A 57,671-nucleotide genomic window follows, 5' to 3' on the forward strand; every position below is an offset into this window, starting at 1 on the left:
GTAAGTGCATACTCGTGATCTCACAGAGTCACAGAGTCGCAGAGTCCGTGAACAACGGATATGGTGCTGGCTGAGGTTGAACCCGTGTTCTCGAGGGTGAGGAATGCCCGCGACTCAATGAAGTAAGCAAGCAAGGACGGGCTCCGGGCGCCAGGCTCAGTGAGTATGGAACTCAGTGAGTCACGGAGCAGTGCCGGCCACCGAAAACGCAGCCGGGGAGTCACGGAGTTACAGACTCTGTTCACCCGCAGATTCTGTGAGTATGGGACTCAGTGAGTCACTGAGTGACGCCAGCCGCCGGCGGCGGTTGCACTTACGAAGCTCACGGACTCTATGATTCAGAGGCCGACCTGGGGTGGCTGCTACCAGAACGGCGCCGAAACTGCCGAGTACCGGAGGCTCAGAGTCCCAGACTTACTTCCAATCGAACGCGACGTCCCGAGTACAGTCTGTTTGTCCGTTGGCCTGTATATCCGGGGGAGAAGGTCCCTCCCGGCTAAGGTATCCACAAACAGAGTCTGTCAGTCTGTGAGTCAATAGTGCGTTCAGTTAGGCAATCATGCTCGTTGTCGCCGGTTCCGGAGTGCGGTACGCCCTGTCGAACCATGAAATCTCAGGGGAGTGGAGCAAGAGGAAGCTGCCCTGACTGAACGCTCCCGATATTCCGTTCCGCTGCGCAGACCAGTGCCTCTGTGAGTTCGTGACAAGCAGATTCTGGGTCGGCTGACAAGGTCCCCCAAGCATCGTTGTGAAGGCTCGTATGCCGGTAGCCACTGTGCGCAATCGGTTCGTGACTACGGGACCTTAGTACGGGACTCTGTGCGTGGCCATCCCGAGAATTCCACAGTTGCCGGCCATTCCGACCCGATACTCGCGATATTGCGGCATGTCCTGGCATTGAGAGGCAGGCGTCCGAGTTCGGGCATGGGGAACTGATCGGGAGCTGCTAAACAGTAGTTGCGATCACACGGGCCTGCGCACGGGTCGATCTCACAGACTCTGTTAGTCAACGAAGTACGCGGAGATGATGAAGTGACAACACCACCCTTGGCGAGTCCTTTGGATCACAAACGCACCAGCTCTCGCTGTGCCAAGTGGGGAGTCTGGGAGTAACAGAATCTGTGTTTGGGCTGGGAGCTTCCCGGTTTACTTGGTTACCTCACGCTGAAAGTCTGGAAGGCCGAAAGTTCGCGCTGGAAAGGACGCCACCCGGCCTGACGATCCAGGCATTCCTGTAATCAGCGGTGCGGGGGAGGGGCAGGGAACCAGACCCATGACTGAGACGGGACACACCGGCGAAGCATGTCTCGTTACCCATGCCCGTTTGATCCGGGGAGTAGCTCGAAGGCGTTGCAGTCAGGGGCCCGCGCCTTTACTTCTTTTTCTTGGCCCCGGGTACAGAAAAGCCCGCCGGTAGGACTAATGATGCCGGCGGGCTGAACGGTGTTACTTCTGCTTGGCGGCTGCAGCTTCCCGGGCGAGCACAATGATGCCCAATACTGCGGTCGGGAGCCCTCCGGCGAGGGTAAAGAGAGCAGCTCCCGGGAACCAACTGTTCCAAGCCATGAAGGCGTCGATAGTGATCAGCCAGACTGTCGATCCGAGCAGCATCGTGGGGATCTCACAGGACCGGCGGCGGTGCTTGGCCATGATCATGATTCCGAGTGTCAACGCTGCAAGGGTCCCAATCAGGTGGAAAAAGATTAGGAATCCAATCAACGGGGGCGTGTAACTGGAGATCGTGAACAGCATCGCAACGAGCATGAGCAGGTTCCAGAAGCCGAGGATGATTCCGAAGATTCCGGCACTTATACGCAGGCCGGAGGATGGCGGACGCTGAACCGGGGCGTTGTAGGGCTTCTGGTAATAGATGGACGGCGCTGGCTGGCCGGGCGGTGCCTGAACATAGACGGCCTGCTGTCCCGGTTGCAGGTAAACGAACTGAGGTGCAGGCGCTCCGTTGGGTTCAGGTGGCGGTGGTTGAGTGTCCGGACGGTTCTCCATGGTGGCCTTTCGAGACTTATGGCCGTCGATCGGCACGAAAGCAGATCATACCTGCTTCCGGGAGCCCTAACTTCAGGCGCCGGGAGGTCTAAAATGATGATGGATGACCCCATAGGTTTTGACCCGCACAAAGTCGCGCTCAACGGTGTCACAAACCCCAACCCTCCGCTAGCTGGACACAGCGGCCAAACACCTGCCAACTCAGCCGTCCCCTACCAACGAGAGATAAAACGCGGCGGCGACCGGGGGCGCTGACCTAAGTAGTGTCTGTTTAGCATCCATGTCCGGCATGTGGGCGGCGGCAGATTCGGGGTTACTCAAGGCCGGTTGCGGTGGGCAGGTCCAGCCCGGCTTCTTCTTCGTAGAGGACGTTGGCTTCTACGTACTCTCGGATGCTTGCGCCGGTAAGAGTCTTCTGAGCTGTTATGCCGTCCTGATAAAGACTCATCAAGTAGTCCTTCCCATCGGTCGCCACAACGGCATCGCCGACGACAGCCGTAAATTCTTCGAAGTCAAGGAAGGCCTCTTCGGCTTCCCGGAAAGCGCTCTGACAGGATTCCGGCATGGGCGGCGCGGGTTCGGTGATGAAATTGGTGTGAGTGACCGGATCCGAGGTTGGCGCTGCCACGAACCCGATAACCCCTCCCGTTAGAGAATCCCCAGGGTCCCTGCGGCGATTTTGGTGCGGCTGGTCGATTTCCCTTGCCATGTCCGGGATTCCCGCAGGCGACGCGGGCGGAGACACTTTGGCCTGGGATTCCGTTTGGACGTTGTCTCAAGGTGTTCGTCTTGGATCCCGTGGTTGTAAGACACGACCCCGAGAAGGCTGATCGTCGGCCCAGTTCCTAGCCGATCTGCATGCGAAGCGAAACGTCAATACCGGTTTCGGCACATGCCCGCGGCTCAGTCCTCAGCGAGGTGGACCGGATGTCATGTCGGGCGACCCGAGCAACATTTTCCGCATGGATTATGGATAAACTCAGGCTCGCATCGGTAGAGCATAGCCGGGCTAGCCACGGTCTGGCTCTTGACGAGAATCAGCCCAGCAGGGAAGACGCCTGGCAGCTGAGGCACATAGCCAGGCATGGGAACTATCGTCACTGAGTACGAAATGCCGTAGTGCTTCCCTACGGAGGCGCCGAGGCACAGGGCAAATGCGGGAGTGGAGCGGAGCTCTGCATCCCCTCGCCTCCACCGTTACAACTACCGTGCTCGGCATTAGCAGGAGAATCACCCACGAGCGTGCGAATGCCCTCGGTTGGGCAGCGCGGAAAAACTTGCACCCGTGAAGGGGAGGGAAAGGACGACTCCGGGTCAAACGCAATGCATACTAAGCGAGCGGGCAGTGCAGTTCAACAGCTCTCACTGTTCCAATTTAAAGTATGGAAGATCTATGGGCCGAAAAGTATGGAGGATTCCTGCATGTGGAATTGTCTTGTCCGTCCTGAAGGTCAGAACCTAGCTTTGGCCCCCTAAGTAACCTGGTTTTCGAACCCTTCCCAGCAAGGCGGTATCCCCATGACCTCAACGTTGAGGCGAATCGTTTCCCTGATGGCTACAGCGGCAGTGGGCGCTACCGCACTAACCTCTTGTGCGGGCAGCAATGCCGGCCCCACGATTGCGGCTGGAGATGTACTCCTTGAGGGAGAAGAGCTGATCGCTGCGGCTACCGACGGGGAGCTTTCGTTCTACTGCGCAGCTGCTCCGGCTGCGTGCGAAGCGATCGCTGAGGGATTCGAGGCGGAGTATGGCGTCTCGGTAAATGTTCTTCGTTCCACCAGTCCGGACCTTTCGTCACGGTACGCCTCCGAAAAGCAGTCCCGAGCCAGCACCGCGGACGTCCTGCTCCACTCGGACATCCAATTTATCGCGGCTGGGTTGGAGGAAGGGCTGATTACCTCCTTCGAGGAAGCAGGGTACTTGTCTGACGAGTTTCCCGCTGAATGGGTTGCTAACTCCAGCGGAATCTCTGGCACTCCGTTCATCTCTGAGGGCATCGGTATAGCAATCAACACAGACCTGGTCAGCGAACAAGACCGACCCAAGGATTGGATGGATCTGGCCGCCCCCAAGTGGAAGAGCAAGATGACCGGACCTGCCGCAGTTGTCTCTGGCTACCCGCCACTATTGGGCACGCTTTCGGACCATGTTGACGGACTGATCGAAGGACTCAGGCCTCAGGAAATCGTCGAGAATGACGGCGGCATGGTCTCGCTGACCGAGGCGCTGGGGGCCGGACAACATCAGATCCAAGTCCTCGCTAGCCCCGTTGTCGTGGGCGCCGCCCAGGAAAAGGGCGCTCCACTTGACTTCATTTGGCCTAAGAGCGGAGTGACGGGACCGGCCTTCGCCTACACCCTCAACCCAGAACCGGCGAATGCGAATGCACAAAAGCTCTTCGCGCAGTACGTCACTTCTCCGGAAGCCAGCGAAGTCCTCGCGAGCATCAGCGACGGATACGCAGCCGCTTACCTGGACTTGAAATTTGATTATTTCCCACCAAATTTCGAGTACTACATGAAAGACGGTATGCAGAGCGTCATTGACGCGATGGGCGGCGAGTGACATCGCATTGGTTCCCTCGGTTTATCGGACATAGTTGAAAGGCGCGGCGACGTGACACTCCTAACCCCACCCAAACCTGACACCACCCCGCCGGTCAGCGTACGACGCCGACAGGTGATTGCGCCGGCCAAGATCGTCGTCCTAGCTGTAAGCGTCGTTGTCAGCTTGCTCATTGGATACCCACTTCTCCGAGTGCTGACTGGAATCTTCTGGGTCGACGGGAAGCTCAGCCTGGCAGCCATTTCGGAAACGCTTGCGTTACCGGAACTGGGCGAGATTCTCTTCGACACCGGGGTTGTCGTGGTCAGCGCCGTGGCGCTGGCCATGGTCATTGGATCGGTCTTCGCTTGGCTCAATGAGCGCACTGACGCCAGGATGGGCCTGCTCACCGATATCCTTCCCATCGTCAATTTCCTCATGCCCGGTATCGCCACAGCCGTGGGCTGGTTACTGCTGCTCTCTACGGAAGCTGGGTACATCAACCAGGTGATCCGGGGCATCCTCAACACATTCTTTGGGACGGATATCCAGACGGGCCCCTTTTCGGTCCACAGCTACTACACCGTCATCGGCGTGTACACGCTGACTCTCGTTCCCTTCGTGTACTTGGTCGTCTCGGCCGGACTGCGCAATCTCGACTCTAGGCTCGAGGAATCCTCTCGCATGAGTGGCGCAGGCGTTATCCAGACACTGAGACGGGTGACTCTGCCCGCGCTGCGGCCGAGTCTCTTGAGTGGCATGTTCCTGGCAGTCTGGTTCGGTTTCGCTATCTTCTCAGTACCTGTCGTCCTAGCCGAACCGGGGGGGATCAAACTTATCTCAGTGGAAATCGTCAACCTGCTCACGGAAACCTACCCAGCTGAAACGGCACCTGCCCTCGGTCTCAGCTCCGTCATTCTGGTAGCCCTAGGCATTATCTGGGTACTGCAGCAGAAGTCCCTCGGCGGGCGGCGGTCGGCGACCCTCGGGGAAAAGGGTGCCGGCACGGGGCGGATTAAGCTGGGTCGACTACGAAACTGGGCCCGAGCATTCATGCTCCTCTATCTGGCGGGGGCTGTCGTGCTCCCCTTAGGCGCACTCGTCCTAGTTACGCTGAATGGGTTCTGGGGAAAGCCCCGATGGGGAGAACTATCCCTGACGCCCTTGTTCGAAGTGCTGTCCACAGCAGCGAACCTCGATGCAGTCTTGAACAGCCTTACGTTCGCCGTCGTGGTTGCAACCGTCACCACCCTGATCGGGGCTTGCATGGCTTGGGCGGCGGTTACATCACCCGGTCGTTTGTCGGCGGCAGCTGCCACTATCGCAAAGGTACCCGCTGCGGTCCCGCCCATCGTCATCGCGGTTGGCATCGTTCTCGCCTTCGGCGGGACCCCGTTCTACTGGGGCGGTTCAGCCCTGATCTTGATTGTTGGATTTTTCATCGTCTCCATGCCTGAGGCATCCATTACTTCCGAGGCGGCCCTCGGGCAGATCGGTCGAGAACTGGGGAATGCCTCGTCTCTGTCCGGGGCATCCCCCTTGCGCACCTTCCGTTCTGTCTACTTGCCGCTAATGATGCCCGGTCTCATGGCCGGCTGGGCCTTAATGTTCGTTCGCATCATGGCAGACGTGGAAATGTCGGTTCTCCTGGCTAGTACCCAGACTCCAGTCATCGGATTCCGTCTCCTCGGCATTTACCAGGGCGGGGGGGGTTATGCAGAACTCGCAGCTCTCGCCTTGTTTGTAACGCTCGTATCCATGACCATGGTGACCCTCGCCCTGGGCACCACCGCCGCCCTGCAGCGTCGGCGGAATCGTTGAAACCTACAACCAGCCCTGAGGAGTGCCTTCCATGACAGTCGTAGCGGCCACGGCCAAGACATCGATGAATACTGCGAACGCAACACAGCCCACTTTGAGCATTCGTGATCTCAACAAGGTCTTCCAACGCAAGGGCGGTGGGACTGTATCTGCGATCGCTAACACCTCGATGGAGGTGGCCCGTGGAGAGTTCCTCGTCCTGTTGGGTTCCAGTGGATGCGGCAAAAGTACGTTTCTACGCACAATCGCGGGCCTGGAGCATGCAGACAGCGGGGTTATCGACAGCCACGGGGAGGTGTGGTACTCCTCCGCTGACAAGATTGCGATTCAGCCGGAGCGCCGCAACATAAGCATGATCTTTCAGTCATACGCCTTGTGGCCCCACATGACCATCTTCGATAACGTCGCGTACCCCCTGACTACAGAACGCCCGAAGCCATCGCGTTCGGAGATAAAGGAGCGGGTCATGGAAGTTCTCGCTCTTGTCGGAATCGAAGAATTGGCGCATCAGTATCCAACGCAGGTAAGCGGTGGCCAGCAGCAGCGAGTGGCCTTAGCTCGCGCGCTTGTCCGCGGCTCTGAATTGGTCCTTTTCGACGAACCATTGTCCAATGTCGATGCACGCGTCCGAGACCAGCTCAGGGCGGAGATCCGCTCCATGCAGCAGCGGCTGGGCTTCACAGCGATCTACGTCACCCACGATCAAGAAGAAGCACTGGCTATCGCTGACCGAATCGCCGTCATTGACAAAGGCAAAGTTGCTCAACTCGGGACGCCCCGCGAGGTCTACTTACAGCCGGCGAACGTGCGGGTGGCCCGCTTTGTTGGGAAGCTCAACGAAATCGGGGGAGTCATCATCTCCACGACCGACGAGGGCGCTCTGACGGTCCGAACAGAAATAGGCGACATTGTCGCCGGGTCGGCCGAGGACGGCCTGACTGTCGGCGACGAGTGTGTTGCAGTCTGTCGCCCGGACCGCATGAGATTCAGCAGTCCAAACAGCGACGAGGTGAATCTCTTCGATGGGACCATCAAGAGCTCACACTTCTTCGGATCATTCACCGACACCCATTTTTCGATCGGCTCCCGTTCCTTCCTCCACCTCGAGATCGGTGACAAACCGCTGCCGATCGGCGAGAGAGCGCTGATGGCAGTCTCACCGTGTGATGTTCGAGCGCTCAAGCCGATGGCTTAAGGAATTCGATCCCGAAAAGGTCTGAGCGATGAAAGGAAGTCAATCTTGCGCGGTGTGGTATTCCCTGGCGACAGCACTATTGAGTTCATTGATGTGCCGGACCCTGTGGCGGGAATCGGAGAAGTCGTCATCGAGATCAAGGCCTCGGGGCTATGCGGAAGTGACCTGCACTTCTATCACTACCGAGCAGCGCCCGGGGTGAATCGACATCCACGCGTCGCATCGCCCAGTGGTCGGATCATCGCCGGACACGAACCCTGTGGCGTGGTGGCAGAGGTCGGCCCATCCGTGGATCCTGCCTTGGCATCCGTCGGGGACCGAGTCATGGTGCACCACTATTGGGGCTGTACCCGCTGTCGTCACTGTCGCATCGGGTGGCCACAGATGTGTGAGACACAAATGCCCCGGATGTACGGAATGACTGACCACGGTGCACATGCGCCCTTCCTCAAGGTACCGGCAGCGACTGTCATTCCCATGCCTGAGGACCTCTCCTTCTTGGCGGGGGCGGCCATATCGTGCAGCGCTGGTACGGCCTTTGAAGCACTCATGCGCGTCAATCCTTCCGGCAAGGACACCATCGCAGTGTTTGGCCAAGGGCCGGTCGGACTGGCAACAAGCCAGATCGCTGCCGGTCTGGGGGCCCGTGTTATTGCACTCGATGTCAATCCGGAACGCTTGGAATTAGCCAAAAGGATAGGCGCGGACGTGGTCCTGAACCCCGACAAAATTGATGCCGCGGAGGCGCTCAGGGACCTGACCGGGGGGAGAGGGGCCGACTATGTCATCGAGACATCCGGCGTCTCATCGGCGAGGTCGGAGGGCATCGATGCCCTCCGGCCCTGGGGGAAAATCCTGCTCCTGGCCGGTGGATCGGCCTTGGAATTCGGCGACGTCGACCTGATCACGACGCGCCAGATCGGCATTGAGGGATCGTGGACCTTTTCCAGCGTCAGCCAGGCTGAATGCGCCCGCTTCGTCGTGGAGAAAAACATTCATCTGGACGCCCTCTACACCCATACCTGGTCCATAGAGCAGGCTGCAGAAGGTTATGAACGTTTCGCGAAGCAAACCGATGGAAAAGCTGCACTGGTGTTCTGAAAGCACACAGAAGAGTGAGTGCGTTCTTCGACGCAACTACCTAAGCCCAATCACATAGCGCCACAACAGAGGAGAACCCATGAAGTTGGGCATATTCAATGACAACCGGATCGGGCTCATCGTCGCCGATCAGACTCTCGACATCACTGCCCTAGTCGCAGATCTTCCCGGCGATACCGGTCGGGGATGCCTTCAGGGAGTCATCGCAGCAGGAGACCTCTCGTCGATTCTCTCCGCAGAGCGACTGGCCACTGCGCCGCGGGCTCAGGGAGACATCCAGTGGAAGACGCCGATCTTATACCCCTCCAAGATCATCGGTGCCCCAGCCAACTACCGCAATCACGTGGAAGAGATGGGAAACCCCACCACCATTGAACAGTGGGGGCTGTTCCTGAAGGCCACCTCATCGATCATTGGTCCGGACGAAACGATTCATTTGCCATACAGCGACGTCCGGACCGATCAGGAGGGCGAACTCGCCGTCATCATCGGTACAAAAGCGAAAAACGTCCGGCCCGAGAACGCCCTCGACTATGTCTTCGGCTACAGCTGCATTCTCGATATCACTACGCGGTCTACAGAGGACCGTTCCATGCGAAAGTCCTACGATACGTTCACGCCGCTCGGTCCCTACATCGTCACCGCTGATGAAATCGCGGACCCAGACAATCTCCAGCTTCGCTGTTGGGTAAACGACACGCTTCGCCAGGATGCCAATACGTCGGCCATGATCTTTGGTGTACGAGACCTCATCGCGTATGCCAGCTCGGTGATGACGTTGCATCCCGGGGACGTCGTAGCCACGGGAACACCGGAGGGCGTGGGAGGCCTTATCGACGGGGACACCGTCGTCGTAGAAATCGAGAATGTAGGGACTCTTTCTGTCGCTGTCTCGGCTGAGCACGCAGTGCCCTACGCCAGCCGCCCTCGAGCCGGGAGTCGAAGAGAAACCTCCTTACAATCTCAAGCAGTAAGCGCATAGAGGCGACCACTGAATGCCTCTCCCCACGAGCTCAGAGACCACCACTGCTTCGATTCGTGATTGGTTCTTCGGTGCGCGACCGCAGACGCTACCCGTCGCCGTGACCTCCGTCTTAGCCGGCACTGCGATTGCCGCCACAGCCGGGGCGGTGTCATGGCCGAAGGCGGCGCTGGCACTGATCACCGTCATCGGTGTGCAGGCGGGAGCAAACTATGCCAATGACTACTTCGACGGTATTAAAGGAACTGACAAAGTAAGAGTGGGCCCAGCCAGACTCGTTGCCTCCAAACTCGCCCCTCCCCGGCAGGTGCTCCTTGCCGCCATCCTCTGCCTCGCCGTAGCAGCCGTCTCTGGAATAATCCTCGCAGTGACCAGCGACAGCCGGCTACTCATCGTGGGCGCTGTATGCCTCATCGCAGCCTGGACCTATACGGGCGGGCCTAAGCCCTACGCCTATCTAGGGCTGGGCGAAATTATGGTGTTCCTGTTCTTCGGCCCAGTCGCGGTGAGCGGAGTGGTATATGTACAGGCTGGTTCACTCAATGGACTGTGGGTGACGACTCTGGCAGCTGGTACTGGTGTCGGTATCCTCACTGCGGCGGTAATGCTCACCAACAATCTCCGCGACATCGAGACCGATCGAGATGTTGGGAAGATTACTCTGGCGGGGGTCATCGGGGACAAGAAATCGCGTTTGCTTTACATGGCGTTTCTCGGCATCGCCTTAGCCTGCCTCGGGATCGTGGCGATGCAGGGATTCCCCCTTGTATTGCTCGGCCTGGTCTATCTCATCTTCGCCGTCCCTGCGGGAGTATCTGTAATCCGCGGCGCACAGGGACGAGATCTGGTGCCGGTATTGGCACGAACGAGCCTGGCAGAACTGCTTTGGGGAGCAGGACTCTTCGCGGGGGCTCTGCTGGCCTGACAGGGCTGCCGCGCCTTCAGCAGGCTTGAATTAGACTGCATCGGGCTGCCCCGTCCGCGCGGAGAGATCAGATTCAATGTCAGCCACGGTCTTGGCGATCAGTGTGTTGAGGTCAGTAATCTTGTCGCGGCCAAACCTCGAGGTCGGCATTGCGACGGAGATGGCAGCCAGAACGTTTCCGTCGGGAGCACACACAGGCTGGGCGATTGCCGTAACTTCGCGCTCCGTCCGTTTCCGCTGATCGTTGATCGCGAAGCCGCGGCGTCGGACAGAGGCCAATGATTTCTCCAAGGCATCGAAGCTCTCACCATCGAAATCTGGCGCCTGGATAAGTCGTTCCCTCAATTCGCCTTGTCTGAGAGCGGCTAACAAGACGCGCCCACCAGAGAGATCCCATGCAGGAAAAAGCAGACCGTCCCTGTCGCCGACTTTAAGGAGATGAGTGGATTCGACCGTGGCCACAAAACGGACCTGGGCGCCAGAAAGAACCTGCAGGCTGACCGTCTCCTTGGTCATGTCCCGGAGGGCTTGCAAATGGCTTATGGAAACGGCTCGAAGCTCGGCAATAGCCGCGGTAGCCATCTCGATGGAACGCATCGCCGGGCCGGCATTGTAGCGTCGGGCTTCGTCCTGTTGCGCGAAGCCCCGGTAGACGAGCGTCGAGAGCAGCCGATGGGTCGTCGACCGCGCAATCCCCATACGATCGGCGAGATCTGAGCTGCGCATGGGACCTTCTTGCTGCAGGAGCAACGCCAACCTGAGGGCGAGGTCGACGGACGAAACAGGATACGTCGGCTTATTTGCCATGACAGACCGGACTTTCGTTGGTGGGAACCGTCGGGAGATTCTCGAGGATGGAATCTTCTGGATCGTTCTGTGGAATCAACCTAGCGTATTTTAGCAGCGGCCCGCATTCGAGCTAGCTTCAAAAAAACCTTGACTCCCGTAGGTCCATTCCTGAGGGGAGTAACCAGAAAGCGAGGATGACATGTCAGTTTCCATAGATAAGCCCGAAGTCACCAGTGCGTTGGACGAGTCCTTCTACGCTCGCGTCAAGGACGCAAACCTGGTGCCACTGTGGCGCGTCCCCGGGACCGACGCGCCCGAGCCGGAACCTGCCGAGGTTGCATGCCTGTGGCGCTATGACGAGACCATGTCCCTGCTCGATGAAGCGGCCGCAGTGCAGCTGGGTGGGGAGTCTGACCGGCGGGCGCTCAACGCGGTGAATCCCGCCCGTATGTGGGGCACCACTCAGAGCATGGTGGCGGGTTACCAGATGGTGCTGCCGGGCGAGACCGCGCCGGCGCATAGGCATACGCCCGCGGCGATTCGCCTCATGCTCTCCGGCGTTGGGTACACCACGGTTGATGGGGAGGCGGTCAAAATGGAGCCAGGGGATCTGGTGCTGACACCGGGCTGGACCTGGCACGATCACCGCAATACTGGGCATGAGCCCATGGTGTGGCTTGACGGGCTCGACGTGCCGTTTGTCCGGGGTATGAACGCACAGTTCTATGAAGAGTTGGCTGACAAGCAGCTGCAGCCCCTCACCGTGCCAGAAGACGCCAGCCAGCGCAGGTTTGGAGCGGGCATGATCCCCAGCGACGAACCTGCAAGCACTCAGCACTCGCCGCTCACAAAGTACCCCTACTCCGCAACGTTGGCGAGCCTGGAGAGACTGCGCACCGTCAAGGGAGATCCAGAACATGGCGTGTCGATAGACTTCATCAACCCCCTCACGGGTGAATCCGTCCTTGCAACGGTCGCCTGCAGCATGTCGCTTCTTCCGTCCGGACGCTCGAGTCAGCAGCGCCGCCACACTTCCAGCTCGGTGTTCTGCGTAACCCAGGGGGAGGGGTACTCGATTATCAACGGTACGCGCTTCGACTGGTCCGACAAGGACTTCTTCGTCGTCCCCTCGTGGGCTTGGTATGAGCACCACGCAACGAGCAGTGAAGACGTCACACTCTTCTCAATGAGCGACAGACCGATGCTGGAGCCGTTTGGCCTGTACCGCGAAGAGATTCGATGAAGAAGCCGGTCAACAACCAAAGCAAGACCACTAGGAATGGAGTCACGAGATGAAGGCAACAAATCAGGACCTTCCGCAGGCTGTGGTCGTAGGCGGCGGTATCGGAGGCTTCACAGCAGCGCTTGCACTGGCACAGCGTGGCCTCCAGGTCCAACTACTTGAACGAGCACCTGCATTCAAGGAAATAGGTGCCGGGCTTCAGGTGGGCCCGAACGCCGCACGCGTGCTCAAGGACCTCGGGGTGCTGGATTCAGTCCTGCAGCGAGCCGTCCTACCGCGTCGGTTTGCCATCCTGGATATTCATTCCGGCAACGAGCTGTACCATGCCACATTTGGTGAGACGCTCAGCAAGCGCTACGGTGCCCCATATGCCGTGATGCACCGTCACGACCTCCTCACCGCCCTGATGGATGCAGCAAGTTCCACCGGAAGGGTCGAGACCATCCCGGGGACTGAGATCGTAAATTTGTGGCAGGACGAAAACAGCGTGACCGTTTCCAGTCTTGACGGACGCACGTACACCGCAGACGTGCTGATCGGAGCAGACGGCCTTCGATCCGTCGTCCGCAGGCATGTACTCGACGACTCCGAACCGCTGATGTCCGAATACGTTATCTACCGAGGGCCGGGGCCACGTCCAAAGGGGATTGAAGATGCGGTGACGCTCTACACGGGTGATGAGATGCACATGATGCAGTACCCCATGGCCGGCGGCGAGATGGTCAACCGTGTCGTGTCGTTCCGCAGCACAGAAGGTGCCCCTGGTAGCGAGACGTGGGGAACCCGTGAGGAACTGCTGGACCGCTTCAGTGGAGCCTGCGCTCACGTCCGTGATTCTCTCCAGACCCTGGATCTTAGCCAGAAGGGAGTGCAGTTCGATCGCAAGCCGATGGCAGGGTGGACGAATGGTCGTGTCACGTTGCTCGGCGACGCCGCGCACCCCATGCGCCAATATCTAGCACAAGGCGCCGGCCAAGCGATGGAAGATGCGGTCGCGTTGGCCGATGCGCTGGCTGATCAGCCTGGGAACATCACTGGAGCGCTCCAAAAGTACGAAAAGGAGCGGTATCCGCGCGCAGCAGCCGTCCAAATGAATACTCGATTCTTCGGAGAAATGGCCCACTTGGGAGGGGTCGGAGCCATCCTTCGAAACTCCTTCTTCAAGAAGCTTCCCCACGACAACTTCGATCTGGCCGAATGGCTCTACGGAGACGGCAGCGTTCCGCCGCCGCTTCCGCCTGCTGATGTACTCGACCGCCTGTATGCACCCTTGCGGCAGGCCAATCCTAGCCCAGTCACCCTGAGCGCCTGAGGGACAGTGGAGGAAACATTGTGAACGAGAGCATCACACTGGCCTGCGGGCCGTACGACAGGACCGCCGCCCTGGCCGATGGCAGGGTCACTGTGCAAGGGGTCAACCTGAACTACCTGCCCCTCGGAGCTGAAGAGATTTTCTATCGAATGGCAAGGCACGCAGAGTTCGACGTGGCAGAGATGTCACTGTCGTCGTACGCCCTTAGCGTTCGCCGGGGCAAACCCTTCACTGCGATCCCGGTCTTTCCCTCCAGGACATTCCGGCATCACGGCGTCTACGTCAGGGCAGACAGCCACTACAACACACCGGCTGAGCTCAGGGACGGAACGGTCGGCATCCCTGAATATCAAATGACCGCGGCGGTATGGATTCGCGGCATCCTCCAAGAGCATCACGACCTCCCTGCCAACTCCGTGCGCTATAGAACAGGCGGGTTGTTGGCCCCGGGACGGATTGAGAAACTCCGCATCGAAGTTCCGGGGGTGGAAATCAGCCCAATCGGGGAAGACGCGACGCTATCCGCCATGCTCGAGAGCGGTGAGATCGACGCGTTGTACACAGCACGAACGCCCAGCGGCTTCGGCGAAGAGGGAGTCAACATCAGGCGGCTGTGGGCAGACCCAATGACCGTTGAAGCGGACTACTTCAGCCGCACCGGAATCTTTCCGATCATGCATACCGTCGTCATCCGCACGGACGTCTACGAGCGGAAGCGGTGGCTCGCCAGAGCCCTCATGGAGGCATTCGCAGAAGCTAAGAGTTTGGCAATGGAATCATTGCCCGAGGTCGTTGCACTGTCGAATCTCCTGCCCTGGGGGTACCAGCAAGCCGAGCATGTCCGCCGTCTCATGGGTACAGACCACTGGCCCTATGGCATCAAGGAGAACCACGCATGTCTAGAGACTTTCCTGGGCTACATGTATGAGCAGCGGCTCATCGATGAGCCCCTGACCCCATCGGATATTTTTGCACCAGAAACCCAAGAAGCGTTCATTATTTGACTCACCGAAAAGAGGATGCGATGGCGTTCATTCAGCAGCTGCGGGACCTCACAGGGCGGCCTTTCGAGTCAAGTGAGGGCATAGCCTGCGGGGCGGCGACGGGCTGTGAGCACTGCCCCCACTGCCCCAAGGTGCAAGCAGTCATCCCGTTCTCAACGTCCAATCCAACGGAAGAAATCAAAGAAAAGGTCGAGCCATGAGCGAGTTCCAAAAGCTTTTCTCACCCATCTCCATCGGTGGGCTGACAGTCCGCAACCGCCTCATGTTGACCACGCACAACCCCAAGATGAGCGAGCAACGCTATCTCAAGTACCTGGAAAAGCGGGTTCAGGGAGGGGTGGGATTGGTGGGAATCCCAGTCCTCTCCGAGGCCATTTCGACCCCATACTTTGTTTCCACGGGCTGGCTCGACCATGTCGGGGTTGATGACCTCGACGCCGGCCCGGACCCGGAGACCGCAGAAGGGGAAGCCTTCTATGATCGGCTGCTCCTTCCGAAACTCAGGGCACGGGCGAAGATTGCGCATGACGCGGGGGCAGTGGTTTTTGGGCAGGTGGCGAACCGAGGGGCGATCCGCCTGCCGGAGACGTTCCAGGTCATGGTGTCTCCGAGCGGCAAGCAGGATCCGCACGTCCGCACCCAGCCCAGGGAGCTGACCACAGACGAGGTGGGACGTGTCATTCGCCTTTTCGGCCGGGCCGCAGCACGGGTTCAGCGCGCAGGGTTCGATGGAGTGGAGATTCACGCCACCCATGGATATCTCGTGGAGCAATTCCTTTCGCCCTCCACCAATGTGCGCTCCGATCAGTACGGGGGATCTCTGGAGAACCGTCGACGCTTTCTTGACGAGATCATCGAAGCGATCCAGCGGTGCTGCGGTGAGGAATTCCCCATCGGTCTGCGGATCAGCGGCCGCCAGGCACGCCAGGACGGACTCTCGACCGGAGACATCGTCGCCATCGTTCAGGCCGTCCAGCAGCACCTGGCTTACGTCAACGTCACCGCCGGAACCATTGGAGCCCTCGAGAACGGTGTCGGCCTTCCCTACGTCGCGTCCTCCTACCTCGAGCCAGGGTTCAACGCCGAACAGGCCAAGCAAATCAAGGCTGTGGCAACCGTTCCGATCATTCTCACCGGCCGCATGAATGCCCCCGAACTTATGGAAGGCGCTCTCACAGAGGGCATGGCCGACATGATCGGCATCACCAGGGCACTCATTGCCGATCCAGAGTTCCTGCATAAAGCTCAACGGGGCGAAGCGCACAGCATCCGAAAGTGCATTGGCGTCAACGAGTGCCACTTCTCAGACCGGGTCTCCGCATGCCCGGTCAATCCATGGGCCGGTCGCGAAGACGAACTGGCCGTACCCACCACCTCGACCTCAAAGCACGTCGTCATCATCGGCGGCGGACCGGCGGGCATGATGTGCGCCCGAACCGCGGTCCAGCGGGGTCATCGGGTCACACTGTTGGAGAGGAGTGACCAGCTAGGAGGCAAGGTGCGCCGCCTCGCACGGGATCCTAGTCGAAAGGAAATGCTCTCGCTCATCGAGCGCCTGGAACAGGAAATCAGAGATGCTGGGGTGGACGTGCGACTGGGTGTGGACGCCACACCCAGCTTGGTGTCTTCTCTGGATGCTGACGCTGTGGTCGCGGCCACCGGTGCTCTTCCGGCGGTGCCAGACCTCCCGGGCCTGGTAGAAACCAGGACGATGACAGCGCTCGACATCCTTGATGCTGATCTGGAGGATATCGGGGATTCCGTGCTTGTCGTTGGTGGTCTCAACGACCACGTCGCACCCATGGCCGCAGCGGAGTTCCTTGTGGACGCCGGCAAGACGGTCACGCTGGTCTCGGAATGCTTCGTCATTGGTCAAGGCGTGGAGCCATCCATTCTCCACCTCCTGACTGAACGTCTCCTCCAAAAGGGCGTGACCATGATGGCGAACACCGAACTGGTCGCACCGAAGGACCGGCTGGAGCTCTTGAACACCTTCTCTCGCCACAGCGAGCAGATTTCAGTCGACGCCGTGGTCTTCGCAGCTGCTCAGGAAACCGTCCATTTCCCTGAACTTGAGGGCGAATTTTACCGCATCGGAGATGCACTTGCTCCACGCAGGATCGTCCATGCCACCTTGGACGGAGCCAGAACGGCGCTTCGCCTGTGACCGGCCAACCAGAGGTGGTAGCGGCTTCCATCGACCACAGCCATGTCTGGATGCAGTACGGAACAAGGGAGTTCCGTGAAAGCATTTCGCTCCTGGAGCAGGCGGGACCGGGCGCCTTCAGCGCCCCGTCCCGGTTACCAGGCTGGAACCGGAAGCAAGTCATCGGGCACCTCGCCGCCAATGCCGACGCCGTCGGCCGTCTGCTCCACGGGGCACGAACAGGGGAACCGACTCCCATGTACAGCTCGATGGAACAACGCGACGCAGACATCGCTGAGTCAGCTTCACTACCCAGCCGCCGGCTCATTGCCTGGTACGACGGCTCGGCGGACGAGCTTAGCCAAGCCATGGAACAGCTGACACCCGAGCAATGGTCAGCAGAGGTTCGAAACGCTGTTGGTCAACCAATCCTTGCCGCGACGATCCCCTGGCTACGCGCCAGGGAACTGCTCATCCACCTCGTTGACTTAGGAACAGGGCACACTTTTACAGACCTTCCGGAAGACTTCCTCCGGACACTGGTTGCAGATGTAGCCGCCATGCGAAGCACCCTAGGCGGCGGCCCGGCTTTGTCTCTGAAAGCGAACGATCAGAAGGGCTCATGGATGATCCAAGGACCCGGCCCAAGAGAGGTGGTGGTTGGTCCGCTGGCCGGCCTCGCTGCCTACCTGACCGGTCGCAGCCACGATGACGTGCGCAGCTGTGGGGGAGGAGCCGCGCCCGCACTAGAGAGGTGGATCTAAAGCCTCAACCTGGAGCTCCAGCGTCGTCGCTATAAGAACTCTCGAACGAGCTGCCCGAGCTCGAACAGCACGGCAGGGAAATCTGAAACGGCCGAAGTGAAGCGCAGCAGGGCCCCACCCTGCATCTTGCCAGGGACCGACCATTGGGGCCTCTGCTTCCTTGAAGCATTACCTATTTGTTGCAGCGTCAAATCCCTTGGACGGTGGAGAGAGTTACTCCCCAGTGATCAAAAGTACGCTGCTGATAATCAGATACATGCCGCGTCCAAGGTGACGATCAGCCAGCAGACCGTTTATCCACCCGGATGGCGACGCTACCTGGACCTACCAGCGCGAGAAGGACTCCTGATTCACGCCCATTCCTCCCCGGAGCATTTGACCCACCATGTCATCAGGCCACGGTTGCACAGCCAAAAGCCGTAGAGAACCCGAGTACTAACAGAAGCTTGGAAGGAGCAGGCGGCGAACTAGACCAGGCGTCTCGCACGGCGCCATTCCAAGACTTCCAGCCGTGTGCGGGGCCCTTGCCGTGAGTGGGGAGAGCCCGCGGCAAGAAAACGATTCCCCATTGACTTGTGCCAGCGCATTAGGATCGGTGCCCAATAGCAGGAAGGTACCAAGAACCATGACTGGGGCACAGCGCCGACCCCGAACAAACTCTTGGCCGCAAGGGCCGACCAGCGTGCGGCGGCCCTTGCAGCTCCCAAGAGTTCAGCAATACGCCCCAACGGGATAGAAATGAGAGCCGAGGCCGAAAGAAAATGGTTACAGGCGACGGTCGGCACCTGCCCGGGCTTCCAGGCAACCGCCGTGACGACGGCCAGCTTTCACGGCACCATCATTACTCACCCGCGGTGCAAACCCGCGATTACTTCCGGTAGCGATCCCCGTGGCGAGCCTTCAGCTGGTCCTCGAGATACTGGACTGCGTCCGGGGCCATATCCGAAACGGGGACCGGCTCGTTTGTGAAGGTGTCGTGGCGGTCTTCACCCCGTACCAGGGTGGCAGCCAGCTTTTGGTTATCCACGCGGGGGAAGGGACGCATGTAACGGACTGCCAGACCAATGCGCCGTTCGTCGCTGGTGCTCGGACCCGAGCCGTGGAACATGAATTGGTGATGCAGGGAGAACTCCCCGGGCTCGAGTTGGATCGCTGTCGCGTCTGCTTCGTTCACTTCGACGGCGATCTCCTGCCCCTGCGAGAGCATGTTCGAATCGTCATTTGTGAACTTATGCTCGGCCATTTCAGTGTGGGTCCCCTTCACTACCTTGAGGCAACCGTTCCCAAGAGTGCTGGGGGCCAAAGCAATCCAAGCGGTGATGAACTCAGCTCCGGGAGGGATTGCCGAGAAGGGAGCGTCCTGATGCCAGGCAATGAACTTCGGGTTGTGAGGCTCCTTAATGAAGAAAGAGGAACCCCAAACGTAGATATCCGGGCCCAAGATGCCCTCGATAACGTCAAGCACGGGATCCAGACGAATCAGGTCTTGCACCCAGGTCAGCGCGAGATGGGCCTTCGAACGCAGGATATCCCCGGCCCGATCACCGTACTCTGCCTCAAAAGCCTCGAGCTTGGCCCGAAATTCGGTTGCCTGCTCCGTGCTCATGGCCCGGAACGGGAAGAGGAACCCATCGCGGGTGAATGCGTCGACCTGATCCCGGGAAATTCCAGTTGTGACGGTCATTTGTCTCTCCTCATTTGTAGTGTTGGTCGTTCGATCGGTATTGCTAGTCAGGACGCGGTGAATCCGCCGTCCACGGGTAGAGTGACGCCGCTGATATATGAGGCAGCATCGGAAGCTAAAAACGTGATGGCGTTGGCGATTTCACCGGGTTGGGCGAATCGGCCCGAAAGATGACGGCGCCGCAACGAGTCCTGTTTCTCGCCGGCTCCGCGGGATACGATCCGTTCGGTCATGGTCAGTGCGGGGCACACGACGTTCACGCGTAGTCCCGCCTCACGGAACTCCACGGCTAACTGCCGGGTAAAACCGATGAGCCCGGCTTTAGTGGTGGCGTAGCCCATGGCATCTGCTTGACCCCGGAGCCCATGGATCGAGGACACATTGACGACGGAACCTCCCCTGGGCGCCTCCAAGAGGCGGGGGAGGAGGCGCTGCGTGAGCCGAATTGATGTAGTCAGATTAAGCGATACCATCGCATCCCAGTCCTTCATCGTGACCTCGGAGAAGGAAGCCCGGCGATTCACGCCGATGTTATTCACCAGAGACTTGAGGGGTGCGGGAGCAGCGGCAACAGCCTCATCGACGCGGTTCAACGTCTCGAGGTCCTGCATGTCGCCTACAACAGCAGTAATCTTTCCGGTGCTCCCTTCGACGTTGCCGGCGACTTGCCTCAAGGAGTCGCCATCCATATCGATGGCAATCACGTGAGCCCCCAGTTCGGACAATTGCTTCGTAACGGCGGCACCGATGCCAGCCCCCGCGCCAGTGACGACGACAGTTGTGCCCGTGAATCGCAACAAATCAAACATCGGGCTCCTGCTTTCCAGCTAGTGCGGGTAGTACTGAAGAAGCTATCAGCGCGAATGAGAGATTCATCACAAGTTCTGCAGGATGGAATCGATGGTTCTCCAGAGTGCGCTGTAGCGGGACGCCCATCGTTCGTTTATTGATCACCCGGGGAACCCACTTGCAATTCAGCCCATAAAGGTTCACCTCGGGCATTGAGGCCCGCTTCCTTCCAGCGCGGATTAGCTGCGAGGCTCCTCGGTCTGAAACTCGCCATTAGGGCAAGCAGGACGGACTTCCCGAATCGGCAAAGGCATCTCAGTGGTTGACCGGGACGATCGAAAGCCTTCAAATGAATCTGGCGTTTAACGCCATGATGCGTTTGAAGGAAGTGCTCACGCACCATTCGCAGCTGAGGGCACCATGACGTCACCGGTTAGAGGCGGATGTTTACTCCATGAGTCTGAATGATCTTTCTGCGGCCGCGCGGGAGCTTGGCGATCGACCGCCCAATGCAACGCCAATAAAAGCTAGCAGCAGGCGACAGGCGGTGATTGCTGGCCAGACTGGTCGTCGTAAACCCAACCGGACGCGGTAGCTTTCCGGAAGGGAGGATACGGCGCCGGCAAACAAGATTGGATATACCAGCCGCGCTGCGAAAGGAAGTTGAGGCCGTCGAAGGTAGTTCACGAGGTCCGTGACTCGGTCGTCAGTAACCAGTTCAGCCATGAAACCATCCATCTCGATGGCAAGCTCATCGACTGTGCGCGGCGGATTTTTAACCCCCATAAGCTCTCCTGCCAACGCCCACTCGTCCACATATTGGTCAGGACCACCGGGCATATCTCCTCCCCAAATCTCATGAGCCCCAAGAAAAGCAGTCGTAAAAGCGTTGTGGACCCACCGCACCAGGTGTGGATCGTTGGCTGAATAGGAACGCTCTACTCCGCCGCTGTCGACATAGTGCCCAGTGACTGAATTGTGCATACGCCGAACGGCTGCTGCACCTGCGTCGGCCATGGCTCGGTCCCCGAAGGTAGTAGTTGCCATCCATTGGATGGTCCGGTTCAATCGACCCATCGTGTCCTCGCGGTAGTGGGAATGGTCATGTACCCCCGCCAACGCCCCAGGGTGCAGCGCCTGGATCAACAATGCGCGGATGCCGCCCACAAAGGTCGACAGCCCGCCATTCACCTCCCAAGCGGAGCTGCCGGGTCCAAAGTACCCATCGTCTGTTCCCTCGCGGATGCGGGGGATCCACGGTGCGGCAGACTCGTCATCGAGCCTGCGCCGCCAATGCACGCCCGTAAGAAATTGTCGTCTCATCATTCTCCTCGCCGAAGACTGAGTAACCCACTGTGATAGCGAAACAGGAAGGCAGATTGCCCAGGTCGAAGCAGAGCTCCTCCGATAAGGCTGAAGAGACACATGATAGCCCCACTCAATAATGATTGGAGCAAATCTGAAATCACAGACTCCGTAACTGAGGCGGCCTCGGGAGCCTAAAGTTGGGCGCGGAGGGCTTATAAGCCAAGCCTCAATCAGAGAGAGGTCCCTGGGTCGCTGCCTGGGCAGCAGTGGAAAAACACCTCCACAGCTAAATGGGTCTGAAGACCCCGGCACCTGTCGGGGTCTTCCTTGGTCGGAACCTAGGAGGGTTGCATGAGGAATCTCCACAATAATGGGAGTCGCGAAGATTAGTTGTAGCGCGAAATGGTTGGCCTCGAAGAATTCTTGCCAATGATCTTCGTTCTTCGAATAGGGACCCTCAAGGTCCGTCTCAAACCGGTCTATAAGCGCCTCAAGGGAAACCAACTCGATGTCGTCGCGAAGTTGCACCAGTCGTTCGGGAGCTTCTCGAGCGATGACTGGAGCAGCTGCAGTCTGCCGGCCGCGCTGAAGGATATAAGTCCGTGTCAGACTTGATCGGAGCAGCGACTCTCCGCGAGGTGCGCAGGCTGCAGCGCAAACGGATGCCCGTACCCAAAGACTCTTACGGCATCCGCACACCAAAACCCGGAGTCCGGGAAATAACTGCAACCGCCACCCGCAACGAATCCGGCTGGATCATAGAAAAACCCGAAATCAGCAAGGGCGCCCACCTCAACCTTGCATCCCGCCGACCCGGAGTCCTGGACCCCGCAGCACTGGTTCCGTGAAGAGTGGTTCTACATGTGGACCAAGGGCCTGGACCCGTGGCGCATCGCCGTGCTGTGCCGGGTGCCACCGGAAGGTCTACGACCATATCCGCACCAGAATCATCTATACCCCGAACTGTTCGGACAGCGGCTCATTGTCCACGACCAGCCGGCCCTGCCGCCAGGCGGCTGAAGAAGTCGAAACCCACATGGGAAGAACGGCGGCTGCGGACCTGGTCGACTTCCGACAGGTCTATTGGAGGTTCCCCCGAGGGGACGTCGAGGGTGAGAGCTCGCTGTACAGCTTCCTGCAGAGCCAGCGCGGACGGTACCGGGCCGACAAACTCGGGGTCGATCTGGCGACCGGAACCGGAACGGGATCAGGCGGACCGGTGATCGCCCCGACGCAGCTCCGGATCACCGGTTTCAACGACCCCGACGGCTGTGTCATTGCCAAAGAGACCGGTGACGATCCCGACTTCGGTTTCGCGTTCTGCCATCTGAATGCCTACAACGTCTCTGTTGGGCAGACCCTGCAGCGTGGAGACATCATCGGCACCGAAGGCAACAGAGCCCAACTCGGGCAGGTCGGAACCCATCTTCATTTCGAAATCTACAAGCCGGAAGCACCGGCTGTCGTGTATCCGTATCAAGGGTGGAATCTCGATCCGGAACCCATCCTGAAAGAGAAAGGAGCTTGGGCGTCATGACCACGTCCCGGCATGGGCATCTTTCTGCAGCGGCCACTGTCTGTGCCGTTCTCCTTGTAACAGGCTGCGGCGGTTCAGGAGAGACCAGCGTTTCTTCCGCCCCTGGCCCGGAACCCGCTGCTTCCCGGACTGCGCAGGCCGAAGTTCTTCCGGGGGACGGGACCTTTGTACGAGCCGATGACGCTGACCGATCGGACGTTGAATCGACGGCCGAAGTTGCGGCACTTATGCTCCATTCGTGGGATACGGCAACGGACCGCACTCAAACAGCAGCTGCGGTTAGAGCCAAACCACTCATGAGCGAAGAGTGGGCTAGCAATCAGATCGAACCGGAACGTAACGGTGCCCAGGGAGCTTGGCTAGAGGCCGGCCGGCACGAGGCATACAGCTCACCCAGCATCATTCCTGCCGCTGGCGATGTGAGCCGTGACGTCGCAGAGGACAAGGCAATCCGGGTCTATGACGCCAGCTGGAGATGGATAAGCCGTGATGGCACAGATACGCAGCCGGTAGGACGCCAAATCGTCACTGTCTATTTGGAGCAACACAATGGCAGCTGGGTGGTCGTAGGGCATCAGTTGCAGGTTCCCGCTTCGTGAGCCTTAGAAAATCCCCCGCTGGCCCAACCTCGCAGCGGCGAGCAAGTGCCGTGACTATGACAGGTTGAGATGGCCCCGGTAGAGCGATTATTTCTGGCCCCACTTCGTGACTCGCCGGGCGGCTTGTGACGGTTATATGTGGCCCCGCCTTCAACGTTGGATTCATCAGTGGATGGATGCGGTGGAAGGCTGGTCTGGATGGAGTCGAGAGTGGAGTTGTTCGCGCTGATCCGAAGGGATGCCCGGGTCGAGGGCCTATCGGTCCGCGCTCTGGCGGCCAGACATAAGGTTCACCGAAGGACCGTGCGGCAGGCTCTGGATCCGCCTCCCCTCCGCCACGCAAGCCAAGACAATCGGTGGCCTGGCGGCAGGATCCGGTCAAGCGGTGATTGATGCAATGCTGACTGAGGACACGACGGCGCCTCGGAAGCAACGCCACATTGCCCGCAGGATCCTGGCGTGGCTCATTGAAGAACACGCAGCGGAGGAACTCTCGTACTCGACGGTGCGCGACTATGTGCTGGTCCGTCGGGCCCAGATCGACGTGGGGGCAGGCCGACGGGTGGAGGCGTTTGTGCCGCAGGAGCATGCCCTGGGTGCGGCGGCCGATCATCTTGTGCCCGCCGCCGCCGTCGGGAATACGTCCGAGTTTCTTGATGTCCACGTGCACCAGGTCCTCGGGGTTCTTGTGTTCATAGCGGACGGGTTTAGGCCGGCGGACCGGCAGTCGGTGGTTTGGTCCAGGTGCAGGTGGTGGGCGATACGGTGAGGTTCCTCAACGGCGGGTGAAGCGCAGCGCGATGATCCGCCGTTCGGTGCGCACAGGTGTCCGGTGCGGACAGGACAGCGGACGTGAGGAAAGATCATGCATGCCCTGTTCTCCTCGGGCACGTTATCTGTCGGCCCATTTCTTCGCCGGTGAGCAGTTGAAGTGTTCCGCGGCCCGCTATCCAAGTCGCCTTTCAGACGGCCAGCAGCAGCGCATCGCCATAGTCCGAGCTTTGGCGATGGAGCCGAAGGCATTTCCTGTCCCTGCCGGACCTTGGCGATGACCTGCTCGGGTGTGTCTGCGTGCCATGATTCGTGAATTTCCTCCTGTGTCCATTCTCGGACACGAACTCACATAGACACTGGACTTCCATCTGGGACCCAACCAGGGAGTTCTCCAACTTGGCAATCTGAGGACCAGCGGACTCCATGGAAGATTCCTGCCCCGTGGTAGTCGAGTCGAAATCGGGCTACGGTCTCGACGGGCATCCTAGCGACAGAGTGGTGAGGCCTCCGAACTAGAGGGCGAAGCACCTGCCGGCCCAATGCTGAGGAGTCTGACCGTAACCTTGACGCCTTATCAATGGATGGAGCTGCAGATGCAGCACCGCAGCACTCTGTCTCTGCAGATGACCTGAAGGAGTCCGTAAAAGTTCGCGGACACCCTCTCTCGAGGAATGGGCTACGAAAAGGTAGTGGGGTTTCCTACTGGTCCGGATGAACGACTACGAGGAACCTGCCCGCGGCAGATGGTGTAGCGGGCCCGCAGTAGAGCGTTACATAAAATTTACAACCGCTGTAGAACGACCTTTCCAAAACCGCCCTGCGCAACCTTCCTCCGCGTCAAACCGCGGTTCCCCGACTCGCTCAAAGCCTAAAATCAGGCGTACTCAGGCTGCTGAACTGTCCGGTTCGAAGCTGTAAGGGTATTGCACCTTAGTAGAGCGGCAAGCTAGTCTCTGGAACCATCTTCCAAAACGAAGAACCCGCTCACAAGAGGTGCGGTAATCCCATTCGAGTACATCGGGAGTCAGTGCAATGGAATTATTCTCTAAACGAAGCCGCCTCCGCGCGGCCGTAGCCGCTGTTGCGGGCGCAACCCTTCTTGTCACCGGCTGCGGCGAACAGGCCTCTGAAGGTGGCGGAGGTGAACGGCCGCAGATCGGTGTGGCGGAAATCAACCTGTCACTCCCGTTCTTCGTTGAAATGCAGGAAGCCTCGCAGAACATCGCCGATGACTATGGCGTCGACGTCGCCTGGCAAAGTGTTGACGGCTCGATCGAGACCCAGATTTCAACCATTGAGAGCTTCATCGCCCAGCAGAAGGACGTCATCCTCATCGACCCGGTCAATGCCGACGCACTGGTTGATGTGATAAACCGTGCGACCGCAGAAGGCATCGATGTTGTGACCATGGGCAACAAGGTCCCGGCTGACGAGAATCACAACACGCTCTACCCGGACTACGATAACTGGGTCCAGCAGGCCCGCATCCTCGGCACCGAACTGGGCGGAGAAGGTAAGGTGCTGCTCTTGATCGGATCCGTGGGTAATTATGTGTCTGACACCCGACAGGAGGCGTTCGAGACCACCATGGCCGAGGAATTCCCGGGCATTGAGATCATTACTCAGCCGACCAACTTCGACAGCTCTGAGGCGGGCTCCGTTACCCAGACTGTCCTGACGAACAATCCCGATCTGGCTGGTATCGCCAGCATCTCGGATGGTTTGACTCTCGCGGCTATCAAGGTTGTAGAGCAGCAGGGCCTGGACATTCCATTTGTATCAAACGATGGAGACCAGACGGTTTACGAGTACATCGATTCCGGCGTAATCCTCAGCAACATTCTCACCGGCTCGTATCGGGTAGGCGCTTGGAATACTGCAGCGGCCGCTCGTATGGCGCTGGGTTCTGAGTTTGAAACCGACCTCTTCATGCCCACCTACACGATCGCCTCCGAAGGGACGGCAGCGGGCCTGGCTGAAGAAGGTTTGGAACTGGAGACCATCACTACTGCGGAAGCTTCTGAAATCGCTCAGCAGTACGCCGAAGAATTCGGCTCCGAGAAGTCCGACGCGGACATGACCGTCGGATCCGGCTCCTAGCCTGATCCGCTACTACGGATGTCAATCCGTGGCGGCGGCATAGCGCCACCGCCACGGATCTTTCGAAAGGTATGCACCGTTCTGATGAGAGACCAATTTTCTAGAGTTGCGGATGCTGTGCGCGATCAGCAGAGTCGCACAGAGGTCATCTTGATTGCCGCGATTCTTATTGCGGCAGCGTACTTCGGCTTTAGCTTCACCGGATTCTTGAGCCCGTTCAACATGGTCAACATCGCGGTGCAGACGGCGGTGATATCACTTGTCGCCTTCGGGATGACGGGCGTAATCATCGTCCGGGGCATTGACCTTTCGGTAGGTTCGTCTCTCGCACTGGCCTCAGTGGTAGGCGCCCAAGTCCTCGAAGCGACCGGAGGGAGCTCCCTTCTCACCATTATCACGGTCTTTGCTGTCGCACTCGCCGTTGGTGCATTCAACGGCTTTCTTGTGGCGGTACTCAAGGTGAACGCGTTCATGGCGACCCTGGGTATGTTCGCTCTTGCCCGAGGCGCGGCCATCAGCATCTCCGGCGGCGCATCTCTACCGATCGCAAACGACGTCATTCTGTTCCTTGGGCGTGAAGGAATTTTCGGCATTCCCTGGTCGATTATCGTCACCTTCGTCGCGCTGGCGCTCTTCGCCTTTCTGCTGCGCCGCACCATGCTCGGCCGCTGGTTCTTCGCAGTCGGTGGCAACACCCGCACAGCAGTGGCAATGGGAATCCCCGCCCGAACGGTCCAATTCTCAGCGTTCGTGCTTGTCGGTGCCGCTGTTGGGATGGGTGCGCTGCTGACCATCGGTCGGGCTGGCTCGGCGCAGCCGATGGCCGGGCTCAACCTGGAATTCTCGGCCATTACCGCGGCCGTCATCGGCGGCGCGAGCCTGGCTGGCGGTCGCGGATCAATGATCGCAACGTTCCTCGGATCGATCTTTGTCGGCGTACTTACCTCAGGACTGTCATTCGCAGGAGTAAGTCAGCCACTCATCTACCTGTACACCGGTCTACTCACGGTGGTCGCCGTCATCGTGTCTCAGCGCGAAGTCGTGCTGCAAATAAAAGACAATGCAACTTTCTTTCTGAACTCCCTCCGCGCGCACTCGTCCCGTCGCCGCACTGCCGAAACCGCTGCCGATGCAGGAACTGGAAACCAGTCGCACACCCTGAACTTGGTCGACGTGCAAAAGTCCTTCTCCGGAGTTCAAGTCCTGAATGGCATTTCCTTCTCCGTCTCATCCGGGGAGATTGTCGCGCTGATGGGCGAGAACGGCGCCGGGAAATCGACTCTCGTAAAGGCCATCGCAGGCAACAACCGGCCCACTGGCGGCCGGCTCGAGATCGACGGCGTGCCAGTGACCTTCGCCGGACCCGAGGACGCCCGCAAATCCGGAATCGCAGTCATACACCAGCATTTCAGCTTGGTGCCGGACTTAACTGTCACACAGAATATGTTCCTCGGACAGGAACTCCGCTTCGGCAAAATCGGCCCCCTGCGGCGTCGACAAATGGAACGGGATACAGCGTCCCTATTGAGGGAACTGGATATGCCGTTCTCGGCCACTGACGTCGTAGGGGAACTGAGCGTCGGGCACCGCCAAATGATTGAGATTGTCCGGGCAGTGCGAGAAGAGGCTTGGCTGGTCATTATGGACGAGCCGACGTCCGCTCTGTCATCTCGAGAGCGGGACCACCTCTATGAGCTGATCGACCGGCTCAAGGCCCGAAACACCGCTATTCTCTATATCTCCCACAAGATGGACGAGATCTACCACCTTTGTTCCCGCGCAATTGTGTTGCGCGACGGTAATTTGGTCGGCCAGCCCAATCTGTCCGATATCGATTCGTCAGGACTTGTGAACCTAATGATCGGCCGCGACATGGAAAGCGCATTCCCGTACAGCGAGTCCTTGGTTGGCGAAAGACTCGTGGAGGGCAAGGGCCTATCCGATGGCGGACGGCTGACCAACGCCTCCATCACTGTGCACCGTGGCGAAGTAGTCGGTTTGGTGGGCCTGATGGGGTCGGGTCGAACGGAGCTGATGCGGACCGTCGCCGGGCTTTCGAAAGCCACAGCCGGTTCGCTGGCCGTTTTTGGAGAGGCGAGGGGTAGCCGGTCTTTCCATGACCTCGCCGACCAAGGTCTCGCTTTTGTGCCCGAAGACCGGCAGGAAGAAGGAATCTACCCGGAGATGACAGTCGGGGAGAACATGAGCATGTTGTGGCTCCGCCGGAACTCGCCCGCCGGCTACTTGTCCCGCCAACGAGAAGGGCAGATGGTCGCTGAACAGGTACGGCGGATGAATGTCCGTCCGCCGGATCCAAAAAAGCTTATCAAAAACCTTTCCGGCGGCAATCAACAAAAAGTGGTCCTGGGTAAATGGCTCGCCCTCGATCCGGAACTGATCCTGTTGGACGATCCGACCCGAGGGGTGGATGTGGGAGCGAAGGCGGAGATCCACACCCTGATTTCGGAATACAAGGACCAGGGTGCGGGAGTGCTTCTCACCTCATCAGAAATCCCCGAGGTACTGAGCATCGCTGACCGCATAATCGTCATGCGGGATGGAGTAACGGTCGGAGAATACCCACGTGGCGTCAGCGAAGAGCAGCTAATGCGGGACGCGTTCGGTGAAGAGGGAGCGGCCATCGCCGAAGAATTGCAAAATCGGGACCGCCCGGAAGATAACAAGGCAGAGGTGACCCAATGACCAGCACTGGCCTCACCACAGAGCCCAGGCGGTCCGCCCGCCCAAAGGGCAGGATCTTGGACCGGGCGCGTGGCTTTGTTGTCGAATATGCACCGCAATTACTGCTGGTCATGCTCATCGTCGTAGTGGCGTTGATCAACCCAGTGACCCTGTCGACTGCCAATATCGTCAATGTATTGATCAATGCTGTGCCGATAGCGGTGCTCGCTCTGGGGGCGATGTGGATCCTCATCTCCGGGGGACTGGACTTGTCTGCCGGGTTCGGCGTAGCGATGTGTGCGCTGGTTATCGGCGGAGGTCTCCAGCAGGGGATTCCCGTTCCTCTGGCGCTTCTCTACGGTGTGCTCGCCGGGCTGGCGCTGGGACTGATTAACGGCATCCTCGTCGGGGTGCTGGCGATGCCCCCCTTCATAGCCACACTTGCCACGATGGCCGGAGTTCAGGGCATGGTTCTCCTGCTCGGCACGCAGGGCACCGTGATTGTCAACGCCGACATACTCAGCTTCATTGGTGGAGCACGTCCGATGGGCATCCCCATGCTGGTGATTTTGGCGGTGCTTATCGCTGCAGTGGTCGCGGCGGTGGCGCGTTACACCCGGTTCGGCTTGTACACCTATGGGCTGGGTTCGAACCGCGACGCAATGGTAGCGCGCGGCGTGCCCATTGTGCGCCAGACCGTATTGGTCTACATGTTCGGCGGACTGCTGGTGGCACTGACCGCGATCATCCTCGTGGCCAAAGTGCAGATCGTCGACACCAACATCTCGAATATCAGTCTCCTACTGGACGCGTTTGCCGCAACCATCATCGGCGGCACCAGCCTATTCGGCGGAAAGGGAACGGTGCGCGGCACCCTCACTGGTGCTCTTATTATCAGCCTGATTTCGACAAACCTTGTCGTCATAGGGGTAAGTGCAGAGAACATCGATCTATTCAAAGGCATCACCATCGTCGTCGCCGTCATCATTGACGCCGGAATCCGCTTCCTCGAGAAGCGCCGAGCAGCTTGAACATCGAATTGCAGAAGAGAGGAACATAATGTCACTCAATATTGCCGTGGTTGGAACAGGATTCATGGGCCAGCTCCACGCTCGCACGGTGAGAGATTCACCTGCCGCAACACTGCAGGCCGTCGTCGATGTCAACGAGGCGGTCGGCCGTCCTGTTGCAGAGGAACTGGGCACCAACTATCACTCTTCCGTGAGTGCCGCGCTTGAAGATTCGGCTATTGACGCTTACATCGTTGCGCTTCCGGATACTCTCCATGAAGAAGCTTCAGTAGAAATTCTGCGCGCCGGCAAGCCGGTGCTGCTGGAAAAGCCGCTGGCTCACACTCTTGAGGTCGCTCGTCGGATCGCAGCGGCAGCCGACCAAGGAGGGGCGCGTTTGCTTGTTGGGCAGCTGCTTCGTCACGATCCTCGTTATGCCGCGGCGGCCGCAGCGGTGCGAGAAGGAAAGGTCGGTGAGCCGCTGCACCTAACCGCTGGCCGCATCGCCAGCCGTGACGTGGGCACTCGGATGAACGGTAAGTCCAGCGTGCTGTTCTATGTCGGCATTCACGACGTTGACGCCATCCAATGGATCACGGGGCAGCGCATTACCCGGGTCTATTCACGCGCGGTAAGCAAGCTGATGCCCTCTATGGGAGTTGAATCCGAAGATGCGATCCTCTCGGTTGTCGATCTCGAGAACGGCGGAGTAGGCGAGCTCTTCAATGGGTGGACGCGCACGAGTGACACCCCGGTACAGATTGACGGGCGTTTTGAGCTGTTTGGCACTGACGGCTCGCTTGAAGTCGATGTGCGTGACCATGGCATCAAAGTATATGGCAAGGACTCCTTCGAAGTGCCGGACGCGCTGCACTGGCCCGAGGTGAACGGCCGGATGCATGGAGACCTGGCCGCAGAGGTGGCACATTTCGTCGAGGCGGTCGTGCACAACAAGCCGTTTGTCATCTCAGTCGAGGAAGCAATGCGAGACGTTGCTGTGAACGATGCCATCCTGCGCTCAGTCGAATCAGGCCAGCCTGAAGACGTGGAAGTAGTCTGACCGTCAATGAAGCTTGACTTTGTGCGGAATGCGTTCGGGAACGGCCCCACCGGATACTTCAATACGCCGTCAATGGGACTGCCGACAAGATCAACGGTCGCGGCAATGAAGAGTGCGCTCGATGCATGGGTCGATGGCACGGCCAACTTCGGCGAGTGGGAGGTTGCCGTGGACCGCTGCCGAGCAGCATGGGCAAGGATGTGCGGGGTCGCGGTTGAGGATGTGGGAGCCGTGCCGTCGGTTACCTCCGCAGTGGCGGCGATCGCACACAATCTGCAGGACTCTCCTGGGGTCTTGGTAGCCCATCGGGACGAATTTCGCTCGCTGTTGCTGCCGGCTGTGGTTGCGTTCGGGCCCGAACGCATCCGCTGGGTGCAGGGTCCCTATACCGCTGCGGCTTTCGAGAATGCCATCGATGATGACGTCGTTGCAGCGGTCGCTTCCTCGGTATCCTCCGCAGATGGAGCTCGACTGAACCTAGGCAGGATCATGGATGCCTGCGATGCCACAGGCGCACAGATGATCGTTGACAGCACCCAGTCGGAGGGCATTGTCTCGCTCAGTGTAGATTATCGGCGAATTGCTGCCGTGGTCACTGCCGGTTATAAGGGGCTGCTCGCGCCGAGGGGGACGGGATTCGTTTACGCCTCGGCGGCGGCGGCACCTGAAATGACCATCGTGCCCAGCCCTTATGGTATGGAAGACAACGCCGTTCGAGGTTCGTACGGTCCGTCGGATCAGGCATGGGCGGGCGGGCGAGGTCTGACACAATCTCCTGCCTGGCTGTCCTGGGTCGGTGCTGTCCCAGCTTTTGAACTCCTCGAATCCGTTGACCCGAAGCAGCGCGAGGCCCATGTGCTCGCCCTGGCCGGCCGCTTGCGCGACGGTCTGGAGGATGTAGGTATCGCCGTGCAGGAGTCCGATTTGGCGAGCAGCGTCGTGTCCATGGGTGTAAACCGGATCGACGTCGACCTGGCCGGCGAACTCGAAAGGGCCGGCGTGCGCGCCGCTGTGCGGCTGGGCCGGTTGCGCTTGGGGCTGCATCTATATACCGAAGAGCGAGACGTTGATCGCGCGTTGAACGCGATTCTTGACCTCGACCTGGACCGTTTCGAAAGGATTTAACATGTCCGTCTATGAGCCCTCGATGTTAGTGGCAGGCAAGCAATACACACCCGAACGGGAGACGCGTATCTATCTGTCCCCGACAACCGGCGAGCCTGTCACACAGATTCCCCTTGGCACAGGCGAGGACGTCGATCGTGCGGTTGCCGCGGCGCGAGCAGCGGTGCCCGTGCTCGCTGCGTTGTCCTTGGATGAGCGGGCCAATCTCCTGGTCAAAACGGCTGAGGCCATCCGCGCCAAATCCGACGAGTTCGCCAAGATCCTCGCCGTCGAGCATGGTAAGACTCAATACGGTGATGCAGTTGGTGAAGTCGAGGGGAGCGCCGCTGCAATGGCGAACGCGGGAGCGCAGGCGCGCTGGTTGACGGAATCACATTATCCGCTCTCCACGCCCAATAAGCGGTTGCTCACGGTGCGGCGCCCTCGGGGTGTGTACGGCATTCTCACGCCGTGGAACTTCCCCCTTGGGATCGCAACGCAGTACTATCTCGGGCCCGGGTTGGCCGCCGGCAACAGCATGGTCTGGCTCGGAGCGCCCTCAGTTAACTCGACACACGCCCTGCTGGCCGAAACGATCGCCGAGATTTGGCCCGCCGGAGCGCTTAACTTCGTGATGGGTGATGGCCCCGTCGTAGGTCAGGCCCTGGCTAGTCATCCCCATGTCGATGCCGTCGGGTTCACCGGATCGACTCCGGTCGGAAATGCCGTACAGACGGCGGCCATTGGCAAACCTGCGTTTCTCGAGCTCGGCGGGAACGGCCCAACGATCGTACTGCCCGATGCCGATATCGAACGCGCAGCCAATAAAATCGCTACTGGAAGCTTCACGAACGCCGGCCAAATTTGCACCGCTTCCGGGCGTATTATTGCTCATGCATCGATCGCCACCGAACTCGCCGAAGCCATTGCCGCCGAGTCAGAACGGTTTGTGCTTGGCGACCCGAGAGACCGCGCCACCACAATGGGGCCGGTGCACCGCACCGAGCTTGTAGGTGCTATTTTGCGGCAGCTGGAAGATGCAGTAACTAAGGGTGCTCGAGTAGTTACCGGCGGGCGCTTGCTCGATGAAGCGCCAACCGGAAACTATCTACTCCCCACCGTCGTCGACAACGTCCCCCATGACGTCGAACTGCACTTCTCGGAAACATTTGGCCCCGTGGCGCCGATCGTTCACTACGAGTCCGAGGAAGAACTGAGGAATCATATTGCAGCAAGTTCATTCGGGCTGCATGGCGGCATCTTTACCCGAGACGTCGAAAAGGGGCTCACTCTGGGCGAGTCCTTGCGCGTTGGGCATGTGAATATCAATGACACCAGCGCCTATTGGGAGCCTTCCATTCCGGCAGGTGGAGCTGCAGGAGCGAACAGCGGCATCGGCCGTTCGGGAGGTCCGTGGTCTGTCATGGAAATGACCGAGGTCCAGACTTTCACACTCGAGCTGGGGTAGTCAGACATGTTGCCGGACACAGCCGTAGGCGGCTACAGCCGCGACTTCGCGCGACTGACATCTGATGAGGCTGCGGAAGCTAGCGGATCAATTGTGCTTGTGCCAATCGGCGCCGTCGAACAGCACGGCCCGCACCTACCGCTGGGTACTGATATCTGGCTGGCACACCACATCGCGTTGACGGCTGCACAGGGTACGGATAACGTTTTGGTCGCTGAGGCACTTCCGATAGGCTGTTCTGCCCATCATCGTTCCTACGCCGGAACGATGAGTCTTCGGCCGGAGACGTTCATTGCGATGATTGTTGACGTTGCCCGTTCGCTCGTCGGCGATGGTTTTGTACCGGTGTTTGTGAACGGGCACGGGGGGAATCGGGCTCCGCTCGGGACAGCGCTCCAGGTGTTGATGCAGGAAGGCATCGATGCCTGGGCCGTAACCTACTTTGAGCTGATCAGTCGCGAGATTGAGGAGGAGTTCCACGACTCTCGAACTGTCGGCCATGCCTGCGCCATGGAGACGTCATTGTCCCTCGCGCTGTGGCGTACGCTCGTAAAGGAAGCAGATATCCCCGCACTCAGTGGGCAGGGCAGATTTCCCGACGCGAGCCTGTTCGGCAGGGATCCGGTTACCCGGCATCGGCCATTCGACGAACTCACACACAATGGAGTCGTCGGCGATCCTTCGGTCAGTAGTGTAGATGCCGGATCGGCGCTGCATGAGCTAGCTGCAGAACGACTTGCTGGAGTGCTGAAGCAAATATCTACCGTAGGCGCAGATTCTGCAAAGGAATGAAAACATGACAAAGCAAGCAGAGGCCAACGCGGACGGAGCGCGGAGTAAAGGCCCCGAAGGGCTGCGCGCACTCGATCGCGCGATGAGTATCCTCTTCGCTCTGACCTCGCATCCCGACGGAATCAGTCTGGCTGATCTGTCGCGCGAAACAGGCCTCACCACCACAACGGTGCACAGAATGCTTGCTGCCCTGCGTTCAAAGGGGCTCGCCCGAGAAACCCCAAGCGGCCTGCATGGGCTTGGAGTTGGAACACTCGTGCTTTCCGGCGCCTACCTCGCCGGTCTTGATCTGCGGACGGAGAGCCGGCCCCACCTCGAAAGGTTGAGTATCGAGACCAACGAAACCTGCCACCTCGGCGCGCTGGCATCTCCACAAATTGTGTACATCGAGAAGATGGACAGCACACACCCTGTACGAATGGTCTCTCGTGTAGGCGGTACGATGCCCGCTGTTCTGACCGCCATCGGACGTGCCATTCTGGCGTACTCTTCCGACGAGGTGGTCGCTAAGACCCTCGCCGACACGAAGTTCCAGCTTGGGGACATTGTGCAGGAGGCCGCCTTGATGGAGGAGATCGCTAATGCCAGGCGTTTGGGTTACAGCTTGGACCTCGAAGAAAATGAGCCAGGGATCTGTTGTGTCGGTGCGCCCGTGATGGACGCTAGCGGGCGCCCTGTTGCGGGAATCAGTGTGTCGACCCCAAGTGAGCGCTTCGACCGTTCTGCCGTCGACTCCTTCGGATTGCTGGTGCGAAAAACGGCAGATGACATCTCCGAATCACTCGGGTATCTGCCGCCCGCTCGGCTGGTGCAGATGAAAGAGGCAGGAAAAGGCGGCGAGGACGCCCAATGAGCGCTGCGGGAAGCCCAGTCCGGACGATAATTGTCGGTGCGGGACGCTTTGGCGCCCTGCACGCCCGGGCCTGGAAGGAAGCGGGCGCTGACATCGTCGGCCTGGTGGATGTGGATGAGGCCCGACTTAGCGAAGTGGCTGCGCGAGTGGGTGCTCTCAACCTCAGTTGCGACGCGGAAGTACTGCTGAAAGAAACGCAGCCGGATGTGGTTGTCATTGCAACCGCCGAAGACTCCCACGTCGAAATTACCGAGATCGCTCTCCAGAACAACTGCCACGTACTTGTTGAGAAGCCATTTGCGCTGACTGCGGAGGAGGCCCGGCGAGTGATGGGCCTGGCCAAGCAGCGAAATCGAGAAGTGATCGCCGGTCACATTTCACGCTTTGCCCAGCCATATCGAGCGATGCGGGACGCGATGGACGCCGGCCGAATCGGAGACTTATGGTCGCTGCGGCTCCGACGTGACTTCTCCCGAAGCTGGTTCAAAGCCTTCGGTGCACGAGTGAACCCCGTATGGGAATCATGTATACATGATGTCGACCTGGCACTCTACTTCACCAATGCACGTGCCGCGCGGGTCGTGGCGATGCGCAGCGAGGCTGCTGGCGCATCCGCCTCCAGCATCGTCAGTTCGCTCATTCAGTTCGATAACGGGGTGTTGGCGACGGTTGAAACGGCATGGTCAGTTCCTGAGCAAGCGCCGCAAACCGAATCGGGAGCACTCGAACTGCCCGGTTCTATCGTGGCCGAGGCCGAGGCACACGGGTCAAGCGGCGTCGTTAAGCAGAGATTGCTCAGCGACGCGTTGACGGTGTGGTCCGACGCGGCTACCTGGTCACCGAACCCTGCACTGTGGCCCCTTACCGACGGCATCGTCGGGGGCGCTCTGCGCAGCGAAGTCGAGTATGCCATCGACGTCGTGAAGGGGAACCGCTCCAACGACCTTATGCCGATGGATCATGCAGTCGAGGGCATCGTGATCGCGGAGGCGATTGTCGAATCGCTGAAGTCGGCCCAGCCTGTCCTGTTGACCACACCATAGAAAGCACCACTGATGAAAAGTCCTGCCGATGTCGAATTGATGGCAATCGGAGAGAGCATGATTGTCCTCGTCGCAGACGAAGGCGTCCCACTGGAAGCGGCGTCCAGGGTCTCGCTGCACTGCGCGGGCGCTGAATCCAACGTTGCCTACTATCTCGCTCAATTAAGGCATCGGGTGGGATGGGCCAGCCGGGTCGGCGATGATCCTTTCGGACGCAGGCTTCTGAGAGAGTTTACCGGTGTGGGAATCGACGTCTCTGAAGTGCGCGTAGCCTCCGGCGAGCGTACTGGCGTCTACTTCAAGGATGCACCCTCGCCTGGAGGAGTATATTACTACCGAACAGCGTCCGCTGCCTCAGCGATGTCTTTGGACGAGCTGCTGCCAGCAGTGCATTCGTCGCCACGGTTGCACGTGACCGGCATTACTGCCGCTCTCAGTGCCAGTTCGGCGACGCTCCTATCAGACCTCATGAATGCTGCTGCCGGCAGCGGCGTGGCAGTATCCTTCGACGTGAACTACCGGCCGGCATTATGGGAGCGGAGCGAGGCTGCGCCCACGCTCGCCCGGCTCGCTAAGATGGCGGACACTGTTTTCGTCGGCCGCGACGAGGCCGAGGGTCTTTGGCAGAAGGACACTCCCGACAGCATCCGGGCGATGCTGCGGGAGGTGCCCACCCTGATCGTGAAGGATGGGGCCGTGGGGGCAACGGCCTTCGAACTGGGCGTGTCGTCTACGTTCGTTCCGGCGCCGCAAGTGGCCGTCGTTGAACCAGTGGGGGCCGGCGACGCTTTCGCGGCCGGCTACCTTTCTGCTGAGATTCGCGGACTCGGCATGGTTGAGCGGCTGCGCTTAGGTCATCTGCTCGCCGCTCAGGCGATCGGCGGACATGCTGATTATGCCGCAGTCCCTCCAGCACATGTTCTGGAGAATCAGATCAACCTGAGCGGTGAGCAGTGGCAGGAACTGGCAATCGGAGTTGCTGACCGCGTCGTGTAGCAGAGCCGGAGAGGAGCCGCGGCACGAGAGGAGACCGAGCGTGGTTCAGGACAAAAAGTTGAGCGGCGGAACCAACCGGGCGAAGGACTCCGCAGCACTGATGACGGCCCGCCGTGCCGAGTCGGGGGACAGGTCCGCGTCACTATGGCCGGGATAGAGTGCAATCACCGGGACGTCTGCCAGTCGGGCAATGCTCTGCCCATAGAGGTCCAGCCGGCAGTCCGGAATCGCCTGCATACTGATTCGTCCTCCGGCGAATAACACGTCACCGGTGAAGAGGCTTACGCCGTCGTTTTCCTTGACCCCGAACACCAGGTGACCGTCGCAGTGTCCAGGTGTGTCGTAGACCTCGAGTACGAGAGTTCCTACTGTAAGTGAGCCGTTAGCCAGCGTTTGGACACCGGCAGCGGGCGGCAATGTAAAGTGCGGCGGGTAGACGCCAACGTCGCGGGCGCGGCGCACTTGTGTACGCTCCTCGTCGCCGGCGGCTAGAGCCAGGGAGCAGACTGAGCTTCCCCATACTCGCAGCCCCGCTTTCTGGGCGGCGCTGACGCCACCGGCGTGATCACCGTGGTAATGGGTGATAAGTACACCGTCCAGTTGGGCGGGGTCCACGACGTCGGCAACGTTATGCAGCCACTGGGCAGCGGCGAGGCCCGAACCCGCATCAACGAGAACACCGCGGGAGCCGTCCCACAGCAGATACTGATTGCAGTCGTATTGGCTGGTGAAGGTCGGCCCTGCAGTGCTTCCGCCCACCAGCCAGACATATTTGCTAAGTTGAAGGGCGGCCATGATCAGTCCGCTGGCCGGATCGCTATCGCGTCGATCTCCACGAGGATGTTCGCCAGTTGGCTGCCCACGGTGGTGCGCACGGGATAGGGCGCCGGAAAGCGGCGCGCGTAGACGTCGTTATAGGCGGGGAAATCCTGCTGCAGGTGCTGCAGGTGCACGGTTGTTTTCACCACGTCGGCGAGGCTCAGCCCTACTTGGGCGAGGGCCGTCTCGACGTTATTGATCACCTGCTCCGTCTGGGCGGTGATACCTTCAGGCACCTCGCCGGTTTCCGGATCCTGTGGTCCAAAGCCGGCGGTGAAAACCATGCCGTTGAGTTCCACTACATGGCTGTAGGGACCTGCCGGGTTGGGAAGTTGTTCACTGAGAATTGCTTTCTTGCTCATTTTCTTCCTTATCTATGGTTTGGGTTTTTGGGTCAAGGACGTCGGATGTGCGTATAGACCTCGTATCGGTCTGCACGGTAGACGGCATCGGCGCGTTGAACCGGGGTGCCGTGTTCGTCCGCGAACACCTGCACAATATGCAGAGCTGGGGCCCCCGTCGGCATCCTCAGCAGGGTTCCTTGCCTGTCCGACAGCGCCACCGCCCGGATCGTGCGCTTGCCGGAACTGATCTGCACTCCGGCCGACTCCAGCAGCTCGTGCAGCGACCCGTCGAGATCGCTGGCGGTCGTCCAGCTGAAACGTTCGGGAAGGTGAGCCGTTTCCAAGCACATCGGTTCGCCGTCGGCCATGCGAAGTCGTTCAATGACAACTGTCTTTTGTTTCTGCCCTAGCCTCAGGTCGGTTGCCACGGCGTCCGGCGCCTTCCTGATTTCGACCCCGAGCAGCCGGGTGGAGGGGGTGAGGCCTCGGACGCGCATGTCCTCGGAGAATGACGCGATTGTGTCGCCTTTTCCGATCACGCGCTTTTGTCCGTCGACGAAGGTTCCTTTGCCGAAGATGCGGGTAATGAACGAGTCGTCCTCCAGCACTCCGAGCGCCTGCCGTACCGTCGTTGGGCTGACGCCGTAGCGGGTCGCCAGTTTCTTCTCTGAGGGCAGCCGGGTCCCTTCATCGAGACCAGCACACATCTCTCGCAGCTGATCTGCGATCACGCGATACTTCGTTTGCTTCATTTCATCAGCCTATGACCGCTTGAAGTATTCGCTCATGAGCTGCTCGTACAGGTCGGTGGCTTGATAGAGCTGAGCAACGCCCACCTTCTCATTAGCCCCATGGGCGACGCTGAGCCAGCCCGGGCCGAGGCTGACGACCGTCGGGATGCCGGCTTCGCCCATGAAGTAGGCAGCATCGGTACCGCCGGGGTATGCAGCGATCGGCAGCGGCCGACCGAGCACCGAGGCGGCAGCTTGCTGTGCCGCATCCACGATCGGATGTGCCGGATCAATCTCGGTGGCCGGCATCCAACCCATGGATCCTTCGTGGTAGCGGACGACGGCGGTTCCCTGGCCCTCAACGGTCTGCTGCACGAGATCTTCAATCGCCTCCCGCACCTGGTCGCGTTCCATCCCAGGGACGGTGCGGATTTCTGCGCTCACGACGCAGTGCCCTGGCCAGACGCCGAAACAGACCCCGCCCTCGATCATCATTCCCGGGTTCACTGTTGGGGCGGTTGGTACCAGGCCTGGCTGGGCGATCGGGGGAGCGAACGACTCCAGGGCGAGCAGGACATCCGCGGCGACGAGGGTGGCATTGCGCCCGAGTCGAGGAGAGAGCCCGCTATGGCCCTGTGTGGTGTCGATAGCAATATCGAAACAGCAGATGCCGCGAGAGACCAGGTAGATGGCCTCCCAAGGCTCATCGATGCCGCTCGGTTCGCCGATCAGCAAGGCGTCCACGTCCGGCATCAGCTCCGACCGGACGAGAGATTGGGCGCCGGCATCCGAACCTTGTTCTTCATCGGCGGTGAGGATGAGAGATACCTTGCCAGGCAGATCGTTCCGTTTAGCGAATCGTTCCAGCGCGATCATCATCGCGGCCACGGCACCCTTCATATCGGTGGTGCCAAGACCGAAAGCAGTGTCGCCTTCCACCGTCAGGTCCAACGGGTCTGTCCGCCAGACCGACCGTGCGTCGCCGATCGGCTTGGTGTCAAGATGGCCGGTGAGGCCGAGATGGCCGGCGCCGCCGTGGTCCACCGTGGCAATCACGTTCGGGCGCCCGTTGACGAACTCGACAATCTCGTTGGTGATGTCTCGCTCGTCGAACCAGGCCGACACAGCGGCGGCGATTTCCCGCTCACCGGGGCCGGGATTCTGCGAGTCAATCGCAACAAGCTGGCGGGTGAGTTCGAGGACATCCATGCGTATCTCCTTCGGGCACGATTGCGACGCGGCCATGGTGCACCTTTACTGGGCGCATTATTGCTTCACCTAGAGTGCCAGTGTAGTTTCTAGAACTGTATCCCATAATGTCAGAAGTGCCATTTGATCCGCATGAAAATCGGCACCGACGGAAGGACGGGTGTGGACTTCATTGACACGCTGCAAGAACATAAGCTCATTGCGGTCCTGCGGGGAGAAGATCCCCGTCTCGTTCTCGATGCGGCCCGAGTCTTAATCCAGTCCGGGGTCTCGCTAATCGAAGTGACATTCACCGTTCCCGATGCCGAAGCGGTCATCAGCGAACTGGTTCGGGACCAAACCGGAGCCGTCATCGGCTCCGGCACTGTCGTTTCCGAGGCGCAGATTGAGGGTTCCGCACGAGCGGGAGCACAGTTCCTTGTTTCCCCCGGGGCTACCGACAGCCTCACTCGTGCCATGGCGGATAGTGGGATACCCTTCTTGCCGGGTGTATACACCCCCTCCGAGGCCATGGCCGCGGCCGCGGCTGGGGCAACAGCTGTCAAGCTCTTCCCTGCAGCGCATGCCGGAACCGGATACCTGCGCCAGCTCCTCGCGCCGCTTCCTGATCTTCAAGTTGTGCCCAGTGGCGGTGTGCGGACGATCGACATCTCGGGCTGGTTAACCGGCGGGGCTGCCGCCGTGGGACTGGGCTCGCTCGCCACCCCCGCCGACATCGCCGCCCGCGATTGGGCCGCCGTGCGCACCAAAGCTGCTGACGCTGTTGCCGCAAGCCGCGCCAGGGAAGAAGGTGCACCATGACCGGCCGTTCCTACGCACTGCGATGCGTCAGATGTGACGCCGAGAACGACCTTGGGCGATACGACTGCGCCCGATGCGCCGGAGTGCTGGTGGTAGATGCCGGACCGGTGGCCGACCTCACCCCAGCCAAGGGAACAGCGGGCGTGTGGCGCTACCCGCAGCTGCTGCCCTCGGCGTCCAATCAGGTGAGTATCGGCGAAGGCCAGACTCCTCTGATCGATATCTCTGGCCTGCAACCCGCCGGCCGCGATTTTCGCCTGTACGCCAAGCTGGAGGGCGCGAACCCCACGCTGTCCTTCAAGGACCGCGGCATGGCCCTGGCGGTCTCGATAGCCGTTGACCGTGGCTGCACTAGCCTGGTCGTCGCATCGACCGGCAACGCTGCCGTCTCCGCATCCGCCTATGCTGCGGCGGCTGGGCTTTCCTGCACCGTGATCGTCGGAACCGCCTCCAACGCAGCCAACAAACTGGCGGCCTGCCGAGCTTACGGCGCCAAGGTGAGCGAAGTGGATGGGGACTACAGCACTGCCTATGCAGCCGCCATGGCGGCCGAGTCCGAGACGATGATGAACGTGTCTACTACATACCGCAACCCGGTACTGGGGGAGGGATACCGTTCGGTGGCTCTTGAACTGGTGGAGAGCCTGGGCCGGGTTCCTGATGCAGTGATTGTGCCGATCGGAGCAGGCTCGTTCCTGCGGGCGATCGCCGCCGGGTTTCGGGATGTCAGTGACGTTACCGGTTCCGGGGTGGTCCCTCGGATGGTCGGGGTACAGGCAGACCGCTGCGCGCCACTCGCTCGGGCGTGGGACGAAGGCCGTACCGACGCCGCTTGGGAGCGGAGCCTTGCGGAACCGCTTTACCCCGAACGGACCTCCGCAACCGCTATCGCCGACCCATTGCGCGGGTACGAAGACCAGGGTCTGCTGACGCTGGAAGCGGTGAGGGAGACGCATGGCACGGTCGTCGCTGTCAGTGAGGACCAGATTGACGCCGCGACGCAGGCCTTGCTTAGCAGGGGCATCTGGGTGGAACCGGCTGCCGCAACAGCGGTCGCCGCTCTGGCAGTCGTTGATCTTCCCCCCGGTTCTACCGTGGTGTCGATGATGACCGGCCATGGCGTCAAGGCGACCGTTGCGCGCAACTCCTAGCGATGGCAGCAGCCTGCAGGACAATGTCGAGGCTGTCCAGGGCAAGCTAGTCATGGCCGACTGCGGGTCCCTAACTGATGCAATGGCCGGCTTCGGCGCAGGGCCTAACTGCGTAGGCACCACGCTTTACACGAATGCTCGCCCGAGGATGGGCTCGGACTTTGACCTAGTTGAGGAACTTGTTCAGGAAAGCCCCGTTCCTGTCATTGCCGAAGGCCGAATCCGGACCCCTGAGGATTTCCGGCGGTGCCTGGAGTTGGGAGCTTTCGCCGTGGTCGTCGGGACAGCGATCACTCATCCCACCACCATCACGAGGAACTTCGCCGCAAGCGCAGCTGCCGGTAGGCCATCGCACTACCGACGTTGTGCCTGATGGAACAAATGTTTTGTCGACTCTTCGGGTGAAGAACAACAGGCTCGCCGTGGCCGGCTACCTCTGGGCCTTCTCCGCTCTGACCCGCTCACCCGGTGAAGCATGTGCCGCAGGTAATCAGCAGCGCTGCAGCCGCCGAGAATAATTGGGGTTAATGCTGACATTATTTCCGCTTTCGCTGAACAGGTCATTCCCGCCCGGAGTATTGTGCCACTGGCCGGATCCACTCCGATCGTTTATGGAGCACTCGTCGAACCGCTCACAGTCGCTTTCATGCTGTACGGCGAGCCCGCGCGGAGCATGGAAGTAATCTCCTCGTCATCGGTGGTGGACCGATCGGACAATCCGTCATCCTGGCGGCGTTCCAAGAGGGAGCAGAAGGCGTATTGGTGTCCGAGCCTAACCCTGCACATCGCGCTTAATGCGAACGTCTCGGGGCACATGCACTTGACCCGCTAAGGCCAGCGCCCCTCGCGGAACACGTTCGGCGTGAATTCGGGGCTTGCAGACACGACCATCGACGCTGTAGGCATCACGGCGACTATAGGAGATGCCCTTAATCCGACACGCTATGGTGGGGTGATCTCACTTCTCGGTATGGGTGCACGCAGCGGCGCCGGACAGACCGATGTTTTGCGTGTGTTCATGACGTGTGCGTCCTGCGGGAGTGAGAACCTCGCGGCGGAGAGTTCTCGAGTTCTGAAGTAGCAGTGGCCTGTTAGTCGTCTTGCACCTTGCGTTCTGCACCCCGCCGATAACCTACCTTATGTCAGGTTGCCTTCAGCGCAATTTCAGAAGGCATAAGGTTGCGGATTCAAAACTTGGCCCTGGTGTAAAAGTGGAACCGAGGTTCGACGCATCCTAAAAACTAAGTCCCCCTATGAGTTAGGAGCATCGGCAGCAGCATATACCGATATATGGCGGGGACTTGTATGGGTATAGGGTTCATTGTCCCATCCACCAAATCTCTCCACGAGCCGCAGTCCAGCTATTTCAGCAAGAAGATCTAACTCCAAAGGAAAGGCATACCGAATTACGTGTGTTGTTGTTTCGACCGGACCATTGTCCAAAATTGTGTGCTCCCCAACAAGTATTTGGTTAGCTCTATCGACCGAAATCGCATCGATCATAATCGCGCCTTGCTTGAGTACCCTACTGGCGTGGTAAACACCGGTTTGGGCGTGGAACTGGGTGGGCTCAAAGGCTTCCAATACAAATTTCCCACCGACTTCCAACTGCGCCTTCACGTTCGCTAATGCCTCGATCTGGCGTTCCTTAGTCAGTGCAGCAAAGAACGTATTCAACACGACAGTTATCACATCGAACTTCTCGCCCGAGTTAAACTCAATAAAGTCGCCACGGACCGTACGGACGGACCGATTAGCATCTCTTTCCCGTAAAGCTTGTAGCATGTTTTCGGAACTATCAACACCTAGGACATCATGTCCACGGTCGGCCAATGGAAGCGCAATTCTTCCATTTCCCACGCCCAACTCAAGAAACCTAGACCTTGGCGGCACCAAAGTTTCAAGAAAATCAATTGTCGCTGAAGTGTCGAAGTCAATTGGATACATGGCATCGTAGTAATTCGTGAGCTTCTCGCTATAACCAACGTTCTCGTCCATAATCTATCCCCTTCTAAGCTTTCTCAAACGAATCGATATCCATAGGGCTGAGTCTACGCGGCGGTACTCTCAACCCCCACCAAAGCGCTCCAGCAGTAGCCGCTACCTGGAGAAGTAATAATATAGGCGATATAACGCCGACGATGATCGTCAAAACTAAAGGTACCATGCAAACAATAGCTAGGATCGCGGCACCCAGCATTCCCAATGTGATTCCCTGTTGGTCGTCATTCGGACTGTGGGCTGCGGTTAAGGAGCATCCGATTAGTCCCGGAATCGCCAATAACAGCATGGGGATGGCATAAGTAACTACTCCTAGTGTCAACACTATGGTGCAGACTAAGGAAGCCCACAAGAATAATATTACACCGGCCGCGCAGCCAGCTAACCGGCGGAGGGTCGCTACGGAAAACGGCATTTGACGTCCGAGGCCTGGAACTTCGGTCATGATCTGCATCGGATAACTAGCCAAAAGAGCAACTGCCGCTGCGCTCATAGCAAAGGCACCGCCAACAACTAAGGGATTATTGATTCCCGACACAATAGGAAGCACACTCGGAATCACCGCAAGCATTACTATTGTCGAAGTTTTACCTCTTAATCGTAGGAAGTATTGTAGGTGCGCAGCAACAAATGATCGACGCACCCCAGAAATACGGGCGACTTCTAATCCACGGCGCGTTACTGAACTACTGGCAAAGGCATAAGACAGTTGTCTGATATCGAAGATATAGAGTGAGGCGCCCAAGTGAGCGGCACGCGATCCACTGGAGAGGAGTTCAGCGCGGCGGATCCGGTCGAACATAAACAGCAAAGGAGAAGCAAGAGCAACTACCGCTACGCTTACGTATACGGGCCATCGAGCCCCGCCGAGAACGAGTATTGGCCAGTTTGACGGAGCAGCCAAGAACATGGTCTGTAGATGTATAACGCCGCCTTTTGAGTTCAATACGGCAATTAGATAGATAACGATACTGGCTGCGAGGATCGCGCCGATACAGATGCGATCGAGGAGATCTTTCCTTGCCGTTACCTGCGCTAGCAAGGCAAGCATTGCGATTGCGACTGCCAGCAATGCAGTGCAAGTTATCGTCAATAGCAAAGTTTCGGCTGTCAGCGTCTTTGGCGATAGAAGTATGACGGGGAGGTACATCGCTTCGAACAAGACCACCACTATAAAGAGCGATCTAACTGCTGGTTTCGCCAACATCGCGGAGCGGCGGAGTGGAAGATTCAGCCACCAAAACCCTGCAGGACCGTTAACACCTATCGGGCCTGTCCTTGCAAGCAGCATTAGAAATGCACATACCGCCACGAAGTAGAAACATGCTACCCCTTCGCTCAGACTTAGCGTGCTATACCCAGGATTCGTCACAGCGCGAACGATTGTCTCTTGAGAAGTGACTTTCTCACGAATGCTTGTGATAGCAGAGTACGAGACGAGCCCAACGAGCATCATAGTGAGAAGTGATACGTACATGTCGGTCAAACGACTAGGCCAGTCGATTACGCGATTCCGGTGGGTAGCTCTTCGCGTGATCGCAACAGGGGAGCTGCTGCCCCGGCCCATAGACGACGCTGTATCGATACGGTCGCTACGCAGCAATTGCTTCAGCGCCCTCTCTTGGAGTCAAATAACGGACTTGGGTATCAATGAAAATGCACGCGTCGACTGTATCTTCAAGGAGGGTGGCGTCATGGGTAATAATAATTGCGGCTTGGCCGTGATCGATATTTTCTCGGACTCGCTTTGCCAGCCGGTCGCGCATACCTGGATCTAGACGTTGCTCTGGTTCGTCTAGTACTAGCAATGCTGCCGGCCTGATAAACGCGGCCGCCAGAAGTAATCGGCGACGCTGACCAGAAGATAGGGTATGAGGAAACGCATTTGCATGATTTTCCAGACCAAAAAACTCAAGTTCTCGCGCGACCTGTGATTTATCAACATGATGGCCTGTAGCGATCAGGTTTAGGTGCTCACCGACTGTTAGCCAAGGGAAAAAAGTATCTTCATCAAAAACCATGGAAACTAGGCGCCGAAACTCGGGCGAGCGTTCATCCAGTCGCTGACCGAGGAATAGTATACGCCCCCCTAGTGCTCGTTGTAGTCCAACTATTGTCCTCGCAACTGAAGATTTGCCTGCACCGTTGCTGCCGATAAACCCAATAGATGTCCCGAGTTCTATCTTGGCACTAATAGGACCACATACGGGTGACTCATCATAGCCCACTATGAGCTCATTTATCTCAAGGACTGGCTGCATAGCCACCTCTCTTCTAAGAGTTACAGAGCGGAATAGCGCCTACCAGGGCGGGCGTGCCTGCTCGCATATTGTCAGTTGCTAACGTCAGTTGGCCATATAGGCAAAGCCTTGCGACTCCACTGTTTAGTACAACCTATCCTAGGTTTCTAGCCATTTTTATCGTTACATTTTTGTTATGCTTGCGTCTTGACAAGAGCGCATGCTCTCTAGCAGGTTGTACGAGGGGGAAGCGTGTTGATTATTATGGCCTCCCTCATTTTGCAATTCAACTACTGCTACTACATTTGGGAGTAACTAATGGATCACAACCTGAGCAGCCTGATCGACTCGTACGCAAGTTTCGCCACGCCGGCCGAAGTGGCTAATGCAGCTGCAACTGAAGGCCCCGGAGTCATCGTCTGGACCACGACGTTCCTGAGCTCCATTTGTGGAACGCTCGGAGCCACGAGCGCCGCACTCTGTTAAGCCAGACGGCTCGTTAGAACTAAACGAGCGAGTCCGAGGGGCAGGAATTTCTTGCCCCTCGGACTCAACCATCTCTCATAGGAGTTCCTCATTCGTTCGCCGTATGTTATCCCGTATAACCATCCGGAGGTTGCTTCCATCTCGTGGACATACCCATTCGGCCACAGAAATGATCCATACGGAGCAGCTGGAGGTGTTCATGTAATTGAACACATGCTCGTCGACGGATCTGGAAAGAAAACGCTAAGGCGTCTCAGTGATGCGGGAGTCCTTCTTAATGCTAGGACTCTCTCTGATACGATGCAGTTGACATACACGTTTCATCCATCTCAAGTAGATTGGATTGTTGAGACGCACCATTCACTCATGTCAGCTGACATCAACGGTGCGACACTTGCACATGCAGCGCGAATAGTGAGTCAAGAGACCGCAGAATCAAAAGCAAAGTTGGATGGTCTCCGAGAGAATTGGGTCGCGCTCCAGCAAACCCTTTATGAATCACCGCAGTTCGCACATGATGGATTCGGGTATGACGTTGCTACCTGGACTGCAGAAGCCCGATCAGCAGTGCTCTTACTTGCGGAAACTATCAAGTTGTCCACGCCCACGGTTGTCGGGTGCGGGAATTTTGCCGCGGAGGTACTTGCATACCCGTTTGGGTCTGAGACGTCCCCTACTCGCTCCGGAGTTGCCGAACATAGGGCACCAGAACTAAATGCCCCCGAAGAGGGACGCTTCCACGGCCAGCGAAGCCGTCATCTGCTGGGTATCCCGATCAATTTCAACGTTCTGGGGGATGCGAGCTACCTAGCAACCTGGTGCGTGGTCGAAGCACTGAGGCATATCCTCAACCTTGAAAATCGAGAAGCCGATGTCAGCCTTGGTATATTCGGACCTTTTGGCCTTCTTCGTTCTGACTGCATCTCAATCGTATACAGGCCGCCCGAGGCTGACGGCCTGAAGGACCAGGAGACAATCAAGAACGCAGTTAAAGCGTCCCAGCGACTACTCGAAAGCCGCGAAGATTTCAATAAGATTCAGGCTAAGGTTACAGAAAGACTTCGAGCAATGCTTATTAGCCCAGACCAGCAGTCCTCGATAGCAGGCAAGCTCGCGTTGGCGGGTGAGGCCGACTTGTCATCAATACACGCGAACCTTGCCTCTTTATCGCAGGAAGAAGTTGTCCGGAATGCAGTGAACCTCCACGCGCTACCGGTTTTCACAGTCCCAGAGATGATGCTGAAATGATGCTCTCGGAGATACCGCTCACTACCATCAGGAACGGTAGGCAAGCAGCCATCCTGGTCGGATCGTTCACGCCCACGTTGGATGCATCGCTGCGCGTCGTTTATATACCGGCAGGCTCCCGATCGACCATATCCGGACGGGTCTCTACATTCCTAAAGCGCCAAGCCGATCCTTATGACATAACTGTAACTTCGAGTACGGACCATCATGTCCTCGCCTTTGATGGAAGACCAGGTGAAGTCGCATCGGCCTTGGCAGAAATTCAACGAATAATTAAGAGTCTTGAGCTGCTTGATTCTAGAGGGCTATACAGTACTGAAGTAACTTATCCGAAATCTTTACTGCCAATTATTCAGGACCAAATCTGGAGAAAGGTGAAGCCCCAGTGGATCGAGTTGAAGTCGGATAAATTCTCTCCCGGCCAGATCTCGAATCTATCTGCCGCTTCCCAGATGTTTGTTCTATTTCGTGGCCTGGACACAATCGGTGCCGAGGAGGCATTATCGTGTTTGGATGATTCGCTACTACACGCCCCTGGGCGCCCTTCAGAAGATTTCGGTACGAATTTGAGAGGCAGTAGCAAGGCAATTTACAACTTCGGCGCGGCTCGATCGAGTGTCATTCTCTCCATCCCCACGCTCCCCTCGAGTCGACCTATAGCATTAGCGCAAACAGCCGCGCTTCAGTATCTCTACGCAGACTCGGTGTCCCTTCTATTCAGTACTTTGCGAGACCACGATGGACTGTGCTACTCCCCTCGAGTGATATCTCACCGCTCAACAGCGGGAAGCATCCTTCATACGATCTTCAGCATTGAAGGGGCAAAAACAGCTTCGATAGAGGATGCGTTTAGGCGCCAGGCGGAGATTCTTTCAGAGCAGAACCGGAGCTACTTCGAGGACCTATCGGTCAAATCCCACAATAGTCTCGCAAAATGGATTCGTTACAGTACCGCTTCAAATATGATCTTGGAGTTTTTGATTCAGATCTTGATTATGAGTTCCGATCGTTCCAGCTTGGTCGAAGCGCCCGAAAAGATACTTGACCTGGAGCTAGTAGATATCGTTGAGGCTTTCACGATGTCATGTTCACCCACACGTTATTTTTCCATCATCACCTAGGCCGGTAGAATTTTGAAGAACGTACTTGTCATAGTAACTGGTGCCTCGAGCGCGATGTTCACTCCGTACAACCTCAACTGGGCGAAGATCGCCTTTCCAAAGTTCAATATTAGGGTAATGGTCACAGAATCTGCGCAGCAGTTTGTGACGACGGCGGCCGTCCAGCAGCTCCTAACGCCAGGCTCAGTGTTTAGCGACAGTTGGCTAGATGCTACGGAATCTTTTCATGTGGAACTGGCCATCTGGGCTGACGGGATTGTCGTATCCCCCGCGACTTTCAATTACGTAAATTCATATGTCTCGGGTTTAGCTGACCGGCCCTCGCAGCTGTGCCTACATGCTTGCAAAGGGCCGAAAGTTTTCACGCCATCCTTTCCCCCCGGAATAGATCCGGAACCGTGGCTTACAAAGCTACGATCCATGCCGGATACTGTCGTAGCGCCGTTTGTGCCGGCGCTCAGTAGTGGAACGAAACAGGTTGAACGCACCGGGAGTGCACCACTTATGAATGGATTACAACTACTAAAAGAGAGACTTACGTCTTGAATAACAAGCCACTACCTATCGCTTCTTTCACGACGACGCGCAAAGCTACCCATATTTTCGAACATCAGGATGGGTTTATTTGGATACGGACCGCTAGCAACAACGCGGGATTCCCGCGGGAGAGTTGCGTACCGTTCACACCCGACAACTCCTTAGCGGAAGAAGTAATTTGTGATCCTGGCGTTATCGCAAGGAATGGGCGGGCTTACTTTACGTCGCAATCTAAGCCGGTTCTAGACGAGCTGAACTTGGTCAGCGATCTTAACGCTGAGGACAAGCTGGGTCTAATCGAGATGCTCGGCAGCGCTTGCGGCGCTCTACGCAGTTCGGCGTCAGGAATAGATAATATGCCAGATTCTCGGCCTGTTCCCGATATTATAGAATTGCTCGATATCCATGGGTCCAACCCCTACGGTTCGGAGGTCGCCCACGCAGCCCTGGAATCGATTCGTCAGTTTGTCGATAATGAGCGCTTGAATCAGTTGGTGACCTGGTATAAAAGCCAGCATGAACTGGAGCCCTGTCACGGAGAATTTTCTCTCGCAAATATGGTGAGGAGTGACGAGAACAAGCGTGTGAGCATACTTATGGAGGATTCGTTACCGGTTGCACCAGTCGCGTTCGATGCCGGTTGGTTTCTCGGCGATCTGTATGAAAACATTATGTCGCCCATGGGGGCATTCGATGAGATATCGGCTGTGCACGCGGGACGACTTTTTCTTAGCTCTTATTCAAGAGAAGCCGGGCTTGACTTGGTGGGACTCTCGGAGAATTTGCACTACAGTTTTATCCTGCGCTTACTCTATCATTATGTGCAGTTTCGCATCAGTGCTTATTCGCCTAGCCACGAAGAGTATTTCCTCGAAGCCATTAATGACTTGTTCGTGAGGCAGCCGTTCACGTTCACAGGTGAGTTGTTCGGCTTCGAAGAAGTCGGAGGTTTGGTGAATTGAGACCAACGGGTGCACCTTTGGAGAATGTAGTGGATGTGCTCACTCGTCTACTGGGCGATGCTGTTTACGAGCACACTAGCGATAACAGCTTTTTCGGACGGAATCACAATGCCGTTCTTAGGACAGAGAGTCAGCGAATTATTTTCGCTAAACAGCTCAGAGATGTTCCTGGTGCAGATGCCCGTTTTATAGCTTGTAAGGACGCCGACCATCTATTCCGACAATTAGAAGTCGGTTCTGTCTCTACGCCAGAACTGATCGCAGAGGACGCCGAGACACGTGTACTGGTCTACGAGTATGTTGATGGTCGATCGCTTCCGCTGGCGTTGAGGGTAGATGAGTATGATACCGACTTGTGGACCGAGATGGGAAAGAGCCTAGGCGGAATACACGGAAGCGATGGGTCCATGGCTCCTCCACCAAACGCATCGAGTGCGCCAGGAAAAACAGTTGTGGAGCTTCTCGACGCGTTGGACTTCGACTCCTTCTGGAACCTATCTGGTGCTGAAATTGAAATCTGGGCGATACTTCATTCGCAGAGAGCGACTTTGTGCCAGGTTTCAACAAGACTCGACCCGTCCCGACGTAGACCAATACATGGCGATCTCCGCCTAGACCAGTTCCTATTGGACCGAAGTGGGAAACTGTGGATCTGTGACTGGGATGAGTTTAATGCTGGTGACCCGGCACAGGATCTAGGCATGCTCTGTGGGGACGTATTCCTCGCGTTCCTAAATCAGGGTATTCAAGATCTGGGAGCCATATCGGTAGAGAATGGTAGCGATGGGTCTGAGCTTATTAGAGCCTGCCTAGGGTCGTCAGCGGCGAAGGCTCGTACTGCGATTACAAATGTTTCCGGGGCATACTTTGCGTCGACAAGTGGGGCCGGCATCGTTGACGATACGTTTTATGTACGTAGTGGATGGTTTGTTGTCTGGCATATGATCGAGCGGGTTTTAGCGCGAGCTTCACTCCGCGCTTATTGCACTGCGATAGATAAGGCGATATTGGGGATAGCTGTAGCCATGGCAGTGTCGCCTGGTAGTTCCATGAAATCGATAGGCCTCGATCATGAATAACAATGAGCTCTTGGATCCGGCTGTTCGAGGTGTGCTAGATATGTATAGAATCGCACCGCGTAATGAAGAAGCTGTTGCTCTATACGGCGATGAGGTAGTTGCGTCGTCTGGATCTATAAGCGGCCTTGCCGGCCCTCTTTCTGAGCATATTTATAGGACGCACCATAGCGGGATGGATGAGATCGATGACAAGCTCACGAAGGAGGGGATGTCGGATCCTGTATTGGAAAAAGAGCTTCAAGCTGCGACTTCAGGGTACAGCTTTCGCCAACGAATTCGGGTAAGCGATCGAAGAGGAAAATCTGTAATCGTTGTGATCAACGGCGTACGGGTTTTGCTCGAACCAGAGCGCTTCGAGGTATTACAAGGGACCGATGAAGTTATAGTAGATGTCCCCTCGCTGCGCCCTTTTGTCTCGCCTGGCTTCATTTATTATCGCTCTCCCGCCTCTGACAATCTCAGAGTCGGCACCCGCGTTTATATGAGTCTCGGTGACGCGTCGTTAGGGCCGGAAGTCTGGGCTGCGGTTCAGCGGTACACCCCGGAGATCAGTGCGGCGTTTCATGCGAAAATTGCATCGTCCAGGGTGCTATACCCTCGCCGCGATGCGGTAGTCATCTATCTACCAATTTCTGTGGGGCATGAAGAGCTTGTATATCTTGCAAGCAAATTTTCAGGCTCTTCACTGTCCTTGGGCACCACCTCCGCGCTGATTTGTAAACTCGCACCTGGGATTGGTTATGCGCACGAACCATATGACCCCGCACTCCTCGGATCAAGAACCAGTTTTGGACAACACAGAAGCGGCCTTCTTGCTAAAGCGGTGATACTCACACACAAGAATCAGGGACGTTCAGAAGACGTCGCCGACATTTTCCGGGGAGCAAATGTGGACCCGAGGGCAATCTATATGAATGTTCAATGAACCCAGGCTGGCTTGCTGATCAATCGTGCAACGCCCGTCCTGAGTAACTTCACGGCGCAGGGCGGTGGATGACGTTTGCCGCCTCTACACGATATGAAGGACAGAGATTAGGGGCTCTATGATTTCGGTCAAGCTGCCCGGGTAGGTTTATGGGGGGGGGGGCGGTGTCTTCGTAGAGGGTTCCGTCGCCAAGCATGGCGAAAAGGACATCCGAGCGTCGCCGGGCTAGGGCAATAATCGCCTGGTTGGGCGTTTACCTTCAACGCGGTTGCGCCTGCAATACGCCCTCGAGGGCGCGTGATTCAGGGCCGCGAAGGCTGGGAGGAACAAGGCACGTTTGAGTTTCTTGTTACCTCTCCGGCTCCGATGTTCACCTCGGATCGAGGTCCCCGAGCGGCGCGTGACCGAAGCGATTCCGGCGTAGGAGGCCAGATGGGCGGCGGAAGCGAAGTGCTTGCCGGTGACTTCGGTAAGGAACCGAGCGCAAGTCCTGACGCCGATGCCAGGCATCGAGGTCAGGACTTCATTAAGAGGGTGGACCTCCACCAGAGTTTCGAGCTGGGAAACGATCTCGTCGCGCTGCCGGCGCAGTGCCAGTAGCTGCTCAGCGAGTTTGGGCAGCACGATCCCGGCCGCACCGGTGTCCACGACCACGACCGTTTGCTTGCTCCAGGGTGGTGAACACAGCCTCGGTCAGGCGTTCGGCGGCGCGTGGGGCATGCTTCCTCAGCCGTGCTTTGACGTGTCCGCGGCCGGCGGTCTTCAAGGCAGCGGGAGTTAGGTAGAGGGTGAGCAGATCCGCGACCGCCGGATGGTCTAGGTGCGGGCCCAATACCCATTCCAAGGCGGGATGGATTTGGGTATGCAGGCCGCGAATTCACTTGGAAGCGGCGGTGATTTGCCTGGCGAGGTCATCATCTAAGCCGCAGAGCCCTCCGAGCTCGGCCAGGGTTTCATCGTCTAGTTCCACCGCCCGCAGCGTAGGCGGCATGGATCAGCAAGCGGTGGTGGTTGGAGGCCTGGCTTCTCTTCAAGAGACCTGCGGGAGGATTTGAGCCCTGGCCCGACCCGCGACACGATGGAGTTTCTGTTTTCCCTTAATCCGGGAGGTGGCTGGGGCCCGGTGATAGTTTTTAGATATCGGAAACAGTTTTAGATCATCCTGGGCCACCCGTCCAGCCGATGTTGTTCAGACTGAGATGGACTGAAAGCCCTCCCCCAGGGGCCGGATATGTAAGGACAAGATCATGACCACTGAAGGACCGAAGCGTGTTGGGCGCCGCTCCAAGGGAGACCGTAAGCTCATTGGCTTCCGTCTGGCGACCGACAAAGCGGAAGTTGTCAGTGAAATCGCTGCCGCCGAAGGCTACAGGTACGTCAGCGACTGGGTGGCCAGTGTTGTGGCCGAGCGTATCGAGAACACCGATTTGGATGGAATCCACCAGCAGCAGGAGGAACTTCCGATCAGCCGTATCGCTTAAATACAGAAGGCCCGCAGGATAGCGGGCCTTCGAAGTATGTGACTTTCGCCTGACAAGCTTGCCGGCGACGCAGGTCGAAAGTCGATTTTTTTTACAACCGTCATTCCTGTTAGGGAGAGCCGGTCCTTTTTCATTCCGTTAGGGGAATAACACCATCGTACATCAGCCTGCCCCCGAACTGCCAGACTCACAGAGTCACAGCGTGTCGAGCGTGCCCACGTCGCGAGACGAACCCTCGCAGCTCTGGTCGTCCCTGGCTCCGTTGCTTGCTGGACAGCCCCGTGTGCGCCTGTCCAAGGATGGCGGCCGCTCCTATCCGCAGCGCTTTGAGCGCGACCTGACGCCGGGGCTGCCGTCCCATCCGGCAGCCGTGCGGATCTTCGGCAAGGACGGAACCTGCGCTGCCATCTTCCTGGACTTTGACTCCTCCATCGCCGGAGTGGACTGGGTCGAAGCCGACGTCCGGACCGCCCAGTCGTTACTGCACAGTGTCGGCGGCCGCTGGATTGAGGACTACTCCCCCAATGGCGGCCGCCATCTCTACATCCCCCTGGCCGAACGGGTGAGCTTCTCCGAGGCCCGTGATCTCGTTGAAGCGCTCGGGACCCGTTTCAGGACCCTGGATAAAACCCCGCACCAGAACCTGCTGCACGGCTGTATGCGGACACCAGGCAGCCCCCACAAGCGGGGCGGACACCAAATGCTGGCCATGAGCCTGTCCATGGCCTACGACGTCGCCCGCCGACGGAACAGCGCAGACGTATGGAAAGCACTCACAGCCGAGCTGGCCCGGGACATCGCTGCCGCCCGCGCCTACCGGCTGGAGCAGGCAACCCCGGCCGCCTTGGAATCCCCCGGTCCGGCCGGCGTCGAACAGAGCCTGCGGATTTCCCGTGCCATGCAGCGCATCGCCGTCACCGGCTTGTACGAGGTGAACCGGTACCAATCCGACTCCGAGGCACGCCAGGGTGTCATCGCCGGCGCAGTCGCCGCAGGACTGGCACTTACCGAGGTCCAACGCCGGATGAAGCAGGGACTTTGGCCCGGACTAGCCTCTTTCTATGCACGCTATCCGGCCCGTCACCGGGTCGCGGCACTGCAGCGGGACTGGCGCAATGCCCTCAGCTTCGTACAAAGAAACCAGGATCAACCACATGGAAAGAACAATGTCCGTATCTCCCCCACAAGCGGGCCCCCCACACAGGCGGGGGGCTTACATGGTGGTAACTCGGTGATCCTTACCGACGATAACGAGCATCGCTTCATCCGTTCCTGGCGGAACGCTCTACGTCTGGTGGAATACCGGTACCAGACCCGGATAGGACTGGCGCGGAGGATGGTGCTGCGCGCCCTGGGGGAAGCCGCCCACAAGAGTGCCAGCCGTTACATTGAGTTCGGTGACCGGGCCTTGGCCGTGGCCACCGGTATGGACCACACCACTGTTGGTTTCCACCTGCGCGGCTTGCGTTCCGAGAAGGATCCGTTGGTGGTCCTGATCGAAGCCGGCCGCGGCACCAAGGGTGATCTTTACATGCTGACCATTCCGGAAACCACGTTGAAGGCCGTGAAGGAGCTGCCATGGAAGAAGGGGAAGGTGCATGCCCTGCGCCCGGTCTTTAGGGAATTGGGGCTGCCGGCGGCCTTCGTGTACGAGGCGCTGGAGAACTCCCCTGTCCCCCTCTCGACCATGGAAGTCGTCCGAACCACCGGACTGTCCCGGACGGCAGCCACCGAGGCACTGGAAATGCTTGCAGCCTGGAACCTGGCCTCCCGGGACGCCGGATGGTCCGTCGTGGCCGCCACCTCGCTGAACACCTTGGCCGAATACTTCGGGGTCCTCGAGGCCGTCGCAGCGCAGATCCACACCTATCGGATCCAGCGCGCCCAATGGCGCGATTGGCTCTCCCGCCATTCCAACGTCGTGCCACTCCTACCAGCACCCGAGGATGATTATCCGTGGGAGGACTTCGAGGGCCCCCCCGATGACCTGACCTTGGCCGATCTGGCCTTCCAAGCTGCCGGCTAGGACCACCAGACTCTGTTAGTCCGTGAGTCTGGTATTTCCCGGCCTGTGGAACAGGGCAGGAAATGTTCCAATCCGGCAGCCGAGGAACGGTGCCCGGGCACACGGCGCGTCCCTAATACCGCGGCGGCAGGTTCAAGGAGTCGCGCAGTTCGCTCTCCGTGGTGCCCGATAGATCTGCCTTGCGCTCCAGCAGCAGATCAATGGCCACCCGGACCAGGGTGTTATCCGTGATCCGCTCCCCCATGCCCAGCTTGGAGTTATTGATCGTCATGGTCAGGATCTTCAGGTCCATGGCCTGGTCCTGGAAAACCCGCAGCTCCTTGCGGACAAGCTGTGTGTAGTGGGGACGCACCGAAGCTGCTGGCAGGTCTTCCTCCCCCGCGGCAGACGCCTGCTGCGTCGCCTGTACGGGAGCAGCTGCCGGAGCCGGTTTGGCCGCGACCGGTGGCCTGACCGGCTGGCCGTTTGGGCCCACCTGCGGCTGGACCGCAGCCGGTGGTGAGACCTGCGGTTCCGGCTGTTGTGGGATCGATGTCGTCGCAGGTACGGCGGGAGGGGGCGGCAACATGTCCTTGAAACTTCTTTTGACGGCCATGGTCCCTATCCCCTGTTCTCGTTGACCCAGATGCTCAGCAACTCCCGGGCGACGTCCTTGTAGTCCCCGGCTGCCTTTTCCGCGTTCCGGCTTGTCTCGTATGTAGTGACGACATTGCCCGTCATGGGAGCGCGTTCATGAATCTTGTATGAGCGGACAAAGGACTTGCAGACCTTCAACCCGTACTCCCGCAGGGTTTCCTGCGCCTCGGTCGCGTCGCTGATGGAGCGTGAATCTACCTGTGTGACTAAAACCCGGTAGTCCAAGCCGCTGGGCTGAACGATGG

At 58.6% G+C, this 57,671-nt stretch carries 50 protein-coding genes and 3 pseudogenes (1 of these 53 running past the window's edge); 36 read left to right on the forward strand and 17 right to left on the reverse strand.

The features are described 5' to 3' along the window. Positions 1-1,446: 1,446 nt before the first annotated feature. Positions 1,447-2,040 (reverse strand): hypothetical protein, encoded by a 594-nt coding sequence (locus QNN99_RS16815; RefSeq protein WP_229968258.1) that lies wholly within the window; start codon positions 2,038-2,040, stop codon positions 1,447-1,449. Positions 2,041-2,317: 277 nt separating this feature from the next. Continuing rightward, entirely contained in the window at positions 2,318-2,713 is a 396-nt protein-coding gene (locus QNN99_RS16820; protein ID WP_229968260.1) for a hypothetical protein, read from the reverse strand. 809 nt (positions 2,714-3,522) lie between these two features. Between QNN99_RS16820 and QNN99_RS16825 the strand changes: the two genes are divergently transcribed. The 6 genes from QNN99_RS16825 (at position 3,523) to QNN99_RS16850 (ending at position 10,572) form a co-directional block, all read left to right on the forward strand. After that, positions 3,523-4,569, forward strand: a complete 1,047-nt coding sequence (locus QNN99_RS16825) for an ABC transporter substrate-binding protein (protein ID WP_229968262.1) — start codon at positions 3,523-3,525, stop codon at positions 4,567-4,569. Positions 4,570-4,620: 51 nt separating this feature from the next. Further along, the gene (locus QNN99_RS16830) at positions 4,621-6,369 is read left to right on the forward strand and encodes an ABC transporter permease (RefSeq protein ID WP_229968264.1); all 1,749 of its coding nucleotides are present in this window, start codon (positions 4,621-4,623) and stop codon (positions 6,367-6,369) included. 31 nt (positions 6,370-6,400) lie between these two features. Further along, positions 6,401-7,564: an ABC transporter ATP-binding protein gene (locus QNN99_RS16835; RefSeq protein ID WP_229968266.1), complete on the forward strand. Its 1,164-nt coding sequence runs from the start codon at positions 6,401-6,403 to the stop codon at positions 7,562-7,564. A gap of 105 nt (positions 7,565-7,669) precedes the next feature. Further along, the gene (locus QNN99_RS17540; RefSeq protein ID WP_284155669.1) at positions 7,670-8,665 is read left to right on the forward strand and encodes a zinc-binding dehydrogenase; all 996 of its coding nucleotides are present in this window, start codon (positions 7,670-7,672) and stop codon (positions 8,663-8,665) included. A gap of 79 nt (positions 8,666-8,744) precedes the next feature. Continuing rightward, entirely contained in the window at positions 8,745-9,647 is a 903-nt protein-coding gene (locus tag QNN99_RS16845) for a fumarylacetoacetate hydrolase family protein (RefSeq protein WP_229968271.1), read from the forward strand. A gap of 13 nt (positions 9,648-9,660) precedes the next feature. Further along, entirely contained in the window at positions 9,661-10,572 is a 912-nt protein-coding gene (locus QNN99_RS16850) for a 1,4-dihydroxy-2-naphthoate polyprenyltransferase (protein ID WP_229968273.1), read from the forward strand. A 30-nt stretch (positions 10,573-10,602) separates the two neighbouring features. Here QNN99_RS16850 and QNN99_RS16855 read toward each other — a convergent pair whose 3' ends face one another. Further along, positions 10,603-11,379, reverse strand: a complete 777-nt coding sequence (locus QNN99_RS16855) for an IclR family transcriptional regulator (RefSeq protein ID WP_229968275.1) — start codon at positions 11,377-11,379, stop codon at positions 10,603-10,605. Between the two features lie 181 nt (positions 11,380-11,560). Here QNN99_RS16855 and QNN99_RS16860 point away from each other — a divergent pair, with 181 nt between their 5' ends. The 5 genes from QNN99_RS16860 (at position 11,561) to QNN99_RS16880 (ending at position 17,830) form a co-directional block, all read left to right on the forward strand. After that, a complete protein-coding gene (locus tag QNN99_RS16860) occupies positions 11,561-12,604 on the forward strand; it encodes a cupin domain-containing protein (protein ID WP_229968277.1) in 1,044 nt (347 codons plus the stop codon). A gap of 49 nt (positions 12,605-12,653) precedes the next feature. After that, on the forward strand, positions 12,654-13,916 hold the full coding sequence (locus QNN99_RS16865) for an FAD-dependent monooxygenase (RefSeq protein WP_229968279.1): 1,263 nt from the start codon (positions 12,654-12,656) through the stop codon (positions 13,914-13,916). A gap of 20 nt (positions 13,917-13,936) precedes the next feature. Next, positions 13,937-14,920: a substrate-binding domain-containing protein gene (locus QNN99_RS16870; RefSeq protein ID WP_229968281.1), complete on the forward strand. Its 984-nt coding sequence runs from the start codon at positions 13,937-13,939 to the stop codon at positions 14,918-14,920. Positions 14,921-15,116: 196 nt separating this feature from the next. Then, the gene (locus QNN99_RS16875) at positions 15,117-17,087 is read left to right on the forward strand and encodes an FAD-dependent oxidoreductase (protein ID WP_229968283.1); all 1,971 of its coding nucleotides are present in this window, start codon (positions 15,117-15,119) and stop codon (positions 17,085-17,087) included. Between the two features lie 50 nt (positions 17,088-17,137). Then, complete coding sequence (locus QNN99_RS16880) at positions 17,138-17,830, forward strand: maleylpyruvate isomerase family mycothiol-dependent enzyme (RefSeq protein WP_229968285.1); 693 nt, start codon at positions 17,138-17,140, stop codon at positions 17,828-17,830. Between the two features lie 868 nt (positions 17,831-18,698). On the opposite strand, the gene QNN99_RS16885 is transcribed toward QNN99_RS16880, so the two are convergent. From QNN99_RS16885 to QNN99_RS16895, 3 genes are all read right to left on the reverse strand, one after another. After that, positions 18,699-19,514: a phytanoyl-CoA dioxygenase family protein gene (locus QNN99_RS16885; protein ID WP_229968286.1), complete on the reverse strand. Its 816-nt coding sequence runs from the start codon at positions 19,512-19,514 to the stop codon at positions 18,699-18,701. Positions 19,515-19,561: 47 nt separating this feature from the next. Beyond that, positions 19,562-20,323 (reverse strand): SDR family NAD(P)-dependent oxidoreductase, encoded by a 762-nt coding sequence (locus QNN99_RS16890; RefSeq protein ID WP_229968288.1) that lies wholly within the window; start codon positions 20,321-20,323, stop codon positions 19,562-19,564. Between the two features lie 427 nt (positions 20,324-20,750). After that, entirely contained in the window at positions 20,751-21,626 is an 876-nt protein-coding gene (locus tag QNN99_RS16895) for an oxygenase MpaB family protein (RefSeq protein WP_229968290.1), read from the reverse strand. Between the two features lie 551 nt (positions 21,627-22,177). On the opposite strand from QNN99_RS16895, the gene QNN99_RS16900 reads away from it, so the two are divergent. From QNN99_RS16900 to QNN99_RS16910, 3 genes and pseudogenes are all read left to right on the forward strand, one after another. Then, a complete protein-coding gene (locus tag QNN99_RS16900; protein WP_502859350.1) occupies positions 22,178-22,459 on the forward strand; it encodes a ParB family protein in 282 nt (93 codons plus the stop codon). Positions 22,460-22,593: 134 nt separating this feature from the next. Then, the gene (locus QNN99_RS16905; protein WP_229968293.1) at positions 22,594-23,148 is read left to right on the forward strand and encodes a M23 family metallopeptidase; all 555 of its coding nucleotides are present in this window, start codon (positions 22,594-22,596) and stop codon (positions 23,146-23,148) included. A 797-nt stretch (positions 23,149-23,945) separates the two neighbouring features. Further along, positions 23,946-24,357: pseudogene (locus tag QNN99_RS16910) on the forward strand (IS21 family transposase); the annotation flags it as partial. Here QNN99_RS16910 and QNN99_RS16915 read toward each other — a convergent pair. Further along, a pseudogene (locus tag QNN99_RS16915) lies at positions 24,349-24,693 on the reverse strand (transposase family protein); the annotation flags it as partial. The pseudogenes QNN99_RS16910 and QNN99_RS16915 sit on opposite strands and share 9 nt — an antisense overlap. 860 nt (positions 24,694-25,553) lie before the next feature. On the opposite strand from QNN99_RS16915, the gene QNN99_RS16920 reads away from it, so the two are divergent. From QNN99_RS16920 to QNN99_RS16965, 10 genes are all read left to right on the forward strand, one after another. Then, positions 25,554-26,621 (forward strand): sugar ABC transporter substrate-binding protein, encoded by a 1,068-nt coding sequence (locus tag QNN99_RS16920; protein ID WP_229968295.1) that lies wholly within the window; start codon positions 25,554-25,556, stop codon positions 26,619-26,621. 117 nt (positions 26,622-26,738) lie between these two features. After that, positions 26,739-29,324 (forward strand): ATP-binding cassette domain-containing protein, encoded by a 2,586-nt coding sequence (locus QNN99_RS16925; protein ID WP_229968298.1) that lies wholly within the window; start codon positions 26,739-26,741, stop codon positions 29,322-29,324. Further along, positions 29,321-30,334: an ABC transporter permease gene (locus QNN99_RS16930; protein WP_229968300.1), complete on the forward strand. Its 1,014-nt coding sequence runs from the start codon at positions 29,321-29,323 to the stop codon at positions 30,332-30,334. The genes QNN99_RS16925 and QNN99_RS16930 overlap by 4 nt, the downstream gene beginning before the upstream one ends. 28 nt (positions 30,335-30,362) lie before the next feature. Continuing rightward, the gene (locus QNN99_RS16935; protein WP_229968302.1) at positions 30,363-31,373 is read left to right on the forward strand and encodes a Gfo/Idh/MocA family protein; all 1,011 of its coding nucleotides are present in this window, start codon (positions 30,363-30,365) and stop codon (positions 31,371-31,373) included. 6 nt (positions 31,374-31,379) lie between these two features. Next, positions 31,380-32,498: an aminotransferase class V-fold PLP-dependent enzyme gene (locus tag QNN99_RS16940; RefSeq protein WP_229968304.1), complete on the forward strand. Its 1,119-nt coding sequence runs from the start codon at positions 31,380-31,382 to the stop codon at positions 32,496-32,498. Position 32,499: 1 nt separating this feature from the next. Beyond that, positions 32,500-33,945, forward strand: a complete 1,446-nt coding sequence (locus tag QNN99_RS16945; RefSeq protein ID WP_229968306.1) for an aldehyde dehydrogenase family protein — start codon at positions 32,500-32,502, stop codon at positions 33,943-33,945. Positions 33,946-33,951: 6 nt separating this feature from the next. After that, positions 33,952-34,737, forward strand: a complete 786-nt coding sequence (locus QNN99_RS16950; RefSeq protein WP_229968308.1) for a creatininase family protein — start codon at positions 33,952-33,954, stop codon at positions 34,735-34,737. A gap of 4 nt (positions 34,738-34,741) precedes the next feature. After that, on the forward strand, positions 34,742-35,590 hold the full coding sequence (locus QNN99_RS16955; protein WP_229968310.1) for an IclR family transcriptional regulator: 849 nt from the start codon (positions 34,742-34,744) through the stop codon (positions 35,588-35,590). Next, positions 35,587-36,633, forward strand: a complete 1,047-nt coding sequence (locus tag QNN99_RS16960) for a Gfo/Idh/MocA family oxidoreductase (RefSeq protein ID WP_229968311.1) — start codon at positions 35,587-35,589, stop codon at positions 36,631-36,633. The genes QNN99_RS16955 and QNN99_RS16960 overlap by 4 nt, the downstream gene beginning before the upstream one ends. 12 nt (positions 36,634-36,645) lie before the next feature. Then, a complete protein-coding gene (locus QNN99_RS16965; protein ID WP_229968313.1) occupies positions 36,646-37,629 on the forward strand; it encodes a sugar kinase in 984 nt (327 codons plus the stop codon). A 45-nt stretch (positions 37,630-37,674) separates the two neighbouring features. Here the strand turns inward: QNN99_RS16965 and QNN99_RS16970 are convergent, their stop codons facing one another. Genes QNN99_RS16970 through QNN99_RS16985 form a run of 4 tightly spaced genes read right to left on the reverse strand, consistent with a single transcriptional unit; the run spans position 37,675 to position 40,732 of the window. After that, positions 37,675-38,424: an MBL fold metallo-hydrolase gene (locus QNN99_RS16970; RefSeq protein WP_229968315.1), complete on the reverse strand. Its 750-nt coding sequence runs from the start codon at positions 38,422-38,424 to the stop codon at positions 37,675-37,677. Between the two features lie 2 nt (positions 38,425-38,426). Next, a complete protein-coding gene (locus QNN99_RS16975; protein ID WP_229968317.1) occupies positions 38,427-38,810 on the reverse strand; it encodes a RidA family protein in 384 nt (127 codons plus the stop codon). A gap of 32 nt (positions 38,811-38,842) precedes the next feature. After that, positions 38,843-39,544 (reverse strand): GntR family transcriptional regulator, encoded by a 702-nt coding sequence (locus QNN99_RS16980; protein WP_229968319.1) that lies wholly within the window; start codon positions 39,542-39,544, stop codon positions 38,843-38,845. Between the two features lie 9 nt (positions 39,545-39,553). Then, on the reverse strand, positions 39,554-40,732 hold the full coding sequence (locus QNN99_RS16985; protein ID WP_229968321.1) for a M20 family metallopeptidase: 1,179 nt from the start codon (positions 40,730-40,732) through the stop codon (positions 39,554-39,556). Positions 40,733-40,894: 162 nt separating this feature from the next. On the opposite strand from QNN99_RS16985, the gene QNN99_RS16990 reads away from it, so the two are divergent. From QNN99_RS16990 to QNN99_RS17000, 3 genes are read left to right on the forward strand one after another with little or no spacing between them, the layout of a single operon-like run. Then, positions 40,895-41,533, forward strand: coding sequence for a bifunctional 4-hydroxy-2-oxoglutarate aldolase/2-dehydro-3-deoxy-phosphogluconate aldolase (locus QNN99_RS16990; protein WP_229968323.1), 639 nt, complete (start codon positions 40,895-40,897; stop codon positions 41,531-41,533). After that, complete coding sequence (locus QNN99_RS16995; RefSeq protein WP_229968324.1) at positions 41,530-42,684, forward strand: pyridoxal-phosphate dependent enzyme; 1,155 nt, start codon at positions 41,530-41,532, stop codon at positions 42,682-42,684. The genes QNN99_RS16990 and QNN99_RS16995 overlap by 4 nt, the downstream gene beginning before the upstream one ends. Next, positions 42,650-43,057 carry a HisA/HisF-related TIM barrel protein gene (locus QNN99_RS17000; RefSeq protein WP_269439260.1) on the forward strand — a complete coding sequence of 136 codons (408 nt, stop codon included), beginning with the start codon at positions 42,650-42,652 and terminating at the stop codon, positions 43,055-43,057. The genes QNN99_RS16995 and QNN99_RS17000 overlap by 35 nt, the downstream gene beginning before the upstream one ends. Positions 43,058-43,935: 878 nt before the next feature. Here the strand turns inward: QNN99_RS17000 and QNN99_RS17005 are convergent. From QNN99_RS17005 to QNN99_RS17015, 3 genes are read right to left on the reverse strand one after another with little or no spacing between them, the layout of a single operon-like run. Next, positions 43,936-44,682, reverse strand: coding sequence for a class I SAM-dependent methyltransferase (locus QNN99_RS17005; RefSeq protein WP_229968326.1), 747 nt, complete (start codon positions 44,680-44,682; stop codon positions 43,936-43,938). A gap of 13 nt (positions 44,683-44,695) precedes the next feature. Next, the gene (locus QNN99_RS17010; protein WP_331461798.1) at positions 44,696-46,252 is read right to left on the reverse strand and encodes a DUF6297 family protein; all 1,557 of its coding nucleotides are present in this window, start codon (positions 46,250-46,252) and stop codon (positions 44,696-44,698) included. A 25-nt stretch (positions 46,253-46,277) separates the two neighbouring features. Then, positions 46,278-46,946 (reverse strand): ABC transporter ATP-binding protein, encoded by a 669-nt coding sequence (locus QNN99_RS17015; protein ID WP_229968330.1) that lies wholly within the window; start codon positions 46,944-46,946, stop codon positions 46,278-46,280. 297 nt (positions 46,947-47,243) lie between these two features. On the opposite strand from QNN99_RS17015, the gene QNN99_RS17020 reads away from it, so the two are divergent. The 7 genes from QNN99_RS17020 (at position 47,244) to QNN99_RS17045 (ending at position 53,283) form a co-directional block, all read left to right on the forward strand. Continuing rightward, a complete protein-coding gene (locus tag QNN99_RS17020) occupies positions 47,244-47,411 on the forward strand; it encodes a hypothetical protein (RefSeq protein ID WP_229968332.1) in 168 nt (55 codons plus the stop codon). A 213-nt stretch (positions 47,412-47,624) separates the two neighbouring features. Continuing rightward, entirely contained in the window at positions 47,625-48,659 is a 1,035-nt protein-coding gene (locus tag QNN99_RS17025; RefSeq protein WP_229968334.1) for a hypothetical protein, read from the forward strand. Further along, a complete protein-coding gene (locus QNN99_RS17030) occupies positions 48,656-49,780 on the forward strand; it encodes a hypothetical protein (protein ID WP_229968336.1) in 1,125 nt (374 codons plus the stop codon). Before QNN99_RS17025 ends, QNN99_RS17030 begins: the two co-directional genes overlap by 4 nt. Before the next feature lie 12 nt (positions 49,781-49,792). Continuing rightward, the gene (locus QNN99_RS17545) at positions 49,793-50,326 is read left to right on the forward strand and encodes a flavoprotein (protein ID WP_442860549.1); all 534 of its coding nucleotides are present in this window, start codon (positions 49,793-49,795) and stop codon (positions 50,324-50,326) included. After that, a complete protein-coding gene (locus QNN99_RS17035) occupies positions 50,323-51,279 on the forward strand; it encodes a hypothetical protein (protein ID WP_229968338.1) in 957 nt (318 codons plus the stop codon). The genes QNN99_RS17545 and QNN99_RS17035 overlap by 4 nt, the downstream gene beginning before the upstream one ends. Before the next feature lie 29 nt (positions 51,280-51,308). Continuing rightward, positions 51,309-52,358: a phosphotransferase gene (locus QNN99_RS17040; protein ID WP_229968340.1), complete on the forward strand. Its 1,050-nt coding sequence runs from the start codon at positions 51,309-51,311 to the stop codon at positions 52,356-52,358. Further along, positions 52,351-53,283 (forward strand): T3SS effector HopA1 family protein, encoded by a 933-nt coding sequence (locus QNN99_RS17045; protein ID WP_229968342.1) that lies wholly within the window; start codon positions 52,351-52,353, stop codon positions 53,281-53,283. Before QNN99_RS17040 ends, QNN99_RS17045 begins: the two co-directional genes overlap by 8 nt. Positions 53,284-53,440: 157 nt before the next feature. On the opposite strand, the pseudogene QNN99_RS17050 reads toward QNN99_RS17045, so the two are convergent. Then, positions 53,441-54,277: pseudogene (locus QNN99_RS17050) on the reverse strand (transposase); the annotation flags it as partial. A gap of 253 nt (positions 54,278-54,530) precedes the next feature. On the opposite strand from QNN99_RS17050, the gene QNN99_RS17055 reads away from it, so the two are divergent. After that, positions 54,531-54,764 carry a hypothetical protein gene (locus QNN99_RS17055; protein WP_229968343.1) on the forward strand — a complete coding sequence of 78 codons (234 nt, stop codon included), beginning with the start codon at positions 54,531-54,533 and terminating at the stop codon, positions 54,762-54,764. A 202-nt stretch (positions 54,765-54,966) separates the two neighbouring features. After that, positions 54,967-56,790, forward strand: a complete 1,824-nt coding sequence (locus tag QNN99_RS17060; RefSeq protein WP_229968345.1) for a MarR family transcriptional regulator — start codon at positions 54,967-54,969, stop codon at positions 56,788-56,790. A 112-nt stretch (positions 56,791-56,902) separates the two neighbouring features. Here the strand turns inward: QNN99_RS17060 and QNN99_RS17065 are convergent, their stop codons facing one another. Together QNN99_RS17065 and QNN99_RS17070 are read right to left on the reverse strand one after the other, a co-directional pair. Next, positions 56,903-57,142 carry a hypothetical protein gene (locus tag QNN99_RS17065; protein WP_229968347.1) on the reverse strand — a complete coding sequence of 80 codons (240 nt, stop codon included), beginning with the start codon at positions 57,140-57,142 and terminating at the stop codon, positions 56,903-56,905. Positions 57,143-57,390: 248 nt separating this feature from the next. Then, positions 57,391-57,671, reverse strand: the 3' end of a protein-coding gene (locus QNN99_RS17070; RefSeq protein ID WP_229968349.1) for a ParA family protein. Its footprint extends 379 nt past the window's final position; 281 of the gene's 660 nt are visible here — the last part of the coding sequence; the start codon falls outside the window, past its right edge; its stop codon occupies positions 57,391-57,393.

Origin of the sequence: Arthrobacter sp. zg.Y820 (assembly GCF_030125555.1) — a bacterium.
Taxonomy (GTDB): domain Bacteria; phylum Actinomycetota; class Actinomycetes; order Actinomycetales; family Micrococcaceae; genus Arthrobacter_B.

What these genes read in the sequence shown, in the direction of transcription:
- QNN99_RS16935 (WP_229968302.1), top strand. Translation starts at nt 30,363, where the DNA reads ATGTCACTCAATATTGCCGTGGTTGGAACAGGATTCATGGGCCAGCTC.
- QNN99_RS16940 (WP_229968304.1), top strand. Translation starts at nt 31,380, where the DNA reads ATGAAGCTTGACTTTGTGCGGAATGCGTTCGGGAACGGCCCCACCGGA.
- QNN99_RS16820 (WP_229968260.1), bottom strand. Translation starts at nt 2,713, where the DNA reads ATGGCAAGGGAAATCGACCAGCCGCACCAAAATCGCCGCAGGGACCCT.
- QNN99_RS17025 (WP_229968334.1), top strand. Translation starts at nt 47,625, where the DNA reads ATGCTCGTCGACGGATCTGGAAAGAAAACGCTAAGGCGTCTCAGTGAT.
- QNN99_RS16945 (WP_229968306.1), top strand. Translation starts at nt 32,500, where the DNA reads ATGTCCGTCTATGAGCCCTCGATGTTAGTGGCAGGCAAGCAATACACA.
- QNN99_RS17000 (WP_269439260.1), top strand. Translation starts at nt 42,650, where the DNA reads ATGGCGTCAAGGCGACCGTTGCGCGCAACTCCTAGCGATGGCAGCAGC.
- QNN99_RS17020 (WP_229968332.1), top strand. Translation starts at nt 47,244, where the DNA reads ATGGATCACAACCTGAGCAGCCTGATCGACTCGTACGCAAGTTTCGCC.
- QNN99_RS17005 (WP_229968326.1), bottom strand. Translation starts at nt 44,682, where the DNA reads ATGGACGAGAACGTTGGTTATAGCGAGAAGCTCACGAATTACTACGAT.
- QNN99_RS16930 (WP_229968300.1), top strand. Translation starts at nt 29,321, where the DNA reads ATGACCAGCACTGGCCTCACCACAGAGCCCAGGCGGTCCGCCCGCCCA.
- QNN99_RS16850 (WP_229968273.1), top strand. Translation starts at nt 9,661, where the DNA reads ATGCCTCTCCCCACGAGCTCAGAGACCACCACTGCTTCGATTCGTGAT.
- QNN99_RS16920 (WP_229968295.1), top strand. Translation starts at nt 25,554, where the DNA reads ATGGAATTATTCTCTAAACGAAGCCGCCTCCGCGCGGCCGTAGCCGCT.
- QNN99_RS16880 (WP_229968285.1), top strand. Translation starts at nt 17,138, where the DNA reads ATGCAGTACGGAACAAGGGAGTTCCGTGAAAGCATTTCGCTCCTGGAG.
- QNN99_RS16980 (WP_229968319.1), bottom strand. Translation starts at nt 39,544, where the DNA reads ATGAAGCAAACGAAGTATCGCGTGATCGCAGATCAGCTGCGAGAGATG.
- QNN99_RS17030 (WP_229968336.1), top strand. Translation starts at nt 48,656, where the DNA reads ATGATGCTCTCGGAGATACCGCTCACTACCATCAGGAACGGTAGGCAA.
- QNN99_RS16985 (WP_229968321.1), bottom strand. Translation starts at nt 40,732, where the DNA reads ATGGATGTCCTCGAACTCACCCGCCAGCTTGTTGCGATTGACTCGCAG.
- QNN99_RS16835 (WP_229968266.1), top strand. Translation starts at nt 6,401, where the DNA reads ATGACAGTCGTAGCGGCCACGGCCAAGACATCGATGAATACTGCGAAC.
- QNN99_RS16860 (WP_229968277.1), top strand. Translation starts at nt 11,561, where the DNA reads ATGTCAGTTTCCATAGATAAGCCCGAAGTCACCAGTGCGTTGGACGAG.
- QNN99_RS16890 (WP_229968288.1), bottom strand. Translation starts at nt 20,323, where the DNA reads ATGTTTGATTTGTTGCGATTCACGGGCACAACTGTCGTCGTCACTGGC.
- QNN99_RS16885 (WP_229968286.1), bottom strand. Translation starts at nt 19,514, where the DNA reads ATGACCGTCACAACTGGAATTTCCCGGGATCAGGTCGACGCATTCACC.
- QNN99_RS16825 (WP_229968262.1), top strand. Translation starts at nt 3,523, where the DNA reads ATGACCTCAACGTTGAGGCGAATCGTTTCCCTGATGGCTACAGCGGCA.
- QNN99_RS16865 (WP_229968279.1), top strand. Translation starts at nt 12,654, where the DNA reads ATGAAGGCAACAAATCAGGACCTTCCGCAGGCTGTGGTCGTAGGCGGC.
- QNN99_RS16970 (WP_229968315.1), bottom strand. Translation starts at nt 38,424, where the DNA reads ATGGCCGCCCTTCAACTTAGCAAATATGTCTGGCTGGTGGGCGGAAGC.
- QNN99_RS17010 (WP_331461798.1), bottom strand. Translation starts at nt 46,252, where the DNA reads ATGGGCCGGGGCAGCAGCTCCCCTGTTGCGATCACGCGAAGAGCTACC.
- QNN99_RS16975 (WP_229968317.1), bottom strand. Translation starts at nt 38,810, where the DNA reads ATGAGCAAGAAAGCAATTCTCAGTGAACAACTTCCCAACCCGGCAGGT.
- QNN99_RS16875 (WP_229968283.1), top strand. Translation starts at nt 15,117, where the DNA reads ATGAGCGAGTTCCAAAAGCTTTTCTCACCCATCTCCATCGGTGGGCTG.
- QNN99_RS16955 (WP_229968310.1), top strand. Translation starts at nt 34,742, where the DNA reads ATGACAAAGCAAGCAGAGGCCAACGCGGACGGAGCGCGGAGTAAAGGC.
- QNN99_RS16845 (WP_229968271.1), top strand. Translation starts at nt 8,745, where the DNA reads ATGAAGTTGGGCATATTCAATGACAACCGGATCGGGCTCATCGTCGCC.
- QNN99_RS16965 (WP_229968313.1), top strand. Translation starts at nt 36,646, where the DNA reads ATGAAAAGTCCTGCCGATGTCGAATTGATGGCAATCGGAGAGAGCATG.
- QNN99_RS16995 (WP_229968324.1), top strand. Translation starts at nt 41,530, where the DNA reads ATGACCGGCCGTTCCTACGCACTGCGATGCGTCAGATGTGACGCCGAG.
- QNN99_RS16855 (WP_229968275.1), bottom strand. Translation starts at nt 11,379, where the DNA reads ATGGCAAATAAGCCGACGTATCCTGTTTCGTCCGTCGACCTCGCCCTC.
- QNN99_RS17055 (WP_229968343.1), top strand. Translation starts at nt 54,531, where the DNA reads ATGACCACTGAAGGACCGAAGCGTGTTGGGCGCCGCTCCAAGGGAGAC.
- QNN99_RS16960 (WP_229968311.1), top strand. Translation starts at nt 35,587, where the DNA reads ATGAGCGCTGCGGGAAGCCCAGTCCGGACGATAATTGTCGGTGCGGGA.
- QNN99_RS17015 (WP_229968330.1), bottom strand. Translation starts at nt 46,946, where the DNA reads ATGCAGCCAGTCCTTGAGATAAATGAGCTCATAGTGGGCTATGATGAG.
- QNN99_RS17045 (WP_229968342.1), top strand. Translation starts at nt 52,351, where the DNA reads ATGAATAACAATGAGCTCTTGGATCCGGCTGTTCGAGGTGTGCTAGAT.
- QNN99_RS16950 (WP_229968308.1), top strand. Translation starts at nt 33,952, where the DNA reads ATGTTGCCGGACACAGCCGTAGGCGGCTACAGCCGCGACTTCGCGCGA.
- QNN99_RS16895 (WP_229968290.1), bottom strand. Translation starts at nt 21,626, where the DNA reads ATGAGACGACAATTTCTTACGGGCGTGCATTGGCGGCGCAGGCTCGAT.